52 protein-coding genes and 1 tRNA gene (1 of these 53 only partly in view) are annotated in these 56,825 nt (G+C 68.2%); 38 read left to right on the forward strand and 15 right to left on the reverse strand.

The window, feature by feature from the left end; genetic code table 11:
- The first annotated feature begins 95 nt into the window (after window positions 1-95).
- From ileS to ndk, 4 genes are read left to right on the forward strand one after another with little or no spacing between them, the layout of a single operon-like run.
- On the forward strand, window positions 96-3,488 hold the full coding sequence (gene ileS, locus AB0E56_RS09640) for an isoleucine--tRNA ligase (RefSeq protein WP_359798491.1): 3,393 nt from the start codon (window positions 96-98) through the stop codon (window positions 3,486-3,488).
- Window positions 3,485-4,837 (forward strand): folylpolyglutamate synthase/dihydrofolate synthase family protein, encoded by a 1,353-nt coding sequence (locus AB0E56_RS09645; protein WP_359798493.1) that lies wholly within the window; start codon window positions 3,485-3,487, stop codon window positions 4,835-4,837. Before ileS ends, AB0E56_RS09645 begins: the two co-directional genes overlap by 4 nt.
- The gene (locus AB0E56_RS09650) at window positions 4,834-5,250 is read left to right on the forward strand and encodes a DUF4233 domain-containing protein (protein ID WP_244631936.1); all 417 of its coding nucleotides are present in this window, start codon (window positions 4,834-4,836) and stop codon (window positions 5,248-5,250) included. The genes AB0E56_RS09645 and AB0E56_RS09650 overlap by 4 nt, the downstream gene beginning before the upstream one ends.
- A gap of 1 nt (window position 5,251) precedes the next feature.
- Complete coding sequence (gene ndk, locus AB0E56_RS09655) at window positions 5,252-5,668, forward strand: nucleoside-diphosphate kinase (RefSeq protein ID WP_017830321.1); 417 nt, start codon at window positions 5,252-5,254, stop codon at window positions 5,666-5,668.
- Between the two features lie 74 nt (window positions 5,669-5,742).
- Here the strand turns inward: ndk and AB0E56_RS09660 are convergent, their stop codons facing one another.
- A complete protein-coding gene (locus tag AB0E56_RS09660; protein WP_359798495.1) occupies window positions 5,743-6,354 on the reverse strand; it encodes a vitamin K epoxide reductase family protein in 612 nt (203 codons plus the stop codon).
- A gap of 283 nt (window positions 6,355-6,637) precedes the next feature.
- Here AB0E56_RS09660 and AB0E56_RS09665 point away from each other — a divergent pair, with 283 nt between their 5' ends.
- Window positions 6,638-9,304, forward strand: coding sequence for an Rne/Rng family ribonuclease (locus AB0E56_RS09665; protein WP_359798497.1), 2,667 nt, complete (start codon window positions 6,638-6,640; stop codon window positions 9,302-9,304).
- On the opposite strand, the gene AB0E56_RS09670 is transcribed toward AB0E56_RS09665, so the two are convergent.
- Entirely contained in the window at window positions 9,269-9,535 is a 267-nt protein-coding gene (locus AB0E56_RS09670; RefSeq protein ID WP_359798498.1) for a DUF4031 domain-containing protein, read from the reverse strand. The two genes, AB0E56_RS09665 and AB0E56_RS09670, sit on opposite strands and share 36 nt — an antisense overlap.
- Window positions 9,536-9,782: 247 nt before the next feature.
- Between AB0E56_RS09670 and rplU the strand changes: the two genes are divergently transcribed.
- From rplU to AB0E56_RS09720, 10 genes are all read left to right on the forward strand, one after another.
- Window positions 9,783-10,091 carry a 50S ribosomal protein L21 gene (gene rplU, locus AB0E56_RS09675; protein ID WP_045258321.1) on the forward strand — a complete coding sequence of 103 codons (309 nt, stop codon included), beginning with the start codon at window positions 9,783-9,785 and terminating at the stop codon, window positions 10,089-10,091.
- A gap of 18 nt (window positions 10,092-10,109) precedes the next feature.
- Window positions 10,110-10,367, forward strand: coding sequence for a 50S ribosomal protein L27 (gene rpmA / locus AB0E56_RS09680; RefSeq protein WP_017202370.1), 258 nt, complete (start codon window positions 10,110-10,112; stop codon window positions 10,365-10,367).
- A gap of 102 nt (window positions 10,368-10,469) precedes the next feature.
- A complete protein-coding gene (obgE, locus tag AB0E56_RS09685; protein WP_359798501.1) occupies window positions 10,470-11,969 on the forward strand; it encodes a GTPase ObgE in 1,500 nt (499 codons plus the stop codon).
- A complete protein-coding gene (gene proB / locus AB0E56_RS09690; protein WP_359798502.1) occupies window positions 11,966-12,751 on the forward strand; it encodes a glutamate 5-kinase in 786 nt (261 codons plus the stop codon). The genes obgE and proB overlap by 4 nt, the downstream gene beginning before the upstream one ends.
- Window positions 12,752-12,760: 9 nt before the next feature.
- On the forward strand, window positions 12,761-14,014 hold the full coding sequence (locus AB0E56_RS09695) for a glutamate-5-semialdehyde dehydrogenase (RefSeq protein WP_359798504.1): 1,254 nt from the start codon (window positions 12,761-12,763) through the stop codon (window positions 14,012-14,014).
- 64 nt (window positions 14,015-14,078) lie between these two features.
- Window positions 14,079-14,303 carry a hypothetical protein gene (locus AB0E56_RS09700; RefSeq protein WP_183150227.1) on the forward strand — a complete coding sequence of 75 codons (225 nt, stop codon included), beginning with the start codon at window positions 14,079-14,081 and terminating at the stop codon, window positions 14,301-14,303.
- 6 nt (window positions 14,304-14,309) lie between these two features.
- Window positions 14,310-14,915 (forward strand): nicotinate-nucleotide adenylyltransferase, encoded by a 606-nt coding sequence (gene nadD, locus AB0E56_RS09705; protein WP_105672039.1) that lies wholly within the window; start codon window positions 14,310-14,312, stop codon window positions 14,913-14,915.
- On the forward strand, window positions 14,912-16,072 hold the full coding sequence (locus AB0E56_RS09710) for a hypothetical protein (protein ID WP_359798506.1): 1,161 nt from the start codon (window positions 14,912-14,914) through the stop codon (window positions 16,070-16,072). Before nadD ends, AB0E56_RS09710 begins: the two co-directional genes overlap by 4 nt.
- Entirely contained in the window at window positions 16,072-16,452 is a 381-nt protein-coding gene (gene rsfS, locus AB0E56_RS09715) for a ribosome silencing factor (RefSeq protein WP_359798508.1), read from the forward strand. The genes AB0E56_RS09710 and rsfS overlap by 1 nt, the downstream gene beginning before the upstream one ends.
- Window position 16,453: 1 nt before the next feature.
- Window positions 16,454-17,146 (forward strand): SDR family oxidoreductase, encoded by a 693-nt coding sequence (locus AB0E56_RS09720; protein ID WP_359798510.1) that lies wholly within the window; start codon window positions 16,454-16,456, stop codon window positions 17,144-17,146.
- Window positions 17,147-17,163: 17 nt separating this feature from the next.
- Here AB0E56_RS09720 and AB0E56_RS09725 read toward each other — a convergent pair whose 3' ends face one another.
- The gene (locus tag AB0E56_RS09725; protein WP_359798512.1) at window positions 17,164-18,819 is read right to left on the reverse strand and encodes an ABC transporter ATP-binding protein; all 1,656 of its coding nucleotides are present in this window, start codon (window positions 18,817-18,819) and stop codon (window positions 17,164-17,166) included.
- Between the two features lie 169 nt (window positions 18,820-18,988).
- Between AB0E56_RS09725 and AB0E56_RS09730 the strand changes: the two genes are divergently transcribed.
- The 9 genes from AB0E56_RS09730 to AB0E56_RS09770 all read left to right on the forward strand — a co-directional run bounded on the left by AB0E56_RS09730 (window position 18,989) and on the right by AB0E56_RS09770 (window position 27,732).
- A complete protein-coding gene (locus tag AB0E56_RS09730; RefSeq protein WP_359798513.1) occupies window positions 18,989-20,194 on the forward strand; it encodes a membrane dipeptidase in 1,206 nt (401 codons plus the stop codon).
- Window positions 20,194-21,813, forward strand: coding sequence for an ABC transporter substrate-binding protein (locus AB0E56_RS09735; RefSeq protein ID WP_359798515.1), 1,620 nt, complete (start codon window positions 20,194-20,196; stop codon window positions 21,811-21,813). Before AB0E56_RS09730 ends, AB0E56_RS09735 begins: the two co-directional genes overlap by 1 nt.
- 32 nt (window positions 21,814-21,845) lie before the next feature.
- Window positions 21,846-22,808: an ABC transporter permease gene (locus AB0E56_RS09740; protein WP_183150221.1), complete on the forward strand. Its 963-nt coding sequence runs from the start codon at window positions 21,846-21,848 to the stop codon at window positions 22,806-22,808.
- Window positions 22,805-23,704, forward strand: coding sequence for an ABC transporter permease (locus AB0E56_RS09745; RefSeq protein WP_258566815.1), 900 nt, complete (start codon window positions 22,805-22,807; stop codon window positions 23,702-23,704). Before AB0E56_RS09740 ends, AB0E56_RS09745 begins: the two co-directional genes overlap by 4 nt.
- 9 nt (window positions 23,705-23,713) lie before the next feature.
- A complete protein-coding gene (locus AB0E56_RS09750) occupies window positions 23,714-24,892 on the forward strand; it encodes a Xaa-Pro peptidase family protein (RefSeq protein WP_359798517.1) in 1,179 nt (392 codons plus the stop codon).
- 29 nt (window positions 24,893-24,921) lie between these two features.
- On the forward strand, window positions 24,922-25,821 hold the full coding sequence (locus AB0E56_RS09755; RefSeq protein ID WP_359798519.1) for an alpha/beta hydrolase: 900 nt from the start codon (window positions 24,922-24,924) through the stop codon (window positions 25,819-25,821).
- Window positions 25,767-26,852: an Lrp/AsnC family transcriptional regulator gene (locus AB0E56_RS09760; RefSeq protein WP_359798521.1), complete on the forward strand. Its 1,086-nt coding sequence runs from the start codon at window positions 25,767-25,769 to the stop codon at window positions 26,850-26,852. The genes AB0E56_RS09755 and AB0E56_RS09760 overlap by 55 nt, the downstream gene beginning before the upstream one ends.
- Before the next feature lie 107 nt (window positions 26,853-26,959).
- Window positions 26,960-27,244: a hypothetical protein gene (locus tag AB0E56_RS09765; RefSeq protein ID WP_359798523.1), complete on the forward strand. Its 285-nt coding sequence runs from the start codon at window positions 26,960-26,962 to the stop codon at window positions 27,242-27,244.
- Between the two features lie 125 nt (window positions 27,245-27,369).
- Window positions 27,370-27,732, forward strand: a complete 363-nt coding sequence (locus AB0E56_RS09770) for a cupin domain-containing protein (RefSeq protein WP_359798525.1) — start codon at window positions 27,370-27,372, stop codon at window positions 27,730-27,732.
- Between the two features lie 29 nt (window positions 27,733-27,761).
- Here AB0E56_RS09770 and AB0E56_RS09775 read toward each other — a convergent pair whose 3' ends face one another.
- Entirely contained in the window at window positions 27,762-27,938 is a 177-nt protein-coding gene (locus AB0E56_RS09775; protein ID WP_359798527.1) for a hypothetical protein, read from the reverse strand.
- Window positions 27,939-28,130: 192 nt separating this feature from the next.
- Window positions 28,131-28,203 (reverse strand) — tRNA-Ala (locus AB0E56_RS09780).
- 135 nt (window positions 28,204-28,338) lie between these two features.
- Here AB0E56_RS09780 and AB0E56_RS09785 point away from each other — a divergent pair.
- Window positions 28,339-29,424, forward strand: coding sequence for an NAD(P)-binding domain-containing protein (locus tag AB0E56_RS09785; protein WP_359798529.1), 1,086 nt, complete (start codon window positions 28,339-28,341; stop codon window positions 29,422-29,424).
- Here AB0E56_RS09785 and AB0E56_RS09790 read toward each other — a convergent pair.
- Window positions 29,411-30,436 carry a DUF2804 domain-containing protein gene (locus AB0E56_RS09790; RefSeq protein WP_359798530.1) on the reverse strand — a complete coding sequence of 342 codons (1,026 nt, stop codon included), beginning with the start codon at window positions 30,434-30,436 and terminating at the stop codon, window positions 29,411-29,413. The genes AB0E56_RS09785 and AB0E56_RS09790 overlap by 14 nt on opposite strands.
- Before the next feature lie 104 nt (window positions 30,437-30,540).
- Between AB0E56_RS09790 and AB0E56_RS09795 the strand changes: the two genes are divergently transcribed.
- From AB0E56_RS09795 to AB0E56_RS09810, 4 genes are read left to right on the forward strand one after another with little or no spacing between them, the layout of a single operon-like run.
- Window positions 30,541-31,332 carry a hypothetical protein gene (locus AB0E56_RS09795; RefSeq protein ID WP_359798532.1) on the forward strand — a complete coding sequence of 264 codons (792 nt, stop codon included), beginning with the start codon at window positions 30,541-30,543 and terminating at the stop codon, window positions 31,330-31,332.
- On the forward strand, window positions 31,329-31,856 hold the full coding sequence (locus AB0E56_RS09800) for a hypothetical protein (RefSeq protein WP_359798534.1): 528 nt from the start codon (window positions 31,329-31,331) through the stop codon (window positions 31,854-31,856). The genes AB0E56_RS09795 and AB0E56_RS09800 overlap by 4 nt, the downstream gene beginning before the upstream one ends.
- Before the next feature lie 28 nt (window positions 31,857-31,884).
- Window positions 31,885-32,541, forward strand: a complete 657-nt coding sequence (locus AB0E56_RS09805) for an SDR family oxidoreductase (protein WP_359798535.1) — start codon at window positions 31,885-31,887, stop codon at window positions 32,539-32,541.
- 26 nt (window positions 32,542-32,567) lie between these two features.
- The gene (locus tag AB0E56_RS09810) at window positions 32,568-33,776 is read left to right on the forward strand and encodes a glycoside hydrolase family 3 N-terminal domain-containing protein (RefSeq protein WP_359798537.1); all 1,209 of its coding nucleotides are present in this window, start codon (window positions 32,568-32,570) and stop codon (window positions 33,774-33,776) included.
- 3 nt (window positions 33,777-33,779) lie between these two features.
- On the opposite strand, the gene AB0E56_RS09815 is transcribed toward AB0E56_RS09810, so the two are convergent.
- The 3 genes from AB0E56_RS09815 to AB0E56_RS09825 are packed head-to-tail and all read right to left on the reverse strand — an operon-like array spanning window position 33,780 to window position 36,379.
- Window positions 33,780-34,643, reverse strand: a complete 864-nt coding sequence (locus tag AB0E56_RS09815; protein WP_359798539.1) for a 3-methyladenine DNA glycosylase — start codon at window positions 34,641-34,643, stop codon at window positions 33,780-33,782.
- A 34-nt stretch (window positions 34,644-34,677) separates the two neighbouring features.
- On the reverse strand, window positions 34,678-35,703 hold the full coding sequence (locus AB0E56_RS09820) for a phosphatase domain-containing protein (RefSeq protein ID WP_359798541.1): 1,026 nt from the start codon (window positions 35,701-35,703) through the stop codon (window positions 34,678-34,680).
- 4 nt (window positions 35,704-35,707) lie between these two features.
- Entirely contained in the window at window positions 35,708-36,379 is a 672-nt protein-coding gene (locus AB0E56_RS09825) for a DedA family protein (protein ID WP_359798543.1), read from the reverse strand.
- Window positions 36,380-36,420: 41 nt separating this feature from the next.
- Between AB0E56_RS09825 and AB0E56_RS09830 the strand changes: the two genes are divergently transcribed.
- From AB0E56_RS09830 to holA, 5 genes are all read left to right on the forward strand, one after another.
- Window positions 36,421-37,752: an anthranilate synthase component I family protein gene (locus AB0E56_RS09830; RefSeq protein ID WP_359798544.1), complete on the forward strand. Its 1,332-nt coding sequence runs from the start codon at window positions 36,421-36,423 to the stop codon at window positions 37,750-37,752.
- A 25-nt stretch (window positions 37,753-37,777) separates the two neighbouring features.
- Entirely contained in the window at window positions 37,778-40,363 is a 2,586-nt protein-coding gene (gene leuS, locus AB0E56_RS09835) for a leucine--tRNA ligase (protein ID WP_359798545.1), read from the forward strand.
- Window positions 40,364-40,467: 104 nt separating this feature from the next.
- Complete coding sequence (locus AB0E56_RS09840; protein ID WP_359798547.1) at window positions 40,468-41,067, forward strand: ComEA family DNA-binding protein; 600 nt, start codon at window positions 40,468-40,470, stop codon at window positions 41,065-41,067.
- The gene (locus AB0E56_RS09845) at window positions 41,064-43,385 is read left to right on the forward strand and encodes a ComEC/Rec2 family competence protein (protein ID WP_359798549.1); all 2,322 of its coding nucleotides are present in this window, start codon (window positions 41,064-41,066) and stop codon (window positions 43,383-43,385) included. The genes AB0E56_RS09840 and AB0E56_RS09845 overlap by 4 nt, the downstream gene beginning before the upstream one ends.
- A gap of 43 nt (window positions 43,386-43,428) precedes the next feature.
- Window positions 43,429-44,466 (forward strand): DNA polymerase III subunit delta, encoded by a 1,038-nt coding sequence (gene holA / locus AB0E56_RS09850; RefSeq protein ID WP_359798551.1) that lies wholly within the window; start codon window positions 43,429-43,431, stop codon window positions 44,464-44,466.
- Window positions 44,467-44,546: 80 nt separating this feature from the next.
- Here the strand turns inward: holA and rpsT are convergent, their stop codons facing one another.
- On the reverse strand, window positions 44,547-44,807 hold the full coding sequence (gene rpsT, locus AB0E56_RS09855; protein ID WP_359798553.1) for a 30S ribosomal protein S20: 261 nt from the start codon (window positions 44,805-44,807) through the stop codon (window positions 44,547-44,549).
- 222 nt (window positions 44,808-45,029) lie between these two features.
- On the opposite strand from rpsT, the gene AB0E56_RS09860 reads away from it, so the two are divergent.
- Both AB0E56_RS09860 and AB0E56_RS09865 read left to right on the forward strand, forming a co-directional pair.
- Window positions 45,030-46,403, forward strand: a complete 1,374-nt coding sequence (locus tag AB0E56_RS09860; protein ID WP_359798555.1) for a family 1 glycosylhydrolase — start codon at window positions 45,030-45,032, stop codon at window positions 46,401-46,403.
- The gene (locus AB0E56_RS09865; RefSeq protein ID WP_359798557.1) at window positions 46,400-47,635 is read left to right on the forward strand and encodes an MFS transporter; all 1,236 of its coding nucleotides are present in this window, start codon (window positions 46,400-46,402) and stop codon (window positions 47,633-47,635) included. Before AB0E56_RS09860 ends, AB0E56_RS09865 begins: the two co-directional genes overlap by 4 nt.
- On the opposite strand, the gene AB0E56_RS09870 is transcribed toward AB0E56_RS09865, so the two are convergent.
- The 5 genes from AB0E56_RS09870 to AB0E56_RS09890 all read right to left on the reverse strand — a co-directional run bounded on the left by AB0E56_RS09870 (window position 47,630) and on the right by AB0E56_RS09890 (window position 54,141).
- Entirely contained in the window at window positions 47,630-48,361 is a 732-nt protein-coding gene (locus AB0E56_RS09870; protein ID WP_359798559.1) for an alpha/beta hydrolase, read from the reverse strand. The genes AB0E56_RS09865 and AB0E56_RS09870 overlap by 6 nt on opposite strands.
- Before the next feature lie 74 nt (window positions 48,362-48,435).
- A complete protein-coding gene (locus tag AB0E56_RS09875; protein WP_359798560.1) occupies window positions 48,436-50,151 on the reverse strand; it encodes an ABC transporter family substrate-binding protein in 1,716 nt (571 codons plus the stop codon).
- Window positions 50,152-50,292: 141 nt separating this feature from the next.
- Window positions 50,293-52,221, reverse strand: a complete 1,929-nt coding sequence (locus AB0E56_RS09880) for an ABC transporter ATP-binding protein (RefSeq protein WP_359798562.1) — start codon at window positions 52,219-52,221, stop codon at window positions 50,293-50,295.
- Complete coding sequence (locus AB0E56_RS09885; protein WP_359798564.1) at window positions 52,218-53,156, reverse strand: ABC transporter permease; 939 nt, start codon at window positions 53,154-53,156, stop codon at window positions 52,218-52,220. Before AB0E56_RS09885 ends, AB0E56_RS09880 begins: the two co-directional genes overlap by 4 nt.
- Before the next feature lies 1 nt (window position 53,157).
- Window positions 53,158-54,141 (reverse strand): ABC transporter permease, encoded by a 984-nt coding sequence (locus AB0E56_RS09890; protein ID WP_183150200.1) that lies wholly within the window; start codon window positions 54,139-54,141, stop codon window positions 53,158-53,160.
- A gap of 238 nt (window positions 54,142-54,379) precedes the next feature.
- Here AB0E56_RS09890 and lepA point away from each other — a divergent pair, with 238 nt between their 5' ends.
- Window positions 54,380-56,233 carry a translation elongation factor 4 gene (lepA, locus tag AB0E56_RS09895; RefSeq protein ID WP_359798566.1) on the forward strand — a complete coding sequence of 618 codons (1,854 nt, stop codon included), beginning with the start codon at window positions 54,380-54,382 and terminating at the stop codon, window positions 56,231-56,233.
- Window positions 56,234-56,315: 82 nt separating this feature from the next.
- Window positions 56,316-56,825 carry the 5' portion of a DUF1990 family protein gene (locus AB0E56_RS09900; RefSeq protein WP_359798568.1) on the forward strand. Its footprint extends 144 nt past the window's final position, so only the first 510 of its 654 coding nucleotides appear in the window; its start codon is at window positions 56,316-56,318; its stop codon lies beyond the right edge, outside the window.

Below are 56,825 nucleotides of genomic sequence, written 5' to 3' on the forward strand. Positions count from 1 at the left end.
ACCCTCCGGGGGACGCAGCGCACGCGAGGTGGTACCGCGGTCCGCGAGGGTCGTCCTCGCAGGAGCATCCGCCACGACGACCACTGCGAGACACGATGACCTACCCCCGTTCCTCCTTCGGCCCCGCCGCCGACGCCTCGACCAGCCCCGTCGCCCCGAGTCCTCGTTTCCCGCAGATCGAGGAGGAGGTGCTCGCCTTCTGGGAGAAGGACGACACGTTCCGAGCCTCGATCGCTCAGCGCGAGGGCGCACCCGAGTGGGTGTTCTACGACGGCCCTCCCTTCGCGAACGGCCTGCCGCACTACGGCCACCTGCTCACCGGGTACGCGAAGGACGTGTTCCCCCGCTTCCAGACCATGACCGGCCACAAGGTCGACCGCGTGTTCGGGTGGGACACGCACGGCCTACCCGCCGAGCTCGAGGCGATGAAGCAGCTCGGGATCACCGAGAAGGCCGAGATCGAGGACATGGGCATCGACGTGTTCAACGCCAAGGCGAAGAGCTCGGTGCTGGCGTACACGCACGAGTGGCAGGACTACGTCACCCGTCAGGCGCGCTGGGTCGACTTCGACCGCGGGTACAAGACCCTCGACCTCGGCTACATGGAGAGTGTGCTCTGGGCGTTCAAGACCCTCTACGACAAGGGCCTCGCCTATGAGGGCTACCGCGTCCTCCCGTACTGCTGGCGCGATGAGACCCCGCTGTCCGCGCACGAGCTGCGCATGGACGACGACGTCTACCAGATGCGTCAGGACCCCTCCGTCACGGTCACCTTCCCGCTGACCGGCGCCAAGGCGGAGGCTCTCGGCCTCACCGGCGTCCGTGCCCTCGCCTGGACGACCACGCCGTGGACGCTTCCGACCAACCTGGCGCTCGCCGTCGGGCCCGACATCGAATACGTCGTCGTCCCCGCCGGCCCGGCCGGTGCCGCCGATGTGCACCAGGCGGCAGGGACGACCGATGCCGCGGTCGAGGCGTCGGCGCACAGGTACCTCCTCGCGAAGGAGCTGCTGGGCGGCTACGCCAAGGACCTCGGCTACGAGAGCACGGACGACGCCCTCGCGGCGGTCGATGCGACCGTCCGCGGGTCGGAGCTGCAGGACGTGACCTATGACCGCCTGTTCGACTACTACGCCGACACCGAGACCTACGGCACCGAGAACGCCTGGCGCATCCTGGTCGACGACTACGTCACGGTCAGCGACGGCACCGGCATCGTGCACCAGGCTCCCGCCTACGGTGAAGACGACCAGCGCGTGGCCGGCGCTGCCGGAATCCCCACGATCCTGTCGCTCGACGACGGCGGGAAGTTCCTCCCGAACGTGACCGATGTCGCTGGACAGCTGTGGATGGAGGCGAACACCCCGCTGGTCCGCCTCATCCGCGAGAACGGACGCCTGATCCGGCTGCAGAGCTACGAGCACTCGTACCCGCACTGCTGGCGCTGCCGGAACCCCCTGATCTACAAGGCCGTGTCGAGCTGGTTCATCCGCGTGACCGACATCAAGGAAGACATGCTCGCGAACAACGAGCAGATCACCTGGGTGCCCGAGAACGTCAAGCACGGCCAGTTCGGCAAGTGGCTCGAGGGTGCGCGTGACTGGTCGATCAGCCGCAATCGCTACTGGGGCTCGCCCATCCCGATCTGGAAGAGCGACGACCCCGAGTACCCCCGCGTCGACGCGTACGGATCGCTGGAGGACCTGGAGCGGGACTTCGGCACCCTGCCGCGCAACCCCGAGGGCGAGATCGACCTGCACCGCCCGTACATCGACGACCTCACGCGCCCGAACCCCGACGACCCCACCGGCAGGAGCACGATGCGCCGGATCGAGGACGTCTTCGATGTCTGGTTCGACTCCGGGTCGATGCCGTATGCGCAGGTGCACTATCCGTTCGAGAACCAGGAGTGGTTCGACTCGCACGCGCCTGCGGACTTCATCGTGGAGTACATCGGACAGACACGCGGCTGGTTCTACGTGATGCACGTGCTGTCGACCGCGCTGTTCGACCGCCCGGCGTTCACGGGCGTGAGCTGTCACGGGATCGTGCTGGGCAGCGACGGCTACAAGATGTCGAAGTCGCTGCGCAACTACCCCGACGTGTCGGAGGTGCTCGACCGCGACGGGTCCGACGCGATGCGCTGGTTCCTGATGTCGAGCTCCGTGCTCCGCGGCGGCAACCTCGCCGTCACGGAGGAGGGCATCCGCTCGGGTGTCCGCGAGTTCCTGCTGCCCCTGTGGAACTCGTGGTACTTCTTCGCGACCTATGCCAACGCGTCCGGTGCCGACGGATACGAGGCGTCCTGGCGCACGGACTCGACCGATGTGCTCGACAGGTACATCCTGGCCCGGCTCGGAGATCTCGTGCGCGAGGTGCGCGCCGACCTCGAGGGACTCGACTCGACCACGGCGTCGGCTCGACTGCGTGACTTCGCCGAGGTGCTCACGAACTGGTACATCCGTCGCTCTCGGGACCGCTTCTGGGTCGGCGTGACGGAAGACCCGAAGAGCCGCGAGGCCTTCGACACCCTCTACACGGTGCTCGAGACGCTCACCCGCGTCGCGGCGCCTCTCGTGCCGCTGATCAGCGAGCGCGTGTGGCAGGGGCTCACCGGTGGGCGCAGCGTGCACCTGACCGACTGGCCCGACGACACGCAGTTCCCTGCGGCGGATGACATCCGCGACGCGATGGATGCCGTGCGTGAGCTGTCGAGCGTCGGCAACGCGCTGCGCAAGAAGGAGAAGCTGCGGGTGCGCCTCCCGCTGGCACGGCTCACGGTCGTGTCGCCCCTGGCCGGCTCGCTGGGCCAGTTCGAGGACATCCTGCGGGAGGAGCTGAACGTCAAGTCGGTCGAACTCGTGTCCTTGCAGGAGACGACCGCGGGAGAGTACGGCATCACGCACCGGTTGAGCGTCAATGCGCGTGCAGCCGGACCGCGACTCGGCAAGAACGTGCAGACCGTGATCAAAGCGGCGAAGGCCGGAGACTGGTCGGAGTCGGCTGGCGTGGTGACCGCCGGCGGCATCGCGCTGGAGCCCTCCGAGTACGACCTCGCGCTGGAGACCACAGGACGGCCCGAGGGCGAGGCCCTCGCGATCGTGCCGTCCGGCGGTTTCGTGCTGCTCGACACGCAGACCACGCCGCAGCTCGAGGCGGAAGGCCTCGCCCGCGATGCGATCCGTGTCGTCCAGGAGGCGCGCAAGAACGCCGGACTCGACGTGAGCGACCGCATCGTTCTCGGGCTGAACGCCTCGCCGGAGCATGCGGCCGCGCTGGAGGCCCACGCGGAGCTGATCGCCGCCGAGACGCTGGCGATCGCCTTCGCCGTGCAGCCGACCGACGACGTCGAGGCCCTGGTCGACGATGTCACCAGTCCCGGTGACGGCGTGTTCCGCTCGGGTGCACGCGCACTGGGGGCGACGAAGGCACCAGTGATCGTGACGATCGATGCGACAGGGGTCGCGAGCGGAAAGGTCGAAGCATGAGCGACAGGGATCGCGCAGATGCCGTGTACGAGGCGCTGCTGAGCCGGGCGGGGGAGCGGTGGGTGCAGCCGCGCAAGGAGCGCACCGCGCGCATCCTCGCGTTCCTCGACGATCCGCAGCGCACGTACCGCGTCGTGCACATCACGGGCACGAACGGCAAGACGTCGACGGCGCGGATGATTGAGAGCCTCCTGCGTGCGCACGGCCTGCGCACCGGACTGTTCACCAGTCCGCACCTCGAGCGTTTCACGGAGCGGATCATGATCGACGGCGAGCCCATCGCCGACGAGGCGATCGCCGACGCCTGGGACGAGATCGAGCCGTTCGTCGACATCGTCGACGCCGAGTTCGAGGCCGCAGGCGATGCGCCCCTGACGTTCTTCGAGCTGCTGACGGTGCTGGCGTTCGTCGCCGTGGCCGATGCCCCCGTCGATGTGCTGGTGCTCGAAGTCGGCATGGGCGGGGAGTGGGACTCCACGAACACCGCCGACGGCGACGTCGCCGTCTTCGCACCGATCGACATCGATCACGCGGATCGACTCGGCGACACCGTGGAGGAGATCGCGCAGGTCAAGGCGGGCATCATCAAGGAGGGTGCGGCCGTCGTGTCGGCGCAGCAGCCTCCGGAGGCCGCCGCGGTGCTGCGTCGGGTCGCCGAGGAGCGCCACGCGACCATCTCCTTCGAGGGTGAGGAGTTCGGGCTCACCGAGCAGAAGCTCGCCGTGGGTGGGCAGCTGCTCACGATCCGCGGGCTCGCGGGAGAGTATGCCGAGGAGTACCTGCCGCTGTATGGTGCGCACCAGGGGCACAACGCCGCGCTCGCCGTCGCAGCTGTCGAGTCGCTCATCGGCGGCGCGTCGCAGGCCATCGCCGGGGACATCATCTCCGATGGCCTGCAGGGGACCACCTCGCCGGGACGACTGCAGCTGCTCGGCATCGCACCGACCGTGGTCGTCGACGCCGCCCACAACCCGCACGGTGCCGCCGCTCTCGCGCAGGCCCTGGACGACAGCTTCGACTTCGACGAGTGGGGCCTGGTGCTCGGCGTGCTGGCCGACAAAGACGCCGCGGGCATCGTGGAGCGTCTCGTCCCCGCGGTCGCGCACGTGTTCGCCACGGCCCCGGACTCCGACAGGGCGAGCGACGCCGATGCGATCGCCGACCTCGTGGAGCAGAGCGGTCAGCGGGCGACCGTGCACCACTCCCTGGCCGACGCGGCCGACGCGGCGCGCGAATGGGCAGCCTCGTCCGATCGCCGGGCCGTCGTGATCGCCGGCTCCGTCGTGCTCGCGGGCGAGGCGATCGCCCTCGCGGAGGACGAGGACTGGAAATCGGGGTGGCGCGCATGAGCGCGGATGCCGCGCGACCGGCGCGCGCTCCGCGGCCGCCGCGCACGCTCGTGCAGAAGCTCGCCCCCATCGTGCTCGGCTTCGAGGCGATCGTTGTGTTCCTCGTCGGGCTCACGATCTTCGGACTGCGTCAGCTCCCCGCCGGCATCGAACAGTGGTGGGGCATCGTCGGGGGAGCAGTGCTCGCTCTCGCGTGCATCGCGATCGCGGGGATGATCACCAAGCCCTGGGCGCTCACTGCGGGGTGGGTCGTGCAGGCGATCGTCGCCCTGTCGGCGTTCTTCGTCCCGGCGATCCTGCTCGTCGTGTTGATTTTCGGCGGCATGTGGGCGTATGCGACCATCGGAGGGGCCCGATTGGACGCACGACGTCCCGCCGAGCCCACGACCGAGACTCAGACAGAGAGTGAATGACATGGCCACCGAAGAAACCCTCGTCCTCGTCAAGCCCGACGGCGTCGCCCGCGGCCTCACCGGCGCGATCCTCGCACGCATCGAGGCGAAGGGGTACGCCCTCGTCGACATCCGCCTGGTCGAGCCCGACCGCGACCTCCTCGCTGAGCACTACGCCGAGCATGAAGGAAAGCCGTTCTACGAGCCGCTGCTCGAGTTCATGCTCTCGGGTCCATCGGTCGCGATCCGCCTCGCGGGAAACCGCGTGATCGAGGGCTTCCGTTCACTCGCCGGCACGACCGACCCGACGACCGCTGCGCCCGGCACGATCCGGGGCGACTTCGGTCGTGACTGGGGGCTCAAGGTCCAGCAGAACCTCGTGCACGGGTCGGATAGCCCCGAGTCGGCGGCCCGGGAGCTGGGCATCTGGTTCGACTGACACCTGCGATCACACGAAGAAGCCCGCCGCCGATCCTCGGATCGGCGGCGGGCTTCTTCGCCTCGAGGCGCGGATCAGAAGAGGATTCGAGCCATCTCGCCGAGGAAGTCGAGTCCCTGCAGCTGTGCGAGGAAGATGATGAGCGCATAGGCGATGACGGTGGCCAGCGGCACCCAGGGCATGAGTTTGTCGGCGCGGGTCCGCACTCGCTCATCGCGGGTGAACGTGCCGTTGCGTGTGAGATGGACCATCGTGGCGAAGAAGGTGGGGATGGTGACCGCCCAAGTGACCATGCACCACGGGCACAGGACGAAGAGGTCGTACAGGCTCTGCGCGATCAGCCAGCACACGAGGCCGAAGGCGAACGTGATGCCGGCCCCGAAGGCCGCCCAGAACCACCGCGGAAAGCGCGCGCCCGCCAAGACTGCTACGCCGACGACGAGCGGCGCCATCCACCCGGTGAGGCCGATGATCGGGTTCGGGAAGCCGAACACCGATCCCTGCCACGACTGGAGGTTGGTGCTGCACTGGAGGAACGGGCTCAGGTCGCAGGAGAGCGCCTCGCCCGGATTCGTCAGTAGGACGAACTTCTCGACCGTGAGTTGGAAGGCGGCGAACCAGCCCACCACGCTCGCGAAGATCAGCCAGACGGCGTAGAAGACGGGGCGGGTGCGCTGCTCGCTCATACGGTGGATTATCCCAGCGACTGCTATGGATGCGGCGAGAACAGGCCGGACAAAACGCGCTGGTCGCGGCGGGATGCCATGAACGCGACGACTTGGTGCGATAATGGCCTGTGACGCGATGAACGGCCTTGCCGCGACACGCGTCGACGCAGACTTCGGGGCCCCATGCCCCACGCGATCAGAGCCATGAGCCGGTCGCACACCGAGTGAGTTCGCGGAACCCGCGGGTACCGCATGAGATTTCACGGAGCACCCAGTGCCCCGTGCAGGGAGTAAGCCAGAGATGGCCGATGAGAACAATGACAACAACGTACCCGCCCACGACTTCCCGGCTGACGCCGCGGAGCCGCTGACGGAGTCCACCGCTCCCGAGCCCGACACATCGGCGGACGAGAGTGCCGCGCTGTCGGATGCCGCAGATGTCGCCGCCGATGCCGCGGCCGACGATGTCGCCGCGGGTTACGCCGCTGCCGAGGATGCCGCGGCCGCGGCCGACGACGCCGAGGCCGCAGTGGATGCTGCCGCAGCGGATGGCGACGAAGCTGCCGACGCCGCCGCCGAGGACGCCGCGGTGATCGCGGCAGAGGCGGTGGTCGAACGCGAGGCCGCCGAGACTCCCTCCGACAGCGCCGGCCCCGAGAACCTCTCGGACGCGGATGCCGAGGTGGTCTCCGAGGCGATCGTCGAGGAGGATGCCGCCGCGGCTGCCGATGGCGCTTCCGCCGACGATGCTCCTGCCGACGAAGCTCCCGCGCAGGAAGCTCCCACGGAAGATGCTCCTTTCGAGGACGCTCCTGCTGCGGAAGACGAGGCTCCTGCCGCGCCCGAGGCGCCGGCTGCGGTGACCGCGGTGTCGCTGGGCCTGCTGCCCGAGGTGTTCGTCTCGCAGGTGTCGACGCAACTGCACTTCTACGCGCCCGAGGTCGTGCCGCTTCCTGCACGTCCCGGACGCGAGCGCATCTTCGATCGGATCGCCGACCGTGAGCAGCCGCAGGAGGAATCGGCGCCCCGGGGTCGCGGACGTCGTCGCCGCGGGGGATCCGACGGCGATGAGCAGCGGGATGAGCCGCGCCAGCGCCAGCGTGTCGTCGAGTACATCACTGAGCCGAAGGCCATCAAGGGCTCGACGCGGCTCGAAGCGAAGAAGCAGCGTCGGCGCGACGGGCGCGACGCAGGACGCCGCCGGCCGGTCGTCACCGAGGCGGAGTTCCTGGCTCGTCGCGAGTCGGTCGACCGCAAGATGGTCGTGCGCTCGAAGAACGGTCGCACGCAGATCGGCGTCCTCGAAGACGGCGTTCTCGTCGAGCACTACGTGGCTCGCAATCAGGATGCCTCGCTGATCGGCAACGTGTACCTCGGCCGCGTGCAGAACGTGCTCCCGAGCATGGAGGCCGCGTTCGTCGACATCGGCCGTGGACGCAACGCCGTCCTGTACTCGGGCGAGGTGGACTGGGATGGCGTCGAGACGGGCAACCAGCCGCGTCGTATCGAGCTCGCCCTCAAGGCCGGCGATCGTGTGCTCGTGCAGGTCACGAAGGACCCGGTCGGCCACAAGGGTGCTCGTCTGACCAGCCAGATCTCGCTTCCCGGCCGCTACCTGGTGTACGTCCCGGGCGGGTCGATGAACGGCATCAGCCGCAAGCTCCCCGACAACGAGCGTGCCCGGCTCAAGCGCATCCTCAAGGAGGTTCTCCCTGAATCGTCCGGCGTGATCGTGCGCACCGCGGCAGAGGGCGCGACCGAAGACCAGCTCACGCGCGACGTGCAGCGTCTCACCTCGCAGTGGGAGCACATCCAGAAGCAGGTCGAGAATCAGCAGGCGCCTGCGCTCCTGCACGCCGAGCCCGACCTGCTCGTCAAGATCGTCCGCGACGTCTTCAACGAGGACTTCACGAAGATGCTGATCCAGGGCGAAGATGCGCAGCACACCATCCGCGCCTACCTGGAAAGCGTCGCCCCCGATCTGCTCGAGCGTGTCGAGGCGTACGAGGACGAGATCGACCCGTTCGATGCGTTCCGCATCACGGAGCAGATCGAGAAGGCTCTCGACCGCAAGGTGTGGCTGCCGTCGGGCGGATCGCTCGTGATCGACCGCACCGAGGCCATGACGGTGGTGGACGTCAACACCGGGAAGTTCGTCGGCTCCGGCGGAAACCTCGAGGAGACGGTCACCAAGAACAACCTCGAGGCCGCGGAAGAGATCGTCCGTCAGCTGCGTCTGCGCGACATCGGCGGCATCATCGTGGTCGACTTCATCGACATGGTGCTCGAGTCCAACCGCGACCTCGTGCTGCGCCGTCTGATCGAGTGCCTGAGCCGCGACCGGACGAAGCACCAGGTCGCCGAGGTCACCTCGCTCGGCCTCGTGCAGATGACCCGCAAGAAGCTCGGTCTGGGGCTGCTGGAGACCTTCAGCGAGGCCTGCGAGGTGTGTGCCGGCCGCGGTGTCATCGTCCACCATGACCCGGTCGTGAAGCACCGCTCGAGCAACAACGGCGGCAACAACGGCAACGGCGGGGGCCAGGGCGGCCGTCGTCAGCGCGGCGGCAACGGCGGCAACGGTCAGAGCCAGAACGCGCCTGCGGCGCCGAACGTCACCCACAGCATCACTGAGGGCGCGAAGTCGGCGTTGGCTCAGATCGCGGCGTCCACGATCGCTCCGGCGGCGGAAGGCGCAGCAGAGGTCGAGCCGGCCGACGCGGCGGGTGAGGCGCCTGCGGCGACGGATCGGCCGAAGAAGCCCCGCAAGAAGCGCGGCGGTGACCGGAAGGCGCCGAAGTCTCCTGCCGAGCAGCTTCTCGACTCGGTTCTCGACGCCCTTCCGGAGCCGAAGGCTCCTGGTCAGGGACGAGGGCGCCGTCGGGTGAGCACGGCAGCGCTCACGGGCACTCCGGTGTCGGTGAACTCCGAGCCCTCAGCGCCGATCGCGACCGCGGACTCGGAGTCCTGAGGCGATAAGGCGCCGCACCAGCTCTTTGCCCTTCACCTGATGGGCGCCAGCATCGACGAGCCGGGGGATGAGCTCCTCCGGCACGTCGTAGTGGTCGAGGTCGAATGCTCGCGCGGGCACGTCGTTCGCCCTCGCGAAGGCGTGCAGCTCGTCGATGCTGTCGTCGCTGACCAGGTGCGCCCACAGGCGTCCGTGGGCGGGCCAGATGGGGTCGTCGACGAGTACGGTCACCTCGTCAGCCTATGCGCGCGTCGGTCGGGGAGGATGCGTACGGGGCGCGAACGTGCAGGAATCGGCCCGCTTTGCGACACCGTCCCGCTTCCGGTAAAGTAGTCCCTTGGTGCGTATGCCGCGTCGTCCTCGCCGGACGGAGCGGAGAGCCTTGCGTTCGCACCCGTCGCCCTGCGGCGCATGCAAGCAACAGTCTTCCCGTGACATTCTCGGAGCCGCAGTGCTCCCCAACGAAACAAGGTATGAAGTGGTTTACGCAGTAGTGCGCGCCGGTGGGCGGCAGGAGAAGGTCGAGGTCGGCACGATCGTTCAGCTCGACCGTGTGCAGGCTGCCCAGGGCGAGAAGATTGAGCTTGCCGCTGTGCTGCTCGTCGACGGCGCCACGGTGACCACCGACGCTGACAAGCTGGCGAAGGTCAAGGTCACGGCAGAGGTTCTCGGCAACCTCCGCGGCCCGAAGATCATCATCCAGAAGTACAAGAACAAGACCGGTTACAAGAAGCGTCAGGGCCACCGCCAGGAGCTCACGCGCGTCAAGATCACCGGCATCAAGTAAGACCGAGGAGACCAGGACATGGCACACAAAAAGGGCGCAAGCTCCACCCGCAACGGTCGTGACTCCAACGCACAGCGCCTCGGCGTGAAGCGCTTCGGCGGTCAGCAGGTTCTCGCCGGCGAGATCATCGTCCGCCAGCGCGGCACGCACTTCCACCCCGGCGTGAACGTCGGCCGTGGCGGCGACGACACGCTGTTCGCTCTGGCCGCGGGCGCGGTCGAGTTCGGCGCGAAGGGCGGCCGCAAGGTCGTCAACATCGTCGCTGCAGCTGAGTGATCTCAGCGCGACACTAGTCATCCGGTTCGGGGCGGGCTTCGGCTCGCCCCGTCCGTGTATCTGCACACCTTCACCACACAAGGGATCCAGGGGAACTCGCACATGGTCACGTTCGTCGACACCGTCACACTGCACCTGCGTGCGGGTAAGGGCGGCAACGGCTGCGTCTCCGTCCACCGCGAGAAGTTCAAGCCCCTCGGCGGTCCGGATGGCGGCAACGGCGGTGACGGCGGCGACATCGTGCTCGTCGCCGACACGCAGACCGGCACCCTTCTCTCGTACCACCACTCGCCCCACCGGTCGTCCGGCAACGGCGGACCCGGTATGGGCGATCACCGCTCGGGGTTCCTCGGCGAGACGCTCGAGCTTCCGGTGCCCGTCGGCACCGTGGTGAAGAACACGGCAGGCGATGTCCTCATCGACATGATCGTGCCCGGCGAGCGCTTCGTCGTCGCCAAGGGCGGCATGGGCGGACTCGGCAATGCCGCCCTCGCCACGCCGAAGCGCAAGGCTCCCGGCTTCGCGCTGCTCGGCACGCCGGGACACGAGGGCGATGTCGTCCTCGAGCTGAAGACCGTCGCTGACATCGCGCTCGTCGGTTACCCGTCAGCGGGCAAGTCGAGCCTGATCGGTGCGATCTCCGCGGCCCGTCCGAAGATCGCCGACTATCCGTTCACCACCCTGCACCCGAACCTCGGTGTCGTGCAGCAGGGCGACTTCCGCTACACGGTCGCCGATGTGCCTGGCCTCATCGAGGGCGCGAGCGAGGGAAGGGGGCTCGGTCTCGAGTTCCTCCGCCACGTCGAACGCTGCTCCGCGCTGCTGCACGTGCTCGACTGCGCCACGCTCGAGCCCGGTCGCGACCCGATCTCCGACCTCGACGTGATCCTCGCCGAGCTCGGAGCCTACGAGGTGCCCGAAGGCCAGACGCCGCTGCTGGAGCGCCCGCAGCTCATCGCCCTGAACAAGGTCGACGTCCCCGAGGCGCGCGACCTCGCCGAACTCGTGCGGCCGGAGCTCGAGGCGCGCGGGTTCCGGGTGTTCGAGATCTCCACCGTCTCGCACGAGGGACTCCGCCCGCTCACCTTCGCCCTCGGTGAGCTGGTCGAGAAGCACCGCGCCGAAGCTGCAGTCGAGGCTCCGCCGGAGCGCGTCGTCATCCGCCCGCGCGGTTCAAAGAAGGAGTTCTCGATCCGCGTCGAAGGCGGCACGTACGGAAACGTGTACCGCATCCTCGGCGAGAAGCCGGTGCGCTGGGTGCAGCAGACCGACTTCCAGAACGAGGAGGCCGTGGGATATCTTGCGGATCGTCTCGAGAAGCTGGGGGTCGAGGACGAGCTCTTCCGCCTCGGTGCCGTCCAGGGATCGACCGTCGTGATCGGTGAGGGCGACAGCATCGTCTTCGACTGGGAGCCGACCATGACCTCCGCGGCGGAGCTGATGACGGCGCCGCGTGGGACCGACCCGCGCCTCGCGCCCAATGCGCGGCGGACGACGTCGGAGCGCCGGGAGCAGTACTACGAGCGCATGGACGCCAAGGCGGAGGCGCGCGCCGAGGTGGAGGCCCAGCGTCTCGCCGCCTACCGCGAGGACGGCGAGTGACCGCACGTACCCGCGCGGATCTCGCGACCGCGTCCCGCATCGTCGTGAAGGTCGGCTCGTCGTCGATCAGCGGCGATTCGTCGTGGCGTATCCCCGTGATCGTGGAGGCGTTGGCCGCGGCGCACGCCCGAGGCGCCGAGGTCGTGCTGGTCTCGTCCGGCGCGATCGCGTCGGGCATCCCGTTCCTGCGCCTCGACGCTCGTCCGACCGACTTGGCGACGCAGCAGGCGGCCGCCGCCGTGGGGCAGAACATCCTCGTGTACCGGTATCAGGAGGCGCTCCGTCCGTTCGACATCGTCGCAGGACAGGTCCTCCTCACGACTGGCGACCTCGAGAACGCGACATCGCGTTCGAATGCCCGACGTGCCATGGAGCGACTGCTGGGTCTGCGCACCCTCCCGATCGTGAACGAGAACGACACGGTCGCGACGCAGGAGATCCGCTTCGGTGACAACGATCGACTCGGCGCGCTCGTCGCTCAGTTGATCGAGGCCGACGCCCTCATCCTCTTGAGCGACATCGAGGCGTTGTACACGAAGCCGCCGACCGACCCCGGTGCAGAGCCGATCGACATCGTCGCACCAGACGCCGACCTCACCGGACTCGAGTTCGGAGCAACGGTCGTCAACAGCGTCGGCACCGGGGGAGCGGCGACCAAGGTCTCTGCCGCGCGTCTGGCCGCGGCATCCGGCATCGGTGTGCTCGTGACGAGCGCCGATCTCGTGGACAAGGCGCTGTCGGGTGCCGAAATCGGGACCTGGTTCGAACCCGCCACCTCATAAACTGGACGGATGACCGACCAGACCCCGCAGGTGCGCCTCGAGCGCGCCAAAGAGGCCTCTCGAGCCACCGCGGCTCTCACCAGCGACGACAAGGCGCGTGCCCTCGAGGCGATCGCCCTCGCCCTCCTGGATGCGGCGCCGCGCATCATCGAGGCGAATGGTCGTGACATCGAGCGTGGGCGGGAGGACGGTATCGGGGAGTCCCTGATCGATCGGCTGCGGCTCGATGAGAAGCGCGTCGAGGCGTTGGCAGCTGCCGTGCGAGAGGTCGCGGCTCTGCCCGATCCGGTGGGACGCGTTGTCGGCGGTCACCGGATGCCCAACGGCGTGGCGCTCGAACAGGTGCGGGTGCCCTTCGGCGTCGTCGGCGCGATCTACGAGGCCCGCCCCAATGTCACTGTCGACATCGCCGCGCTGGCCCTGCGTTCCGGCAACGCGGTCGTGCTGCGCGGCGGGAGCGCAGCCCGGGACTCGAACACCGTGCTCGTCGACGTGATGCGGCGGGCGGTGGAGGGCGCAGGGCTCACGGCCGAGGCGATCCAGACGGTCGACGATTTCGGTCGTGATGGGGCGAAGGCGCTCATGCACGGTCGTGGCTTCATCGACGTGCTGATCCCGCGGGGGAGTGCCGGCCTCATCGAGACGGTCGTCACGGAGTCGACCGTGCCGGTCATCGAGACCGGAGCGGGCAACGTCCACATCTTCCTCGACGAGACGGCGCCGGACGACTGGGCGCGCGACATCGTCGTGAACGCGAAGGTGCAGCGTCCCAGCGTCTGCAACGCGGTGGAGACCGTTCTCGTGCACCGCCAGGCAGCGCCGCGGCTCGTCCCGCTGGTGGCCAGCGCGCTGCAGAGTGAAGGCGTGGCCATCCACGGCGACGACATGGTCGTCGGCCTCATGTCGAACGTGATCCCCGCCACCGAGGAGGACTGGGAGACCGAGTACCTGAGCCTCGACATCGCGATCAAGGTCGTCGAATCGCTCGATGAGGCCATGGCCCACATCCGCCACTACAGCACCGGCCACACGGAGTCGATCATCACTACCGATTCCCGCAATGCCGATCGGTTCCTCGCGGAGGTGGACTCGGCCGTCGTGATGGTCAACGCGTCCACGCGCTTCACCGACGGGGGCGAGTTCGGCTTCGGTGCGGAGGTCGGTATCTCGACGCAGAAGCTGCATGCTCGCGGACCGATGGGGCTCGCCGAGCTGACCAGCACGAAATGGCTCGCGCGTGGGTCGGGGCAGACCCGCGGCTGAGGGCTAGACTGGGGGACGCTGTACCCCACAGGACCCGCACAGCACGCCACGAAACGGAGCCAGGATGAACCTCGTCGCACAGATCGCGATGGCCGCCGCCGAGACCGAGCACCACGGCAACGTCGCGCTCGAGACGCTGATCTTCGGGGTCATCGCCGCGATCGTGTTCGCCGCGCTGGGCTTCGTGACGTTCTCGTACAAGAACGTGGCGAACCGTCACTCGGCGAAGGCCGAGGCCTGGGCCGCGAAGCACGGCAAGGACGGCCACGAGGCGGGACACGGCCACTAGGCCCCCATGAACGACGCTGCGACCACGCGCACCCCGCGCATCGGCGTGATGGGCGGAACGTTCGACCCCATCCACCATGGGCACCTGGTCGCAGCCAGCGAGGTCGCGAACTCGTTCGGCCTCGACGAGGTGGTCTTCGTCCCGACCGGGCATCCCTGGCAGAAGTCGGGGGTCTCGCCGAGCGAGCACCGCTATCTGATGACCGTGATCGCGACGGCGTCGAACCCGCAGTTCACCGTGAGCCGCGTCGACATCGACCGCGAGGGCCCCACCTACACGATCGACACCTTGCGCGATCTGAAGCGTGATCGTCCGGACGCGGAGCTGTTCTTCATCACCGGCGCGGACGCCGTAGCGCAAATTCTCAGTTGGAGGGACCATGATGAGTTGTGGGAGTTGGCCCACTTCGTCGCGGTCTCGCGTCCAGGACATGTCCTGAGCACAGACGGCCTCCCGAGCGACAACGTCAGCCAACTGGAAGTGCCGGCGCTGTCGATCTCGTCGACGGACTGCCGTGAACGCGTTCGCGACGATCAGCCGGTCTGGTATCTGGTCCCTGATGGGGTCGTTCAGTACATCGCGAAGCATCATCTGTATCGGAGCAAGGCATGAGCACATCGGATCAGCAGGAGCAGGGTCCGCTGACCCGCAAGCAGCTGCGGGAGATCCGGTTGACGGGTTCCACACCGGTCATCTCCAGCGAAGAGGCAGCCGCAGCGGCCGAGGCGACGGTCCCCGCGCCGCCGCTGCCGCGCGCCGCCGAACCCGTCACGACCGCGGCACCGCCGGTACCGGAGCCCGTGGCCTCCGACCCGCGCGGCGACGCCCCGCTGACCCGCCGGCAGGCGCGCGAGCAGGAGAAGGTCCGCACGGCGTCCGTGCCGGTGATCGGAGCCGACGCCGAAGAAGCGGACGACTCGGCCGAAGAGACCGCCCCCGAATCCGTCACCGCCGCGCCGTCGCCCGTGGTCGCGCCCGCCGACATCGTCTCGGGGATCCCGGACTTCACCCGCACCGACGTCGATGACGACGATGTCGTCGATGACGAGATCGTCGTCGTCCCGGTGAGCGCGTCCGCCGCTGCCGACTCGGTCGGTGCGGTCCCGCTCGAGGCGGAAGAGTCACCCGTCGAACAGGTTCAGACCGCGCACGATGTCGAGGCCGTGCTGGGACTCGACACGGACGACTCCGAGACCGCGCCCGACGACGACGTGCTCGCGGATGTCGACGAGACCGACGACGACACGGAGACCCCGGGCGTCCGTCCGACGGTCAACTCGGCGTTCGGCGAGGGGATCCTCGCGGACGCACCCGACGCCCACGCACCTTTCCGTCCCTCGTTCGACGATCTCCTCACGGTGGGCGACTCCACGGGGTCACAGCACTCCGCTCCGAACGCGCTGATCTTCACTCCGTCGCCGGGTGAGGGATCGTTGTCCGGCCCGGTCGCGTCGACCGGTGAGATCCTGGTCACGGGCTCCTACGAGTTGCCGCAGGGCATGGGCTCGCAGGGGCACGCCCTCGGCACGACCGACGGCAAGGACGTCGACGCAGTCCTCATCGACGGTGAGCTGCCTCCGGCATCCTCACCCACGCCGATCGCCGCGAGCTCGGCCGTCAGCACCATCAAGCCCGCCGGTGAAGTCATCCGGCCCCCGGCCCCTGAGAAGGGCAACCGTCTCATGCTGACCCTGGCGATCGTCGCCGGAGGACTCGCCCTCGCCTTGGGCGTAGCTCTCATTTTCGCCTTCACAACGAATGTGCTCTGATGCAATCACCTGAAACCGCCGAAGAGATGCTGCGCCTCGCAGCACAAGCCGCGATCGACAAGGGCGGTGAGGATCTCGTCGCACTCAACGTGTCGGAGCCCCTTCCGCTCGTCGACATCTTCCTGCTGGTCACCGGAAACAGCGAGCGCAACGTCGCCGCGATCGCGGATGAGATCGAAGACCGGCTGATCGAGTCCGGCCACAAGCGCGTGCGCCGCGAAGGGCGCGCGGAAGCCCGCTGGGTCCTGCTCGATTTCGGCGATCTGATCGTGCACGTCTTCCACCAGGAGGAGCGCGTCTACTACGGGCTCGAGCGCCTGTGGAAGGACTGCCCGATCGTTCCGATCGACGTCGCCGAGCCGGCCGCAGACCCGAGCTGACATGGCGACGCACCTGATCACCGGTGCGGGCTCCGGAATCGGCGCCGTGCTCGCGCTGCGGTTGCTGGAGCGCGGGGATGACGTGGTGGTCCTGGCCCGCGACGCAGGACGCGCGAAGCAGATCGTGCAGGATCTTCCCGGGGCGTCCGTCGTCGTCGCGGATCTGTCTCAGCCGGGTCGGCTCTCCTGGGCGCTGTCGAAGCAGAACCTGCCCGACCGCATCGACTCGCTCGTGCATGTGGCCGGGGTCGTCGACCTCGGCGATGTCGCCGACCTCCCCGCCTCCCTCTGGGAGCAGCAGCTCGCCGTGAATCTCGTCGCCCCCGCCGAGCTCACGCGACTCCTCCTTCCTGTTCTGCGCGTGTCTCAGGGGCACGTGGTGTTCGTGAACTCGGGTGCGGGGCTGCGGGCCAATGCCGGCTGGTCGGCGTATGCGGCGTCCAAGCACGGTCTCAGAGCCCTCGCCGACGCGCTACGAGCGGAAGAGGCGGAGCACTGCGTGCGGGTGACCTCGATCTTCCCTGGACGAACGGCGACGCCGATGCAGGAACGCGTGCACCACCAGGAGGGAGCCGACTACGACGCCGATCGTTTCATGACGCCGGAGTCCGTCGCCACGACCATCCTCACCGCACTCGACCTTCCGCGCGACGCGCAGATCACCGATCTGTCGGTTCGTCCCGGCGTTCACTGAGGCGAGGGCAGCGCCCATCAGGCCGTGAGACGCGTGCGACGCTGCAGCATGCCGCGATCGGCGCGCGTCTGCGGCGGGATGGCGGACAGCAGCGACCGCGTGTAGGGGTGCTCCGGATGGCGGTAGACCTCTTCCGTGTCTCCGATCTCGACCATCTCGCCGAGATACATGACCGCGACCCGGTCGGCGATGTGCCGCACGAGCGACAGGTCGTGGGCGATGAAGACGATCGACATGCCCAGTCGCTCGCGCAGGTCGCACAGCAGGTCGATGATCTGCGCACGGATGGACACATCCAGCGCGGAGACGGGTTCATCGCACACCAGGACGTCAGGGTCGAGCGCGAGCGCCCTGGCGATGCCGATGCGCTGACGCTGGCCGCCGGAGAACTGGTGGGGGAAGCGCGAGGCCATCTCGGGGGTGAGTCCGACGAGCGCGAGCAGTTCGGCGACGCGCTCACGCCGGCTTGCGGGGGACCCTGTGCGCGTGGCCGCGAGGGGTTCGGCGACGATCTGCTGCACGGTCATGCGCGGGTTGAGCGACATGTACGGATCCTGGAACACCATCTGCACCCCTCGCCGCAGGATCTTCCTGTCCTGCAGACGGCCGCGGGTCACGTCCTGGTCCCGATAGCGCAGCGTGCCGGCATCCGGTGAATCGAGACCCACCAGCATGCGGGCCAGCGTCGACTTCCCGCTGCCAGACTCGCCGACGATCGCGAGGATCTCTCCCTGTCGGAGCTCGAGGTCGACCCCGGCGACCGCGGCGACCCGGTGGGCGCGTCGCCCGCTCCCCGAGCGGAACGTACGTTCGAGCCCGCGACCCTCCAGGATCGGCGCCGACCCGTCGCCGTCGGCCGCCGCGCTCACGTCGCGTGGCATCGAGTTCAGGAGCTGGACCGTGTAGGGATGCTGCGGCTTGGTGAGCACTTCGTCCGCCGTGCCGGATTCGACGATGCGACCCGTGCGCATGACTGCGACCTGGTCCGCGACCTCCATCACGACACCCAGATCGTGGGTGATGAGCAGGATCCCCATGCCGAGGCGGTCGCGGAGCGACAGCAGCAGATCGAGGATCTGCGCCTGCACCGTCACATCGAGTGCGGTCGTCGGCTCATCCGCGATGATGAGATCGGGATCCAGTGCGATCGCCATCGCGATCAGGATGCGCTGGCGCTGGCCGCCGGAGAACTGGTGCGGATAGTCGTGCACGCGCTTGTCGGGGGTCGGGATGCCGACGAGACCGAGCAGTTCGACCGCACGCTCCTCGGCGGCGCGCCGGCTGATGCCGCGGTGAGCGCGGATGAGGTCGATGATCTGGTCGCCGATGCTGAGGACCGGGTTCAACGCGGAGAGGGCGTCCTGCATGACCAGGCTCACCTGCACCCCACGCAGGCGGCGGTGCTGCTCCGGCGAGAGCGAGAGGAGGTCCGTTCCGCCGAGTGCCATGGTGGTCGCCTCGACGTCTCCGTCGTCGATGAGGCCCATGATCGCGCGGGCTGTCATCGACTTGCCTGACCCTGACTCGCCCAGCAGTGCGAACACCTCGCCTCGGCGTACGACGATGTCGATCCCGTCGACGACGCGGTTGCGACGGCCATCGCCTGTGAGGGTGACGGTGAGTCCCTCGACGTCCAGGACGACGGCGTTCGGGGTGTCGGAAGTGTTCTCCATGGATGCCATCATGCCAGCTTCCGCGTTCTGAATTGTTTCGAACAGGAAACATTTCAGCCGAAGATAATCATGACAGTTGACTTCTGCGCCGAAATCCTCCAGATTCGAGGAATCTCCCGCTCGTCGATCGGGAGTGGCACCCGCATCATCGAACCGAAGGAGCGCATCCGTGCTCGAAGAAGCAGGCCGGTACACCGGCTACACCGCTTACGACTACCTCGAAGCTGGCAAGGACTACCGCGAGTTCCGCTACGCCAAGCAGATCGGCCGCGTGCCGGCGTACGACCTCGGCCTGAACGACGCGCAGCAGGAACGCACCGAGCGCCTGCTCCGTGAAGAGACCGTGATCTCGCTGCACGAGCACGTGCAGGTGTTCCCCGAAGACATGGGAGAGCTCCGCGATCACATCCGGCAGGGCCGGGAACCCACCGGCTACCAGGGCCTCGCTCGCTCCGGTCTGACCGCCGTGTTCGACAACGGGATGGACGGCACCTGCTGCATCTCGAGCGACGCCGGCTGGAAGTACCAGGACGTGCTGTTCGACCTCGGCGTGCGCATGGCCGACCTCGCGCATCAGGACTTCGTGATGAAGGCCGAGTCGATCAAGGACATCCGCCACGCCGCAGAGACCGGTCGCGTCGCGCACATCTTCGCGCTCGAAGCCTCGACCATGATCGAGAACGAGGTCGACCGCCTCGACGTGCTCTACGGCTTCGGCGTGCGGCAGATGGGCATCGCCTACTCCGAGGCCAACATGCTCGGCGGCGGCCTCAAGGAGCGCGGCGACGGCGGACTCACCTACTTCGGCGAGCGCGCGGTCGAGCGGATGAACAAGCTCGGCATCGCCATCGACATCTCGCACTCCGGCGACCAGACCTGTCTCGATGTGATCGCGCATTCGAACAAGCCGGTGTTCATCACCCACGCCGGTGCCCGCGGGCTGTGGCCGACGAACCGGATGAAGACCGATGAGACGATCATCGAGTGCGCGAAGCGCGGTGGGGTGATCGGCATCGAGGCAGCTCCCCATACGACCATCTCGCCCCAGCACCCGAAGCACTCGCTGGAGTCGGTCATGGACCACTTCCAGTACTGCGTCGACCTGGTGGGTCTGGAGCACGTCAGCTTCGGCCCGGACACCCTGTTTGGCGACCATGTCGGTCTGCATGATGCGTTCTCCTCGAACCTGTCGCTCGGACAGGCGCACGCCAACGTCGACTACGAGAAGCAGCCGTACGTCGACGGCATCGAGAACCCGGCTGAGGCCTTCTACAACATCATCGGCTGGCTCGTGAAGCACGACTACTCCGACGACGAGATTCGCGCGGTCGTCGGAGGGAACACCATGCGCGTACTCGAGGAGGTCTGGGTCTGATGAAGTACAGCAAGTTCCTCGCCCTCGGCGCGGCCACGGTTCTCGCCGTCGGTCTCGCCGCGTGCGCCCCGTCCGCGCCGGAACCGGGGGAGTCATCAGGCTCCACCGGTCCCAGCGATGAGACGCTCAGCATCGGCACCACCACGGATGTCGTCAACTTCAACCCGGTGCTCGGCAACAGCCGCACGGACTCGTGGATCACGAATCTGATGTATCCGCATCTGCTGAGCATCAGCGACGACGGCACCAAGGAAGCCCATGTGGCGACCGATTGGGGCTACGTCGACGACACCACCGGGTTCTACGAGATCCGCGACGACCTCACCTGGAGCGACGGCGAACCGTTGACCGCCGAGGACGTGGCCTGGACCCTGAACGCGGTCAAGCGCGATCAGGCCCCCGGCACGTTCTACGGACAGCTCGGCAACCTCGAGACCGCGACCGCCGTCTCCGACACCAGGGTCGAGCTCACCCTGACGCAGCCCGACTCGTCCATCATCGACGAGATCGGGTTCTGGGGCGTCGTCGTCCCTCAGCACGTGTTCGAGCCGAAGGGCTCGATCGCCGAGTTCGCGAACGACGGCAGCGACGGCGGCTGGGTGGGCATGGGACCGTTCATCATGAGCGACTTCCAGGTCGGCCAGCACTACACGCTCGAGCGCGTCGAGGACTACCCCCTCGTCGACGGCGGCGTTCCCGGCCCGGCCGAGGTCGTCTACCGCGTGTACCCCGACGTGAACACCGAGATCCTGGCGCTGCAGAGCGGCGAGATCGACGTGATCGCGAACGCCCTGCCACCCGCACAGGTCGAGCAGCTCAGCAGCACCGACGGCCTCCAGGTCATCGAGGCTCCCGGCCTCGGCTACGCGCACCTCGTCTACAACATGGACAAGCCCGACCTCGCGAAGGCCGAGGTGCGTCAGGCGCTCGCCCATGCGGTCGACTATGACGCGATCCGCACGGTCGTGCTGCAGGGCCAGGCCGTCTCGACCGGGTCCAGCGCGCTCATGCCGGTGCTCGCCAAGTACTACGACGACTCGGTGACCGAGTACGAGTTCGATCCCGAGAAGTCGCGCTCGTTGATGGAGGAAGCCGGCTACACCGCCGGTTCCGACGGCACCTTCCCGGTCTCGTTCCGGCTGATCTACTCCCTGCAGGACAGCGTGACGAGCCAGTGGGCGCAGATGGTCAAGGACAGCGCGGCCGAGGCCGGTATCACGATCGAGCTGCAGGGCACGGAGCGGAACACGTACCTCTCGATGACCAACGAGGGCGACTACGACATCTACGCCGGCAACTTCGCCATCATGGACGACCCGGTGACGAACTTCGCCCTGTCGTACCTGCCGGGCGGCGCGATCAACTACACCCACGTGGACGACGCCGACCTGAACGCCCTGATCGAAGAGGGCATGGTCACGTTCGACGAGGACGAGAAGATCTCGATCATGCGCGAGGCGAACAAGATCGTCCACGAGCAGGTCTACGACAACATCATGTACACGCAGAACCTGTTCTTCGCGGCCAGCGACGAATGGGCCGGCTTCATCTCGAAGCCGAGTGAACTGCTCTCGATCGTGAACCCGCTCTCGCTCGCGAGCGCGCACCCGGTCGAGTAACCACCACCGCACTCTCGAGGAAGGTCGCCCGGGTGTCCCGAGCATCGTTCATACTCCGTCGCGCAGGGAGAGGTCTGCTCACGATCTGGTTCGCCGTGACCGTGACGTTCCTGCTCCTGCGACTGCTCCCCGGCGATCCGGCCCTGGCGCTGGCGAGCCCGAACATGACGGACGACATCCGGGCGACCATCCTCGAGCAGTACGGGCTGGACCAGCCCCTGATCGTGCAGTACGGCCTGTACATGTGGCAACTGCTGCAGGGCAACATGGGGATCTCGTTCACCCAGTCGATCCCGGTCACCGATGTCCTGCTGCAGCGGCTGCCGTGGACCCTGCTGCTGACGATCACCGCCCTGGTGCTCACGATCGTCATCGGCGTCCCGCTCGGGGTCGCGGCCGCCTCGCACAAGGGACGCTTCATCGACAGGGCGGTGCAGGTCGTCGGCGTGACGGGGCAGTCGCTGTTCGTCCCCAGCGTCGCGATCCTGCTCCTGTTCGTCTTCGGCCTGAACCTCGGCTGGTTCCCGATCGGCGGGGCGTACACCAACAACACCTACGGCTTCGAGTGGTACCTCAGCGTCGCGCAGCACCTCGTGCTGCCCGCCGTGTCGCTGATGCTCATCCAGGTCGGCTCGTACGTGCTCACGATGCGCTCGACGTTGATCGAGACACTCGGTGAGGACTACATCCTCCTGGCGAAGGCCAACGGCATCCGCGGCGGTCGCATCCTCTGGAAGCACGCGCTGCGCAACGCCCTGCTGCCGACGACGACGCTGATCGGTCTGCAACTCGGATTCCTGGTCGGCGGCGCCGTGCTCACCGAGACGGTGTTCGCCTATCCCGGGATCGGCCGCGGCATCTACGAGGCCGTCACCCAGCTCGACTTCCCCGTCCTGCAGGGAGCGTTCCTCATGCTCGCCGTCACGGTGGTCGTGGCGAACACGATCACCGACATCATCTACGGCTACCTGGACCCGAGAGTGAAGACCTCATGACCGCTCCGATGCCCTCCTCAGAGACCCTCGCGCCGAGTGAGCCGACCGCCGCGGGGAGCGAGCGGGCGAGCGCCCACACCTGGCGCGCGTTCCGCCGCGACCCGCTCGGCATGATCTCCCTCGGGCTCCTCGTCCTGCTCGTGATCGTCGCCCTGGCCGCACCCCTGATCGCCCCGTACCCGGCCAGCTACGGTCCGGACGTGCTGCGTCCGCCGAGCGGCGACCACTGGTTCGGCACCGATGCGCTCGGCCGCGACGTGTTCTCCGAGGTGATCTGGGGAACGCAGCAGAGCGTGCTCGTCGCGGTCGCCGCATCCGTGATCGCGATCGTGTTCGGCACGATCATCGCTGTGCTCGGCGCCTACTTCCGCCGACTCGACAGCGTCATCAGCGTGATCGTCGACATGACGCTCTCGCTGCCGGTGCTGCCGCTGATGATCCTGATCGCCGCCCTGGTCGGGCCGAGCACCTCGACGATCATCTTCGTGGTCGCGGCGTTCTCCTGGCCCGAGGTCACGCGCCTCGTCCGGTCGCAGGCCCTGACCGTGGTCGGCCTTCCCTACGTCGACGCCTCGCGGTTGATGACGACCTCCCCGGTGTGGATCATCACCAGGCACGTGCTTCCGGCAGTGACTCCGGTGGTCGTGGTGTCCGTGGTCGTGACCGCGTCGCGGGCCGTGCTCTCGGCAGCAGGACTCGCCTTCCTCGGCCTCGGCGACCCGACGACCTGGTCCTGGGGACGCATCCTGTACGAGGCCCAGCAGGCCGGTGCGATGGTGAGCGCGTGGTGGCTGACACTCTTCCCCTCCATCGCGATCCTCATCCTGGTGCTCTCCGCGACCCTTCTCTCGATCGCCTACAACGACGCGCGCAATCCGCGTCACCTCGCCCGATAGGAGCATGAGATGGCCGATTTCGACCAACGGCTCGCGCCCGAGTTCTTCGACCGCGTGCAGGCGCGCGTGCGTGCGCAGATGGCGGAGGAGGGGTTCGATGCCTTCCTCACCGACCATCCGGAGGACATCGCGTACCTCACCGGCTTCTTCCACCACCCGTCGGAGCGTCCGGTGGCGATCTGGATCGAGGCCACCGGCCGCATCGTGATGCTCCTGCCGGAGCTGGAGCGGGAGTACGCGGACTCGCAGTCCGCCAGGGCCGAGCTCGTCGCCTTCTTCGAGTACCCGGGCGTGGTCGCGCCGTTCGAGGTGCTCGCCGGGGCGGTGACGCCGCGCGGGCGGGTCGGCTTCGCATCGACGATGCCGTACCAGCGCCTGTCCGCGGCGCAGGCGGCGATGGGGCAGGCCGCGCTGGTCCCATCCGACCTGATCACTCGGATCCGCTATGTGAAGTTCCCCGAGGAGGTGGCTCTGCACCGCGAGGCGGCACGCGTCACGGATCGGATGCTGGACGCCGGTGTGCAGCTGGTGGCCGAGGCTGTCGCCGCCGGGGGAGAGCTCCCCACCGAGGCCGAGCTCGAGCGCCACGTCACCGCGACCGGCACCCGCATCATGTACGCCGAGCACCGCAACGTGGTTGTGGCCTCGCTGCTGGCGGGCGGCCTCGTGTACTCGGGCGCGAACTCCGCGTTCCCGCATGGACTACCGTCGGTGAACCGACTCAAGGCGGGCGACACCTTCATGCTCTCCCTCGGGTGCGCGATCGGCGGCAGGTTCATCGAGGGCGAGCGGACCTTCGTGCTCGGAGAGCCGACCGCCGAGCAGCGGCGCTATCACGACACGATCCACGCGGCACAGCTGCGCGGACGCGAGACCATCCGCGCCGGGCTGGAGTGCCGCGAGGCGAACCGGCTCTGCCTCGACGTGATCCGCGACGCGGGGCTCGGCGAGTTCATCCGCCATCGCCAGGGGCACGGCATCGGACTCGGCATGCACGAGGCCCCGTGGCTCGAAGACGGCGACGCCACGCTGCTGCAGGAGGGCATGGTCGTCTCCAACGAGCCGGGCATCTACGTCCCCGGCCATGCGGGGTACCGCATCAGCGACAGCATGCTCGTGACCGCCACAGGTGCCGAGCCCCTGACCGCCTTCCCCCGCAGCCTCGACGACTGCATCATCGCGCTCTGACGCCCCGGAACCGAGAGAGAGACCACGACATGACATCCACCCCGCCCGTATCCCCGGAGTTCGCCGCTGCGACCAGCGCCCACGAGTGGGTTGAGATCAACGGCAACCATCTCGCCGTCGAGGTGCTCGGCCCTGAGGGCGCGCCCGTCATCATCACGCACCACGGCGCACCGGGGCTCGGCTCTCGTGCGGAACCCCGGGCCAGCTTCGGGCGCCTCGCCGACGAGTACCGCGTCGTGGTGTTCGACGCTCGCGGGAGCGGTCAGAGCGAGGGTGAAGGCACCTACAGCCACGAGCAGTGGGCCGCCGACATCGACGGTCTGCGCGAGTGGATCGGCGCCGACCGGATCGCGATCGCCGGCGGCTCGTACGGCGGCTTCATGGCGATGGAATACGCGCTGCGGTATCCGGACCGCGTGGCAGCGATGGTGCTGCGGGACACGTCTCCCGACAACTCCAACGCCCACCTGGCGCGCGAGAACGCCCTGGCCTCCGACCGCGTGACGATCGACATGGAGAAGTTCGATCGCATCGACGTCGGTCAGGTCCGCGATGACGAGGATCTCAAGGACTGCTGGCGGGAGATCCTGCCGCTGTACGACTTCGTCTACGACCCGGAGGCCGTGGAGCGGAAGGTGCAGGCGACGCCGTACCGATACCGCGCCCACAACTACGCCTTCTCCGTCAACCTCCCGAACTACGACCTCAAGCCGCGACTGCCCGAGATCGGTGTGCCGACACTCATCACGGTGGGGCGGACGGACTGGATCACGCCAGTATCGTGTAGCCAGACGATCGCCGATCTCATCCCGGACTCCGAGATGGTGGTGTTCGAGAAATCGGGGCACTCCCCGCAGATCGAGGAGGCAGAGGCGTGGACGAAGACGGTGCGCACGTTCCTGCACCGGGTGTACCCGCCGACCCGATGAGCGGCATCCACCTGACGAGAGAAGTGAGCGACCTCGATCGTCGGATCGTCGTCGCGTTGCAGCAGGACGGACGCGCGAGCTGGACCTCGATCGCCGAGTTCGCCGGTGCCCCCGTGTCCACCGTCACGCGCCGCGGTCAGCAGCTGCTCGCCGAGGGACTCGTGCGGGTCGGGATCGTGCCGACGCTCGGCAGCGAGGGCCACGTGGAGACGTTCTTCGTGCGGATCAACTGCACCCCCGGGTCGCAGTTGGGCGTCGCACAGGCGCTGATCGGGTCGCCGTACGTGCGATTCGTGACCCTGGTCACCGGGAAGTTCGACGTCTTCGCCGAGGTCGTGATCCCCGGCGACTCCGCGACGTACGCGCACGTCCTCACCGACCTGCAGGCCATACCGGGAGTCGAGCGCTGGCGCAGCGACCTCGTGGTGCACACCTACAAGGTGAGCTTCGACTGGGGGCGGCAGCTCTATGACGCGCATGCCGAGGCGACAACCGACCCGCAGTCGTACATGCCGGCGCCCAACACGTGCGATCCGACGCACTTCGACGACGCCGACCGGGCGATCGTCGAAGAACTGCGCCACAACGGCAGGGCGTCGTTCCAGTCCATCGGCGACACGCTCGACATGAACGAGAGCAGCGTTCGTCGCCGGTACGAGCGGATGCGCAACGCGGGCTGTCTGACCACCGTGACCATGGTGCCGGCATCCGCACTGGGGATGAGCGCGGAGACGCTGCTCATCCTGCGGGTCGAGCCCTCCCGGATCGCGGCGGTGGCGCAGACGCTCGCGCACCACGTGTCGGTCCGATTCCTCGCGGCTGCTCTGGAGGAGAACTCGCTGTACTGCGAGATCATCCTGCCGAGCACCGAGACGCTGCACGACTTCCTCACCGGGACGATCGCGCATCTCAAGGGCGTCCGCGGGTGGAACGCGGCGATGGAGCTGGTCTTCATGAAGCGCGGGTTCATCGAGACGCCGTGGTGGCGTGCGCAGGTCGCGTCCGCCGGCGGCGTCGAATCCGTCTCGTAGCGACGATCTTCCGCCCACCGCATCCTCGGCGCGCGGTGTCAAGGGGCTTCCCCAGCCACCATCAGGGCCGCACTCTTAGGGAAGAGAGAGTCCTGGAGGGCCCCCAGATGTCTGAACTTCCGGATCCGCGGTTCATCTTGAACCGCATCACCGCTTCGGAATGGGTGATCAACGATCTTCGTTACGCACCCAACGATCCGCGGCACGTGGTCGCCTGCGTGTACGAGCTCGCCGAGACCGAGGTCGAGGTGACCTGGTTGCGCGACCTTCCGCTCGCAAGCCGTTACGGGACCGTCTTCGAGGTGCTCGAAGACGTGGAGAGGATGCGGGGGACGAGCAGGGCGACGCGCCCGATCTCGATCGCCCACCGTCCGCCGCTCGCCACCACCTAGCGGTCGCGCGAGACCCTACGGCAGAAGCGCGCCTCCTCGATCGTCGAGGAGGCGCGCTTTTCGTGTTCGTCCGCTCGGCGTCAGCGCCGAAGGTCGAGCGGCACACCCCGGATAGGCTCGGGTGCATGGACGACGTCCGCAACGTGCACGAGGCCCTTTCCACGATCACCGAGCACTGGCAGCCGCATCGGCTCACGAGCATCAACGACTACGACGTCAAGGTCGTCAAGCTTCAGGGCGAGTTCGTCTGGCACACGCACCCCGACACCGATGAGATGTTCATGGTGGTGAGCGGGCAGCTGACCATCCAGCTCCGCGATCGCGATGTCGTCCTCGGACCGAGCGACGTGTTCGTGGTCCCTCGCGGCGTCGAGCACTGTCCGAAAGCAGCCGAGGAGGTCCACGCGATCCTGTTCGAGCCGAAGGGCACGGTCAACACGGGCGACGCAGGTGGCGACATGACGTCGGATCTGCGCGAACTCTCCTGACGCGCGGACCTGACGCTCGGACGTGATGCTCAGACGCCCGCGTCCTCGTCGTCTCCGGCGGCGACACGGTCGGCCTCGGCGCTGTCGATCAGAGCATCGTCGACGTCCTGATCGAGAACGCGCTCCCCGTCCACTTCTCGGGTGGGCACATCGTCGTCGTCACCAGCGGGCACCGGGGGCACGGGAGGGATGATGGGATTCGACATGAGCGCTTCCTTTCGTCGGATGCCCTCACGCTAGGTCGCCCGTGGTGCGGACGCGATCGGGTTGACGCGCGCCATGGAGCGCGGTAGACGCAGCACCTCGGTCGTCACGGCTCCAGGTACGCGGCGACGTTCGCCAGCGACGAATCCGATCCGGAAACGAAGAAAGCCCCCGGATATCCGGGGGCTTCTCGGTGGACCTGAGGGGACTCGAACCCCTGACCCCCTGCATGCCATGCAGGTGCGCTACCAGCTGCGCCACAGGCCCAGACACCACTCCGAACGAGCCGGAGCAACTTGAAAAGAGTACTACACGACTCCGCGCGAGCACCAATCGGGGCGGAGCGCCCGGGAGTGTCGTCGCCGCCGGAACATCCCCGACCTTCTGGGCGTTCTGTTCATCGTGAGCATCCTCGACAGTCTGGTGATCGGCGCAGGGCAGGCCGGTCTCTCGGCGTCGTTCCACCTCGCCCGACTCGGCATCTCGCATGTGGTGCTGGACGCGAACGAGCGTCCGGGCGGGGCGTGGCAGCATCGGTGGGACGCGCTCACGATGCAGGACGTGCACGGCGTCGCAGAGCTGCCGGGCGACAGTCCTCCGCCGCGAGACGCCGCACGTGCGAACGCGGCCGTCCCCGCGTACTTCGCCGCCTACGAGCGCGCGCATGCGCTCCCCGTGCTGCGTCCGGTGCACGTCGAACGGGTCGAGGACCAGGGGGGAGTGCTCGTGGTGCGCGCGCACGAGGGGGAGTGGACGACGCGCACGCTCGTGAACGCCACCGGAACGTGGTCGCATCCGTTCCTGCCGCACTTCCCAGGGATGGAGACGTTCCTGGGCGAGCAGCTGCACACCGTGGACTACCCGGGGCCGGAGCACTTCGTCGGCAAGCGGGTGCTCGTCGTCGGAGGCGGAGCCTCGGCCGTGCAGTTCCTCGGCGCGCTCGCGCCGCTCACCGAGACGCTCTGGGTCACCCGCCGCGAGCCCGTGTGGCGGGACGACGACTTCACCCCCGAGGCCGGGGCGGCGGCCGTGGCGCTCGTCGAGAAGCGTGTCGCCGCAGGGCTCCCGCCCGAGAGCGTGGTCAGCGTCACCGGGCTCATGCTGCGTCCGCAGGAGCGCGAAGCCGAGCGCCTCGGCGCCTACGCCGCTCGGCGGCCGATGTTCCAGCGCATCGAACCCGATGGCGTGCGGTGGGCCGACGGGAGCTTCGAGCGCGTCGATGTGATCCTGTGGGCGACGGGCTTCCGGCCGGCGATCAGTCACCTGGCGCCCTTGCATCTGCGCAGCGCGGCGGGCGGCATCCAACTCGACAGGAATGGCCGCGGCACGACCGCCGTCGCGGACCCGCGGGTGCAGCTCGTGGGGTACGGACCCTCGGCGAGCACGATCGGCGCCAACCGCGCGGGGCGCTCGGCGGCGAAGGGCGCGCAGCGGGCATTGCGGTCCGCAGCTGCGACGGTCGCCGCCGGGGCCGTCACCAGCGGTTGAGCACCTCCTCCGCGAATCCCTCGATGCCGTCGACGCGCACGCGGGCCCCGGTGTCGTCGGTCACCCACCCCGACCACACGCCGAACAGCTGATCCGTCCTGCTCGCGATGACCACGGCGTCGGTGCGCGAGCGCTTGTCGTAGAACGGGGTGAAGGTGAGGTCGGCGCTCGTCCCGTGCACATGCCACGGTGTCAGGAAGGCCTGCGGGTCGTAGTCCCAGACGAGCTCTTCGCTGATCTTCGACAGGTGGCCGTCGACGAGCAGTGCGTTCTCGGTGGCGCCGGAACCGTCGGTCCACTTCGCGCCGAGCTGCAGGCCGATCACGCGACCGTCGACGAGGCCGCTGCCTGCCGCCCAGTTCCAGTGCACGCGGTAGGGCCAGCGTCCGCGGCCGTGGTCGAGCACCGCCCAGCTCCCCGGCGGCACGTCATGCGGGGTGCCGTCGACCGTGACGGTTCCGGCGACCGGCCGCGCCACATCCTTCACGGTGTACTGGAACCGGGAGATCTCGTCTCCGCGTCGCCACGGCACCACGACGCCGAGGGACTCGTGCCCAGGCGGGCGGGTCGCGAGCATGTCGAACGACACGCGAGGAGTGGTTCCGCGCAGGCGCGTCCCGTCGAAGGACTCGTCGACGTCGAGGCTGATCCGGCGGGTGCGTGCACGGGCCGGGCCGTCTCCGAGCGACGGCGGCAGCGTGGCGCTGCGTCCTCCTGGTGAGATCGTCGTCGTCCCGATCTCCTCGCCGGTCGCCCGGTCCAGCACCCACACCTCATGCAGCGCCATGTAGTCGACGCACGAGATCGTGAACGCGATGATGTGGGACACCGTCATGACGTTCCAGTACTCCCACCGCTTGTTGCGGCCCCAGTGCCCACGTCCGGGGATCCCTGACGTGTCATGCAACGGTGTCCGCGACCAGCCCAGCGCGTCGTGATTCAGCGTTCCGTAGGCGGTGGTGAGAGCGACGGGCGCGGTGATCTCGCGCTCGTTCAACGGTGTGGGCATCATCGTCCTGGTGTCGGGGGGACGCCGTGTCGGGTCGGCGTTGAGCCGAGTGTAGAGGACGAGGGCGTGGGCCGGAGACGGAGTGGCGCATCGGTACGCTGATGGTCATGGTCCGCATCATCCTCCTCATCGTCTGGCTCCTCCTGTCGGCGTGGCTCGCGATCTGGGTCGGGGAGGGGCTCTTCGGGGTCGATCAGCGACACTCGATCCTGCCGTTCGCCGGGGAGGACACGCTCGGCGCTCCGATCATCATCGGCGTCGCGTGGGGACTGCTGCTGACGTTCGGAGGAATGCTCTCGGGGCTCGGGCGCCGCAAGATTGTCCGTGGTCCGGCGCAGATCGGGGTCGGCACGATCGTGGAGGTCTCCCGCACCGGGGTGAGCGTGAACGACGTCCCGCAGTACGACATCTTCATCCGTGTGACGCCGAGCGCGGCTGAGGAGTTCATCGGGCAGCTGCGGATGCTGGTGGACGCGGCGGAGATAGGCACGCTCCAGGTGGGGCTCCCCGTTCCGGTGCGCTACAGCCTGACCGATCAGGACACCGTCGAACTCGCCGACCTCAGCGATCCCGTGGTCCGCGAGGCGATGCTGCAGTGGCGGATCGATCGCGGCCTGATCGACCCGAGCCAGGTGCGGGCGCGCACGAGCGGCATCGCGGTGCCCGCCTCGGTGCTGGAGGTGCGCCCGACCGGTCGACGACGGGAGGGACAGAGCGAGCTCGCGCTGCGGGTGCTGATGGCTCCGGACGGCGAGGCGACATGGGAGGCCGACACCACGGTGTTCGTGTACCCGCAAGCGGTCCCGCATCTGCAGGTCGGCGCTCCCGTGTGGGCGTATTACCGGCGGGAGGACCCGCAGACCGTCGCGGTGACGATCGAGAAGGAGGCGACGCGATGAATCCGATGGACACGCTCATCTGGCTGGTCAATTTCCCCGCATCGCACGGCTATGTCTTCGTCTTCATCGCGGGGTTCTCCACGCTCGGTCTGTTCGCGTTGTCGGCGCGGGGCGCGGCGCCGGGCGAGACGCTGCGTCGTGTGCGCGAACGTGAGGGACTGCTGCGTTCGACCGGTCGCCCCCGCGGCGAGATCGGGGGCCGTGTGCTCCGCGTCGCCGCCCGGATCCTGGCCTTCGTGATGGTCGGCTCGCTCGCGATCGGCATCCTCAGCCTGACCGGTGTCCCCGTCACGCGTGCCTACATCCATGACCACGGTCGGCCGACGACCGCGACGATGGACGGAGACTGGGTCACCTTCACGACCGCCGAAGGGGCGGAGTACACGCTCGAGAGCAATTTCTTCACGCCTGCCGTGTATCCCGATCGCGATGTCTACCTTCCCAGCGGTGAACCGGTCGTCGTGCGCTACCTGCCGAGCCACCCCCAGGCGTTCGTGATCGACAGCGAGCAGACCCCGCGCTGACGTCGGGACGTGCGCGTAGGGTGAAGGTATGTCGCGCATCATCGTCTTCGGCGGCCACGGCCGTATCGCCCTCCTGCTCGCACCGCTGCTCGTCGCTCAGGGCGATGAGGTCACGGGAGTGATCCGCAACCCGGCGCACGCACCGGAGGTCGAAGCGGGCGGGGCGCGAGCGCTCGTCGCCGACGTCGAGAACATGGACGTCGAGGCGCTCGCCGAGATCATCCGCGGGCACGACGCCGTCGTCTGGTCGGCAGGCGCCGGTGGCGGATCACCCGAGCGCACCTATGCGGTCGACCGCGATGCGGCTCAGCGATCGATGGACGCGGCGGAACGCGCCGGGGTCCGCCGCTATGTCATGGTGTCGTGGCTCGGCTCCACCGCCGATCACGGTGTTCCCGAGGGCGACTCGTTCTACCCGTACGCCGACGCCAAGTGGGCTGCAGACGAGCACCTGCGCGCGAGCGGGCTCGAAGGCACGATCCTCGGCCCCGGCACCCTCACGTTCGACGCGCCGACCTCGCGCGTCCAGATCGACCCGGACGGAAGCGGCGCGGTGTCTCGTGCGGATGTCGCCGCGGTCATCGCAGCGACACTCCACGCGCCGTGCACGATCGGTCGCACGATCCGCTTCGGCAACGGCGACCCGGAATCGTCGGTGCCCATCGCCGAGGCCCTCGGCTGCTGACGCGGCGGCCGCGCACAGGAGGCCCCATGTCCCGGTACCGCGGTCGGACGGCGGGGGCGTTGGCCATCGCCGCGATGGTCGGCCTGTGCGCCACGGCGACGGCGTCGGCATCCGTCGTCCCTGCGACTTCGACGGCGGCTCCTGCTCGCACCGCGACCCCGGGCGCGACCCCGGGCACGACGCCATCCGCGCGCGCTGCGGCGCTGGTGCACGAGATGACGGTGGCCGCGCAGGCGTCGACTGTGGTCATGGGGCACGTCGCAGGGACCGATCCGGCAGCGCTCCGCGCCTACATGGAGTCAGGGCTCGGCGGCTTCATCCTGATGGGGGCGAACATCCCGGAGTCCGAGGCCGCACTGCAGGGCCTGACCGGGGCGCTGACCGTCGACCCCCGGCTTCCTCCACTGATCGCCGTCGACCAGGAGGGGGGAATCGTGTCGCGTCTGCGCGGCGACGACTTCGCGGCCTCCACGTCGCTCAAGGATCGTCCGGTCGCCGACACGGCCGACGCGTTCTCCGCACGCGGTGCCCTCGTCGCACGCGCGGGCATCACGGTGAACTTCGGGACCGTGGCGGACTTCACCGCGGATGCGGGCACCTTCATCTACGGTCGAGCGCTCGGCACCGACGCGGCGGGCGCTGCAGACAGGGTCGAGGCCGCGACAGCAGCGCAGGAGCAGTTCGTCGCGTCCACCCTCAAGCACTTTCCCGGGCACGGTGCCGCGCCGGGAGACTCCCATCACGCGATCCCCACGACGGCGATGGGACTCGACCAGTGGCGCGAGACGGAGGCTGCTCCCTTCCGCGCGGGTATCGATGCGGGGGCGGATCTGCTGATGTACGGCCATCTCGCCTACACCGCCGTCGATCCGCTGCCCGCCTCCCTCTCGCCGAGGTGGCACCAGATCGCCAGAGACGACCTCGGCTTCGAGGGGGTGGCCGTCACCGATGATCTCGGCATGCTGCTGTCATCGGGGAATCCGGCCTACGCCGACCCAGTCGCGAACGGCGTGGCGGCGATCGCCGCCGGCAACGACCTGGTGCTCATGATCGCAGGCTCCGACGCCCGGACGGCGCAGAACATGGCGGCGGGGATCGCGGCGGCCGTCGATGCCGGGACGCTGCCGGCGCAGAGGCTCGAAGAGGCGGCTGTCCGGGTCGTCACGCTGCGGATGCGGCTGGCGGCGAGCACCGCGAACTGGGCGGTGTGTCCCGACTGCGATCCCGCGGGGTGAGGCTCACGCCGCCTGGCGTGCACCCTCGCCGAGCCACGCGTTCAGCAGGGCGGTCCGCAGAGCGGCTCCGCGATCCGCGAAACCGCGCTGTCGCCGCACGTACTCCGCCTTCCCCTCCGGGGTCTCGATCGGCACGGGGACGACGTCCCACGCGGAGAGGTCGTACGGCGCGGCCTGCATGTCGAGGAGGCGGATGTCCCGCGCGAGCTCGAACGCGTCGAGAAGGAGCTCGCCCGGAATCAGCGGCCCGAGCTTGGTGGCCCACTTGTACAGGTCCATGCCCGCGTGGAGGCAGCCGGGCTGCTCGAACAGCGGCTGGGCGTCACGACTCAGCGGGGTGCGATTGCGGGGAACGGCCTGCGGGGTGAAGAACCGGAAGGCGTCGAAGTGCGTGCAGCGGAGGTCGTGACTCTCGACGACCGCATCCGTCCCGGCCTGCCCGAGCCGAAGCGGCACGGCGTGCCGATGCTCTTCCGCGCGGTACACCATGGCCCACTCATGCAGCCCGAAGCATCCGAACTGTCCAGGACGCGACGCCGTGCGGCGCAGCATCCGTTCCACGAGGGCGGCGAGCTCGGGTTTTTGCGCGCCGAAGGCGGCGGCATCGGGCACGACGGAGCCTTCATCGGCTCCGGGGGAGTACCAGCGCCACGAGAGACGTTCGACGGCATCCTCCAGCTCGATCCCGGCACCCGGATGCCAGCGTCGCAGCTGCGCGGGCTTGAAGGAGTAATACGTGAAGAGGAAGTCCCACACCGGATGCTTCTCGGCGTGCGCGGCACGTTCGCGGTGATCGGCCGTCAACGCATCGGCACGTTCCTGGTGCGCCAGCTCGCGGCTCATCCAGTCGTCGCGGGGGATCGCCATCTCAGTGCAGGTCCATGTCGGGTGCGGTTTCTCGTCAGTGCAGGATGCCGGCTTCGCCGAGCAGGTCTCGCAGCCCGGCGCCGTCCTCCGCGCTCACCCACGGCGCGACATCCTCGGAGTGCGGCTCCCGCCCCGCGCGACCGCCCGCAAGCACGGCCTCGGCGGGGAGAAGACGACGGATGGCGACACCGGCGACCGATTCGGGGTGCTCCTCCATGAACTGGCTGTAGATGGCCTCGTCATGCTGACCGTCGTCGCCGATCAGAAGCCACTTCACGTCGGGGAACTCGGCGGCGAGCCGGCGCAGGTTGGTGAGCTTGTGCTCGCGACCGCTGCGGAACCAGCGCTCGTGCGTCGGACCCCAGTCCGTCAGCAGCATCGAACCGGCGGGAAAGAGATGACGACCGAGGAAGCGCCACAGCGTCGGTGCGACGTTCCACGCTCCTGTCGACAGGTACACCATCGGCGCGCCGGGGTGCTGACGCAGCAGCTGGTCGAGGAGCACGGCCATGCCGGGAACAGGCAGACGCGCGTGCTCGTCCAGCACGAAGGAGTTCCAGAACGCGATGAACGGACGCGGCAGGGCGGTCACCATCACGGTGTCGTCGACGTCGGACACGACACCGAACCGGGTTCCCTCGGCCACGATGAACGCCCGCGCCTCGATGGGCTCCTGACCCTCGACCGAGAAGGTGAAGGTCTGCCACCCCGGTTCGAGGTCGACGCGGATCATCGCGTCCACGACGCCGCCGCGGTCGGCGACCACCTGATGCGTGGTGTCGCCGAAGTGCACGCTCACCGACGCGAAGCCCACAGGGATCCCGACGAAGCTCCGCCATCCGCGCACGCTCGCCGGCTCGCCGTCGCGGGTGCGACGCTGCGGGGGGACGATCAGCACACGGCCGACCACACGGACCCAACCCGGTCCGCCGTATCCGGGGAAGGGAAGGATCGTCGCGACCCGGCCGCGACGGCGCGCACGACCTTCTCGCCACACGTGGAAGCGATGTTCGAGTCGGGCGAACCAGTGGATCCGGGGCGCCGGGGGTGCGGATGCCATTGGTTCAGTCTTTCACGTCGGCGTCGACCTCCGCCTCCGGACCCTCCAGGTGACGAGCTTCGAGGCGTTGCAGCAGCTTCTTGCCGAGGTAGGCGAGGAGCAGGAAGAGGGCGATGACCCCGACGAAGATGTACCCCGCGAAATGCACACGGTCGACGAGTTCGCGGAAGCTGCCGGCCGCGAGCGAGGTGACGCTCACATAGGCGGTCGCCCAGAGCGCGCACGCGGGGGCCGTCCACGCCAGGAACCGGCGGTAGGGGTACTCGCTCATGCCGACGGTGAGGGGCACGAGGGAGTGGAGGACCGGGAGGAAGCGGGAGAGGAAGATGGCGATGCCCCCACGGCGGGCGAGGTAATTCTCGGCACGCACCCAGTTGTGCTCGCCGATCTTGCGCCCCAGCCAGGACACGCGGATGTGGGGACCGAGCCAGCGTCCGAGCCAGAACCCGATGCTCTCGCCGATCAACGCGCCGATCACGACCGCGACTCCCATCGCGATGCCCTCCCACACCGTGGCGACGCCCATTGAGGCGATGATGACGATGGTGTCGCCGGGGACGATCAGACCGATCAGGATGCTGGTCTCCAGCATGACGGCGACGCCGGCGACCAGAGTGCGCGTGACCGGATCGATCGACTGCACGGTGTCGAGGAGCCAGAGCAGGAGGTCGTCCACGTGATGAGAATACGGGAGCGGACCGGACCTAGGCTGGAAAGGTGCCGGAACAGCTGAGTGCGCGACCGCTTCCCGTCTGGGTGGAGCCGTCCGCGGTGTTCGCGATGCTCGAGGCGCGGGTCTCCGATGTGTTCTGGCTCGATGCGGGCGCAGAGGCGACGGAGGGGTGGAGCTTCGTCGGGACGGGGGAGCGCTCGACGCTTCCCGTCGGCACGCGGCTCGACGCCGCTCCCGCCGACGACGACACCTCGCTACCGCCGTTCCGCGGCGGCTGGGTGGGCTGGCTCGACTACGAGAGCGGAGCCGCCGCTGCCGGGGCTCCGATCGCCGGACCCGTCGGTGCCACGGGCGGGGCCTGGGTGAGGGCGACCCACGTCGTCGCCTTCGACCACGCGAGGAGGCAGACCTGGGTGCAGTGCGCGGAGGGAAAGATCGAAGCTTGGGAGGCGGACATCCTCCGCACCGAGGCTCCCGCCGAGGGCGTCGCCCCGCCACACGGCGACGTCGGAGACGCCCGCGTGGTCGCCGAGGCGCGACACGACCCGCAGGAGTATCAGGCGCTGATCGAACGGTGTCGAGATCTCATCCGTGCCGGTATCGCCTACCAGTTGTGTCTCACGACTCGCTTCACCGTCGCCGGCGTCCATGATCCGGTCGCCGTGTACGGCAGGCTCCGGTGCGCGACGCCGGCGCATCACGGGGGATTCGTCCGTATCGGCGACCGCACCCTGCTGAGCGCGAGCCCCGAGCAGTTCCTCCACGCCGAAGGGGGAGTCCTCCGCACGCGCCCCATCAAGGGCACCAGACCCCGCGGCGCAGACCCGGTGCAGGACGCCGCGCTCGCCGCCGAGCTCGCGGTCGACCGCAAGGAGCGGGCGGAGAACGTGATGATCGTCGACCTCATGCGCAACGACCTCTCGCGGGTCTGCGTGCCGGGCAGCATCCGCGTCGACGGTCTCTGGGTGGTCGAGAGCTATCCCGCGGTGCACCAGCTCGTGAGCACGGTGAGCGGTGTCGCAGCGGAGGCGACCACGGTCGGCGCGCTGCTGGACGCGACCTTCCCCGCCGGGAGCATGACGGGCGCCCCCAAGCTCTCGGCGATGACCAGGCTCCGGGAGCTGGAAGGCGGGCCACGGGGCATGTACGCCGGGTGCTTCGGCTACATCGGCGTGGACGGCTCGCTCGACCTCGCGATGGTCATCCGCAGCATCGTCATCGAACCGGAGCAGGCGGTCGTCGGCGCAGGCGGAGGCATCACCTGGCTCTCGGACGCTGCCGCGGAGGTCGCTGAGGTGGCGACCAAGGCCAGGGCGCCGCTCGCGGCGCTGGGCGCCGGAATGCCCGCCCTCTGGGGTTCCGATATCCTGAACTGATCCCGCTTTTTCCATCAGATTGGTCGTGCGTTCGTTGTCTGAGAACCTGTCCACCGCTCCTGCCGACGACGAGACCCCGTCGGCGCACGCCATCCAGAAGAAGTGGCAGACGTACTGGGCGGAGAACGGGACGTTCCTCACCGGCGGTGACGACGACACCCGACCGCGGCGCTACGTGCTCGCGATGTTCCCCTACCCCTCCGGCGACCTGCACATGGGGCACGCGGAGAACTACCTGTACTCCGACATCGTCGCCCGTTTCTGGCGCCACCGCGGACACAACGTGCTCAACCCGATCGGCTGGGACTCGTTCGGGCTGCCCGCCGAGAACGCGGCGATCCGTCGGGGAGCCGATCCGCGCGAGTGGACCTATCAGAACATCGCGCAGCAGAAGGAGGGGTTCCAGGCCTATGGCGTCTCCTTCGACTGGACGCGTGTGCTGCACACCTCCGACCCGGAGTACTACCGCTGGAACCAGTGGCTGTTCCTCAAGCTGTACGAGCGCGGACTCGCCTATCGCAAGAAGAGCCCGGTCAACTGGTGCCCCAACGACCAGACGGTGCTGGCGAACGAGCAGGTCGTCGACGGGCGCTGCGAGCGCTGCGGCGCCGAGGTCGTCAAGAAGAAGCTCACGCAGTGGTACTTCCGCATCACGGACTACGCCGACCGCCTGCTCGATGACCTGAACCAGCTCGAGGGCTTCTGGCCGCACAAGGTGCTGCAGATGCAGCGCAACTGGATCGGCCGCTCGGTCGGCGCCGACGTCGACTTCGTGATCGAGGGCCGGGACGAGCCGGTCACGGTCTTCTCGACGCGGCCGGACACCCTGCACGGTGCGACGTTCTTCGTCGTGGCCCCCGACTCCGACCTGGCCGCCGAGCTCGCCGCCGGTGCGCCGGACGAGGTGCGGCAGCGGTTCCAGACGTATCTGGAGCAGGTGCAGAAGGAGACCGACATCGATCGGCAGTCCACGGACCGCCCCAAGACCGGGGTGTTCCTGGAGCGCTACGCGATCAACCCCGTCAACGGCGAGAGGCTGCCGGTGTGGGCGGCCGACTATGTGCTCGCCGACTACGGCCACGGCGCCGTGATGGCCGTGCCGGCGCATGACCAGCGCGACCTGGACTTCGCCCGCGCGTTCGACCTGCCCGTCAAGGTCGTCGTCGACACGACGGCACCGATCACGGGGGCGATGCCGGTCATCGAGGTCGACGAGGACGGGGTGCCGATCGACACGGGCGCCGCACTCGACGAGCAGAACCCGGCATCCACCGGAGTGGCGCTGACGGGCGAGGGCCGCATGATCAACTCGGGCGCGCTGAACGGTCTGTCCAAGCGGAACGCGATCGCGCGGGCGATCGAGCAGCTCGAGGCCTCCGGCACCGGACGTGCAGCGAAGAACTACCGTCTGCGCGACTGGCTCATCTCCCGTCAGCGTTTCTGGGGCACGCCGATCCCGATGCTGCACGCCGAGGACGGCCGGATCATCCCGGTGCCGGAGGACCAGCTGCCGGTGAAGCTGCCGAGCGTGGAAGGTCTTGACCTCGCCCCGAAGGGCACGTCGCCGCTCGGCGGCGCCGAGAGCTGGGTGCGCACGACCGACCCCGAGACGGGTGACCCCGTCCTGCGCGACCCCGACACCATGGACACCTTCGTGGACAGCTCCTGGTACTTCCTGCGGTTCCTCTCGCCGAACAGCGACACGGTGGCGTTCGACCCTGCGCAGGCCGACCGCTGGGCGCCCGTCGACTCGTACATCGGCGGGGTCGAGCACGCGATCCTGCACCTGCTCTACGCGCGCTTCATCACGAAGGTCCTGTTCGACATGGGCCTCATCGACTTCACGGAGCCGTTCTCGAACCTGATCAACCAGGGCATGGTCATCCTCAACGGCACCAAGATGTCGAAGAGCAAGGGCAACCTCGTGCTGTTCCAGGAAGAGCTCGACGCGCACGGGGCCGACGCACTCCGCGTCGGTCTGGCGTTCGCCGGTCCGGTGGAGGACGACAAGGACTGGGCGGACGTCTCCACGACCGGTGCCCAGAAGTTCCTGGCGCGGGCCATGCGCATCGCCGGCGAGGTCTCCAGCGCGGTCGACGTGGTCTTCGACGGCGGAGACGCCGCGCTGCGACGAGCCACACACAAGCTGCTGGCCGAGGCGCCCGCCCTCGTCGAGCAGACCAAGTTCAACGTCCTGGTCGCGCGTCTCATGGAGCTCGTCAACGTGACGCGCAAGACGATCGACGGCGCCGCGGGTGCCGCGGACCCCGCCGTGCGCGAGGCTGCGGAGACGATCGCGGTGATGCTCGACCTCATCGCCCCGCACACGGCCGAGGAGATGTGGGAGATGCTCGGTCACGAGCCTTCCGTCGGCCTCGTGACCTGGCGCTCGGCCGACCCGGCCCTGCTCGTCGAGGACTCGGTCACGGCCGTGGTCCAGGTGGGGGGCAAGGTCCGTGCGCAGCTCGAGGTTCCTGCGCGCATCGGCGAGGCGGAGCTCGAAGCTCTGGCCCGGGCGGACGAGCGTGTGATCCGCTCGATCGGCGACCGGGAGATCGTGAAGGTCGTGGTGCGGGCACCGAAGATCGTCAGCTTCGTCGTCAAGGGCTGAGCGGGCCTTCGCTCCGTCCTCCACAGCGGTCGATCCTGCCGGGTTGTGCACTCGGGTCGTCTCCCGGGCGAGAGGAGGCCGGCGGTCGCGCTTAGCGTGGCCGGATGACGTCACCGCAGGCTCCTCCACCTCCTCCTCGGCGTCGGCTGCGTCTGAGTGTCGGGGCGGCCGTGGTGCTCGCCCTGGTCGTGCTGTCGGCGGCCGTGGGGTTCGGGCTGCTGCGTGGACAGGCGCCGCCGTCGGACTCGCTGTCGTTGACGGATGTCACGACGACCGATGCACCCTCCGGTGAGCTCTATGTGCACGTGCTGGGCGCGGTGGCGCAGCCGGGGCTGTATGTCCTCGACCTGAACGCACGACTCGTCGATGCCCTCGCAGCCGCGGGCGGGACGACCGATGAGGCCGACCTCGCGGCGGTGAACCTCGCGCGCACTCTCGAAGACGGAGAGCAGATCATCGTGCCGACGGTCGGCGTCGCGACCGATGCTCCCGTCGCGGACGCACCCGGCGATGACCGGGTCGATCTCAACAGCGCCGACCAGGAGGCGCTGGAGACCCTGCCGCGGATCGGCCCCGCACTCGCGGAGCGGATCATCGCCTGGCGAGAGGACAACGGTCGGTTCCGGTCCGTCGACGATCTCCTTGCGGTCCCCGGCATCGGAGAGAAGCTCCTCGCCGGACTGCGCGATGCGGTCAGGGTGTGAAGCCACGCGATCTGCGGCTCGTGCCGCTCGTCGTCGTGGTCTGGGGCGTCGCCCTGCTGTGCGTGCTGGTGCCGACCGTCGCGTGGGGTGTGGTGGCGGCGGGGCTCGTCGTGCTCGTGGTGGTCGCGCTGTCCGTCCGTGTTCGCCGTGGCGGGTCGCCCATCGCGGCTGCCGGGCTCGCACTACTGGTGCTGGCAGGTGGTGTCAGCAGCGCCCTCGCGGTCGGCATCGCCGCACCGGCCAGGGAGAAGGCGATGTCGTGGGACGGTCGAGTCGTCGAAGTCACTGCCGACGTCACCTCGTCGGCGTCGGTCGGACGTGACGGGCGGATGTGGGTCGAGGCGTCCACGTCAGTGATGGGTCTTCCCGGACACCCGACGGCGCTGTCCGCCGTCGTGCGCATCGGGACGCCGCCGATCGACGGACTCGATCTCGGGGCTCGGCTCCGCGTGGTCGGTGAGGCGGCGGCGACGGAACCGGGCGAGCGGTCGGCACTGGTGATCTTCGCGAGCGAGACAAAGGTGGTCTCGCCGGCATCCGGGGTGTTCGGAGTAGCGGCGGCGCTCAAGCACTCCTTCGCCGAGCGATCGTCGCGGCTCCCGGAGCCCGGCGCCGGCCTCCTCCCGGGACTCGCGGTCGGCGACACCAGCGCTGTCTTGATGGAGTTGAACGACGACATGCGCACGAGCGGGCTGAGCCACCTCACCGCCGTCTCCGGCGCCAACTGCGCCATCGTGGTCGGCGGGATCTTCTGGCTGGTCGCACTGTGCGGTGGCGGTCGCACGATGCGAGCTCTCCTCGCGCTCGTCGGTCTGGCGGGATTCGTCATCCTCGTCACGCCGGAACCGAGCGTGATCCGTGCGGCGGTGATGGCTGCGGTCGGGATGCTGAGCGTCCTGCTGGGCAGGCCGAGCGCCGGAGCCGGCCTGCTCTCCCTCTGCACGGTGGGGATCCTGTTGGCCGATCCCTGGCTCGCGGCGACACCGGGGTTCGCCCTTTCCGTGGCGGCGTCAGGTGCGCTCATCCTCCTCGCGCCTCCGCTCGCCGGAGGACTAGGCAGAGTCATGCCTCGACCGGTGGCGCTGGCTGTCGCCGTGCCGGTGTCGGCGCAACTGGTCTGCGGGCCGATCATCGCTCTGTTCGCGGAGCAGCAGTCGATGATCGGGATCGCGGCGAACCTCATCGCCGAACCTGCGGCTCCGATCGCGACCGTCGTCGGCCTCCTCGGGTGCCTCGCCGCGCCGGTGCCGCCGCTCGCCGACCTGCTCGTGTCATCGGCCTGGCTGCCTGCGGCGTGGATAGCAACGACGGCCACGACGACCGCGCACTTCCCCGGCGCGCAGCTTCTGCTTCCGGCGGGTGTCGGGAGCGCCGCGCTGGTGGCAGTCGTGAGCGCGGCGATCGCCGTCGTCGTGATCCGGGCGCCGGCTGCGGGGCGCGGTCCCGGACCTGCGCGCGGGTTCCTGTTCGCGCGGAGGGCGGGAGCCGCTGTCGTGATCGTGGTGCTCTCGCTCTCGGGGGCCCGCATCCTTCTCGACGGGCCCCTGGCGACGGCGACGGCGCCCGGTGGCTGGTCGATCGCGGCGTGCGACGTCGGGCAGGGCGACGCGATCCTGATCCGGTCGGCGGGCGAGGTGGCGCTCATCGACACAGGGCCGGCCCCTGAGCCCTTGACCGCCTGTCTCCGCGCGCTGGGGATCGAGCGGATCGATCTGCTCGTGCTCACCCACTACGACCTCGATCATGTGGGCGGGACGTCAGCGGTCACGGGGCGGGTCGACGCGGTGCTCCATGGGCCGGTGGCCGATGCGTCGGACGGCCGTCTCCTCGACGGACTCGCGCGCTCGGGTGCGTGCGTCGACACGGCATCGGCCGGCCAGCACGGGATGCTCGGCGGAGCGAGCTGGCGGGTCCTATGGCCTCAGCGAGACTCTGTGGCCTTCCCCCCGGGCAACGACTCGAGCGTGGTGATGGAGTTCGATGGGGGAGGCGTGCCCCGGTCGCTCTACCTCGGCGACCTCTCGGCCGCGCCGCAACGCATGCTGCTCCGCACAGCTCGACTGGGTCGATACGACGTGGTCAAGGTCGCACATCACGGCAGTGCGGACCAGGATCCTGGGCTGTACCAGGCTCTGCACGCGCGGGCGGCGCTGGTCAGCGTCGGTCTCGACAACGACTACGGCCACCCCAGGGCGGAGACGCTCGATCTGCTCGAAGCCTCCGGCTCGCACGTGCTGCGTACGGACCGCCAAGGTCGCATCCTCCTCGGGGTGCAGGGAGACGAGCTGCGGGTGTGGACGGAGAAGACGACGCGATGACGTCGAGGGAAGCGCTGTCGGTGACCGCCGGTAGGCTGGACGCATGGCAGCTTCGCGTCCCCCTTCCCGCGGTGGAGCGAAGCCGACGAAGATCCCTCAGGTGTCGTGGCGCGAACCCCGGCCCGCCCCGCTCGTGCTCGTCTCGGGACCCGAAGAGGTCTGCGCCGAACGCGCGATCGCCGGCGTCCGTGACTACCTCCGCGCCGAAGACCCGGCTCTCGAGGTCAGCGACGTCCGTGCAGACGACTACGCACCGGGAACGCTCCTGTCGCTCACCTCGCCGTCGCTGTTCGGCGAACCGCGTCTGGTGCGTGTCTCCGGCGTCGAGAAGTGCTCCGATGCGTTCATCCAGGAAGCGGTGGCGTACCTCGACAACCCCCAGGAGGGTGCGACCGTCATCCTCCGGCACACCGGGGCGAGCGTGCGTGGAAAGAAGCTGCTCGACGCGCTCAGGGCCGGCGACGGCGGCGGCATCGAGATCGCGTGTCCGGCGATCAAGAGAGACGGCGATCGGGTCGACTTCGCCGCGGGCGAGTTCCGCGCCGCGAAGAAGCGCATCGCCCCTCCGGCGCTCCGGGCACTGGTCTCCGCCTTCGCCGACGACCTGACCGAACTCGCCGCCGCCTGTCAGCAGCTCATCGGCGACGTCGACGGCGACATCACCGAAGAGACCGTCACCAAGTACTACGGCGGTCGCGTCGAGGTCTCCGCGTTCGTCGTCGCAGACACCGCCATCGCCGGGCGATACGGCGAGGCCCTCGTCGCGCTGCGGCACGCTCTCTCGTCCGGGGCGGATCCCGTTCCGATGGTGGCGGCCTTCGCGATGAAGCTGCGCACCATGGCACGCGTCGCGGGCAACCGCGAGCCCAGCCGGCAGCTCGCTCAGCGCCTGGGCATGAAGGACTGGCAGGTCGATCGTGCGCGTCGCGACCTCGCAGGCTGGAACGAGCGGTCGCTCGGGATGGCCATCCAGGCCACGGCACGGGCAGACGGCGAAGTCAAAGGCGCGGCACGCGACCCGATCTTCGCCCTGGAACGGATGGTCACGGTGATCGCGACCCGTCAGCCGTTCGGCGAATAGTCGGCTGCGCGCCGAGCTCGCTGCAGGAACGAAGAAGGCCCGCCCCGGTGACGGGACGGGCCTTTCTCAGGTGATTCGGCTCAGAGAGACGCGACCTGCTTGGCGAGGGCCGACTTGCGGTTCGACGCCTGGTTCTTGTGCAGGACACCCTTGCTGACGGCCTTGTCGAGCTTGACGGAGGCCTTCTTCAGACCCGCCTCGGCTGCCGACTTGTCGCCGGCGGTGACAGCCGTGCGGGTCGTGCGGATGAGGGTCTTGAGCTCGCTCTTGACGGCCTTGTTGCGCTCGCGAGCCTTCTCGTTGGTCTTGTTGCGCTTGATCTGCGACTTGATGTTTGCCACGTGTGGACGCTTTCTGTACAGGATTGTTCGGAATGCCGGCAGCAGAAGAGGGCTGCTGCACAGCGGTCGTGAGGGAAGAACCCACACGCAAGCCAAGAGTCGAGTCTACCAGCAGACGGGGCGCAGACGCGAAACGACCGGAGCCGAGCGAAACTCGGTCGCGCACCTGCTGGCACTGGGTGCAGAATCATGACTATCTCGACGTCGATGTCAAGGAGCCAGATGATCCGCGAAGCCCCCCGCCCGTCCGCGCCTGGCCGACTCCGCTGGTCCGCAGCGACCTCCGCATTCCAGATCGAGGGTTCTCGCCCGACCGGGGCGAGAGGGCGCTCGATCTGGGACGACTTCCTCGAGGCGCCGGGTGCGATCGTCGACGGGTCCACCGCCGAGCCCGCCTGCGACAGCTACCGGAACCCGGAGAGCGATGTCGCCCTCGCCGCCGGGCTGGGACTGGACCGCTATCGGTTCTCGATCCCGTGGGCACGCGTGCAGCCGGACGGCAGGGGAGCAGGTGACACCGCGGCGCTCGACCACTACTCCCGCCTCGTCGATCTTCTCCTCGAGTCCGGCGTCGTCCCGTTCCCCACCCTCTTCCACTGGGAGATGCCGAGCGCCGTCGAGGCCGAGGGCGGCTGGCTCAGCCGAGACACGGCCGAACGCTTCGCCGAGTACGCCCAGATCGTGGCCGCTGCCCTCGGGGACAGGGTCGAACACTGGTACACGCTGAACGAGCCCGCGATGACGACGCTCCAGGGGTACGCTGTCGGTGCGCTCGCGCCGGGAAGACAGCTCCTCTTCGGCGCGCTGCCGACAGCGCACCACCAGCTCCTGGCGCACGCTCGGGCTGCCACCGTGCTCCGCGCGCGGGGGGCCACGGCCGTCGGGCTCGTGAACAACCACACCTGGGTCCTGCCCCTGCGTGACACCGCCGAAGACCATCGGGCGGCGGCGTCATACGACCTGCTCCACAACCGTCTCTTCAGCGAACCGCTCCTGACGGGTGGGTATCCCGACCTCGAAGAGCTCGGTCTGCCGCCGATGCCGGTACGTGAGGGAGATCTGGAGGAGATCGGCCACTCGATCGATTTCTACGGCATCAACTTCTACAACCCGACCACGGTCACCGCGGCCGCGACGGAGAGCCCTGTCCCGTTCGACATCGTGCCGACTCCGGGCGCGCCCATCACCGGATTCGGCCCGGAATGGCCGATCATGCCGTCGGCCCTGCGTGATCTCCTCCTGGACCTGCACGCGCGGCACCCCGGCCTCCCGCCGGTCATCATCGGAGAGAACGGTGCGTCCTTCCCCGAGCAGAAGCGAGCGGCGCGCATCGATGACGCGGAGAGGATCGACTACCTGTCGGGACACATCGGGGCCGTCGGCGAGGCGATCGAGGCCGGAGTCCCGGTCGAGGAGTACACGGTGTGGTCCCTGCTCGACAACTGGGAGTGGGCGGACGGGTACACCCAGCGCTTCGGGCTCGTCCATGTCGACTTCGTGACAGGGGAGCGCACGCCCAAGGCGTCGTACGACTGGTACCGCGAGCTCATCGCACGTTCGCGTTCCGTGGCATCCACGGCGGAGGTGGCCGGATGAGCGGGGTCGCCGGCACGCGTACCGTACGGGCGGGAGCGCGCTGGATGTCACTGTTCACGCTCGCCTGGCTGGCGATCTGGACCGTGCAGCTCACGCCGGTGCAGCTGCTCCTGCCGCTGCAGCTGGACACGCCGGAAGACGACTGGATCCGCGGGGTGGTCTCGTCCGGTCTCGTGCTCGGCATCGGCGGTCTCGCCGGCATCATCGCGGGTCCGGCTGCCGGCGCACTCTCCGATCGCGGGGCTGCCGGGCGTCATCGCCGTCGTCCCTGGGCTCTGGGGGGCGTCGGCCTCACGGCCGTCTGTCTCATCCTCACGGGTTTCGCCGAGGGGCCCTGGGCCGTGGGCGCAGGATGGGTGGGGGTGTCGGTGGGCGTCGCCGTCTCGTCCGCGGCGTTCACTGCACTCATCGCCGATCAGCTCCCTTCGACGCAACGGGGCGCCGCTTCCGCGGCAGTCGGTTCGAGCCAAGCGGTGGGGATCGTGCTCGGTGTCGGTCTCGTCGTCCTGCTCGGACTCGGCATACGCGACGGCTACCTGCTGCTCGCGGCCGTCATCGCCGTGGTCGGATCCGCGGCGGCGCTGCTTCTGCCTGACCCGCCGACCACGGAGGCGCTGCGCCCGAAGCCGCTCGGACGTCGTCCGCTCGCCTCGTTGCGTGATCGAGACTTCGCCTGGATGCTCTCCGGCCGCCTGGTGACGAACATCGGCAACGCGCTGGGGACGGCCCTGTTCCTGTTCTTCCTGCTGCACGGCCTCGGCCAGCCGAGTGCCACCGCGCAGGACAACCTGCTCCTGCTCATCGTCGTCTACACCGTGTTCGTGGTGATCGCGTCGGTGGTGACCGGGATCGTCTCGGATCGCACAGGGAACCGGCGCACACTCGCCGTCGCGGCCACCGTCGTGCAGGCGGCGTCCGGCGTGGCCATCGCGCTCGTCCCGACGTTCGAGATGACGCTGGTCGCCGCGGCGCTGATGGGCCTCGGCTACGGCGCGTTCTCGACGGTCGGACTGGCCTTCGCCGCTGATCTGCTGCCCGACGAGCAGGACCACGCACGCGACCTCGGGATCGTCAACGTCACGGCGGCTCTCGGGCAGCTGATCGGCCCGGTGCTCGGAGCGGGACTTGTCGCGTTGGTCGGCGGGTTCTGGCTGGTCTTCGTCGCCGCCGCTGTCCTCTCGGTCGTCGGAGGAGTGCTCACCGCGTGCGCACGGCAGCCGGCGCGCTCATGAATCCTTGGCTGTCTGCTCGACCGTCGCGATCGCGAGCTGCAGCACGGCGTTGAAGATCCTCGGCCGCATGGCCGTGACCAGATGGGTCGTGCGCGGCACGATGATCAGCTCTGCCTGCGGGGCGAGCCGGCGGAACAGGTACTCGTTGAGCCGCAGCTGATCGTACTGACCGTTCACGAACCAGAGGGGGCCCGTGATCCGGGGGAGGGCTGCGGCGATGTCGAGCGCGGCAAGGCTGCGGAGCGCGGCGTCCTGCGTGTCGAGCGCGTAGCCGCCCGCAGCGAAGTCCGATCGCGTCTCGAGGGGGATGGTGGCCTCGAGCATCCGCGCGGTGAGCCACATCCCGCGGTCCGGAAGGGAGTCGACGGCCCTGGCGAACAGGCGGTAGGCCCGGAGCCCGGCGCCGTGGGGGAACGAGGTGCACGCCGCCGCGACCAGTCCAGCGACCGGCGGGCGCTGCGCACCTCCCGTGTACGCGAGGCAGAGCAGGCCGCCCATGGAATGCCCGACGAGCAGGACGGGCCCCTTCGCCGCGGCAGCGCGCACCGCCCCATCGATCGTGTGGAGCGCCTCGTGGAGGGTGAAGTCCTCGCCCATCCGGGTGCCGTGACCGGGCAGATCGACCGCCGTGACGGCGTATCCGAGCGCATCGAGGTAAGCGCGCTGCGCACGCCACATGGTGGCGGACGTGCGGATGCCGTGGACGAGGACGATCTGGGCGCTCACGCGTTCAGCATAAGGAAAGCGGGGCCGGTGGATCACCACCGGCCCCGCTTCGACACGATTCGTGTCAGAGGGTGTTACTTCTCCCAGCCGAGGTCCTCGACGGGAGTGACCCCGAAGAGGTCCAGGCCCACGTAGGGCTCCGGCGTGAGGTTCGCCAGGCCCTCCTGGACCACGTAGATCGACGGACCGTTGTAGAGCGGGATGACGCCCCAGGTCTCCTCGATGATCTTCGGCTCGAGGTCCATGGCGGCCTTGGTCCAGCTGTCCGAATCCTTCTGCGACTCGACCTCGTCGGCGATCTGCTTGTCGATGTCGGCCGTGCCGGTCGCAGACAGGTTCAGGCCGCTGTCGGAGCAGTAGATCTGGCACATCCACGCCGGTCCGAACGGGTCGGAGTCGGTGAAGCGGAGACCGAAGATGTCCCAGTTCTTGGACGTGAAGTCGTCCGAGAAGTCGGCGGATGCACGGACCTCGATCTGGAGGTCGATGCCGAGCTCCTTCTGCTGAGCCTGCAGCGACTTCGCGAGCGCCTCCTGCACGGGGCTGTTGCTGAAGATCGGGTAGACGACCGAGAACTTGACGCCGTCCTTCTCGCGGATGCCGTCATCGCCTTCCACCCAGCCGGCGTCGTCGAGCAGCTTCTTGGCGCCTTCGACGTCGTACTTCAGTCCGGCCTCACCGAACGCGTCCTTCCAGCCGTCCTGGAACGAGTACATGTTCAGCGAGCCTGCCGCCTCTTCCTCGTAACCGAGGCCGTTCCACGCGATCTGCTTCTGCTGATCGATGTTGACGCCCATGAAGAACGCCTTGCGCACGTTCACGTCCTCGAACTGCGGCTTGTCGCCGTCGACCATGAGAACCGTCTTGGCGGTCTGCTGAGCGCGACGGACGACAGCGCCGTCGACGTCCTCGACCTGCTTCAGACGCTCTTCGCTGCCGGCCTCGACCTGGTCGATCTCACCGTTCTTGAAGGCGTTGATCGCGGCGTCGTCCTCGAGAGCCGTGAAGGTGACCTTGTCGAGCAGAGGAGCGTTGCCCCACCACTCGGGGTTCGGCTTGAAGGACACGAAGCCCGCGTTCGCGTCGAACTCGTCGACCGTGTACGGTCCCGCGCCCCACTCGGCGTTGAGGTTGCCGATGTACGCGTTGTTGAACGTCTCGACGTCGGCGTGCTTCGGGTTCAGCACTCCGCCGGTCAGGAACGCCATGGACGGCCAGGCGTAGACGCCGTCGAAGGTGACGACGGCCGTCTTGGCGCTGTCGCCCTGCTCGACCGAGGTGATCTGCTTGTAGCCGTCGGTCGCGTTCGGGTTGAAGCCCTCGTCGTAGGAGCGGTTCGCCTTCCAGGTGGCGTCGATGGCGGTCCAGTCCATGTCCGTGCCGTCGTTGAAGTGCGCCTCGTCGGTGAACGTGAAGGTGACGGTCGTGTTGCCGTCGGCCTCGCCGATCTCGTACTCGTCGAGGTAGGCGTCGTTCTTCTGCACCTCACCCTCGGGGGTGACCAGGAGCAGCTGCGGCATGTAGTAGTACCACAGGCGTGCGGTGTCGGCGCTCGCGTCGCTGTTGAAGGCGTTCAGCTGCTCCGGAACCTCGTTGATCTCGAAGTTGACCTCGCCGCCCTCCTTCAGGTTCTCGCGGGGCTGCGGGTTGTAGTCGGCCGCCTTGGTCTCGACCTTCTCGCCGCCGTCGTCCCCGCCTCCGTTGTTCCCGGAACCGCTCGCGCAACCCGCGAGGGCGAGTGCGAGGGCGCCGCTGATCGCGATCGCCCCCAACAACTTCTTGTTCTTCATGGTGCTCCTTTCGCCTTTCGGCGTTTCATAAGGGGAAGAATAGTTCGGCCCTGGACGTATCACAGCGGTCGAAAGTGAATACCGCCTAACCGTTATCGGACGGTGACCCACATCAGGTGGCATCCGGTTTCAGGTCTGCCCTCACACGCTCACGGGGCGGGTGCTCATGGTCTCCGCGTCGAACACGACCCGGCGACGGGTGCGCTCGATGTCGGGGTCCGGCACCGGGATCGCCGAGAGCAGAGCCTGCGTGTACGGGTGCTGCGGGTTCTCGAACACATCGTCCACGTCGCCGTGCTCGACGAAGTCGCCGAGGTACATCACGGCCACGCGGTCCGCGATGTGGCGGACGACCGAGAGGTCGTGCGCGACGAACAGGTACGACAGCCCCAACTTGGCCTTGAGCTCGTCCAACAGGTTGATCACACCCGCCTGAATGGACACGTCCAGGGCAGACACCGGCTCGTCGAGCACGACGATCTTGGGGTTGGTCGAGAGGGCACGCGCGATGCCGATGCGCTGTCGCTGCCCTCCGGAGAACGCCTGCGGGAAGCGGTCGCTGTGCGCCGGATTCAGCCCCACGAGGTCCATCAGCTCGTCGACGCGTCGATGAGCCTCCTCCTTCGGTGTGCCGATCGCGAAGAGCGGCTCGGAGATGATGTCCGCCACGGTCATGCGCGGGTCGAGGGCTCCCATCGGGTCCTGGAACACGATCTGGATGTCGCGTCGCAGCTTCCGCTCGACCTTGTGGCTGTGGATGTCGTTGACGCTCGTGCCGGCGATCACGATGTCGCCGTCGGTCTGCTTGACCATGTCCATGATCTGCAGGAGCGTGGTCGTCTTGCCACTGCCGGACTCGCCGACGATGGCCATCGTCTCGCCCTCGCGCACGTCGAAGCTGACGCCCTTGATCGCGTGCACCTCGCCGACCTTGCGCTTGAGGAAGGCGCCCTTGAGCAGCGGGAACGTCTTGGTGAGGTTCTTGACCTCGAGCGTGATCGGACGCTCTTCGCGAGGGACCTTCGCCAGGTCGCTCTCCGGGATCTCGCGCACCGGGTACACGGGGAGGCCGCCGAGCCGTCCGCCGTCCTCGATCTCGTGCGACCGGATGCAGGCAGCACGGTGCGCATCGCCGGACCCGGTCGCCACGGGCAGCAGCTCCGGCTCTCGTGTGCGGCAGGCGTCCATGACGATGGGGCAGCGGTCCGCGAAAGGGCAGGCGTCGGGGAGGTTGATGAGCAGGGGAGGGTTTCCCTTGATCGGGGTGAGCGGCTCCTTCTCCGCCTTGTCGACGCGCGGGATGGCTCCGAGAAGGCCGATCGAGTACGGCATCCGGGTCTTGTGGAACAGTTCGTGCACCGGCGCCTGCTCGACGGGCTTCCCGGCGTACATGACCATGACGTCGTCCGCGGTGCGGGCGACGACGCCCATGTCGTGGGTGATCATGATCACGGCGGCACCGGTCTCCTGCTGCGCCTTCTCGATGAGGTCGAGGATCTGGGCCTGGATCGTGACGTCCAGGGCCGTGGTCGGTTCGTCGCAGATGATCAGCTTGGGGTTGTTCGCCATGGCGATCGCGATGACGACGCGCTGACGCATTCCTCCCGAGAACTCATGCGGGAACGACTTCATGCGGCGTTCGGGCTCGGTGATCCCGACGAGCGTCAGCAATTCGATCGAGCGGTTCCAGGCATCCTTCTTCGAGAGGCTGCGGTGCACGGTCAGGGCTTCGATGAGCTGGTCGCCGATCGTGAACACCGGCGTCAGCGACGTCAGCGGATCCTGGAACACCATCGACATGCCGTTGCCGCGGATCACCGAGAGCTGCTTGTCGGTCATGCCGAGCAGCTCCTGGCCGTCGTACATGATCGATCCGGTGACCTTGGCGTTCTCGTCGAGCAGGCCCATGATCGCGAGCGAGGTGACGGACTTGCCGGAACCGGACTCGCCGACGATGCCGAGGGTCTTGCCCGCCTCCAGGTCGAAGGACACACCTCGCACGGCGTCGACGCGGCCGGCCTCTGACGCGAAGCTGACGGTCAGATTGCGGACGGAGAGTACGTTGCTCATGCTCGGCCTCCAGCCGCAGAGGTGGGATCGAGGGCGTCGCGCAGACCGTCGGCGATCAACGCCATGGAGACGGTCAGCAGGGTCAGGGCCGCGGCGGGGAAGTAGAAGAGCCACGGCGAGGTGATGAGCGAGCTCGATCCGGCGCCGATCAACGCGCCGAGCGACACGTCGGGGATCTTCACGCCGAAGCCGAGGAACGAGAGTCCGGTCTCGGCCACGACGGCGTTGACGACGCCGAGGGTGAAGTTGATGACGAGCAGGGACCCGATGTTGGGCAGCAGGTGCCGCACGACGATCCGCATGCCGCGGACTCCCATGTACCGAGCGGCGCTCACGTACTCGCGCTCCCGGAGCGACAGCGCCATCGTCCAGATGACGCGGGCCGGGAAGTACCAGCCGATCACGAAGATCATGATGAAGGCGATCACACGCCAGTCGCCACCGGACTTGTTCGAGATCATCGCCAGGATGAGGAAGCTCGGGATGACCATCATGAAGTGGATGACCAGCAGCGTGACCCGCTCGGTCCAGCCGCCGAAGTACGCTGCGGCCGTTCCGACCAGTGCCGACACGATCGTCACGCCCACCGAGACGGTGACGGCGATCATCAGGGACCGCTGCAGTCCGACCGCGACCTGAGCGAACAGGTCGTTGCCGGCGTTGTTGGTGCCGAACCAGTGCTCGGCGCTCGGCGGGCTGCTCAGGTGGAGGAAATCGAGCTCGATGTGGTCGTAGCGCGCGATGAGCGGACCGAAGATCGCGAACAGCACGAGCACCACGAAGATGATGAGACCGGCGACCGCGCCCTTGTTGCGGGCGTAGCGGCGCGAGTACAGCGTCCACTTCGACAGGCGACGGGTGGCGACGCGCGTCGTCTCGGGGCCGGGAGCGACCTCGGCGGCCTCGACGGTGGGGTCGATCATTTCGGAGGTCATGTCAGCTCACTCTCACTCGAGGATCGAGTACCACGACGGCGATGTCGGCCAGGATGGCGCCGATCGCCGTGAGCACTGCCCCGAAGGCCGCGATGGCCACGGTGCCATGGATGTCGTTCTTCGTGATGGCGTCGATGAAGTACTTGCCCATGCCGTTCCACGCGAAGATCGTCTCGGTGAGGACGGCGCCGGTGAACACGGCGGGGATCGTGAACGCGACCTGCGTCGCGACCGGGATCAGCGAGGTCCGCAGTGCGTGCTTGCGGATCGCCTGCTGCTTGGTCAGCCCCTTCGCACGGGCCGTCCGCACGTAGTCGGCGCTGATGTTGTCCAGCAGGAGCGAGCGCTGCAGGAAGTGGATTCCCGCGTAGCCGATGAGCACCAGGGCTATCGTCGGCAGCGTCAGATGTTGCAAGACGTCTATGAGTACGGGGAAGAAGCCCTCGACGCCGCGGCTCGCGTTTCCGGTCACGTAGAAGATGCGCACGCCCGTCGCGTCGTTCAGCGCGATCGCCATCAGGACGATTCCGAAAGCCGCGACGACGATCGGGATGTTCATCGTGATGATGCTCGTGGCCTGGCCGATCCGGTCCGCGAGCTTGTACTGGCGTGACGCGGTGTACACGCCGAGCGCGATGCCGAGGATCGTGGTGAGGATCGTCGCTCCGAGAACCAGCTCCGCGCTGACCCACATCCGGTACGCGACCTGCTCGTTGACAGAGCCGCCGGTCGGACTGACTCCCCAGTCCCAGCGCAGCAGGATCGCCGTGAGCCAGTTCCACCACCGCTCGATCAGCGGGACGGTGTCACTCAGGTTGCGGGGCTCGAGGACGTTGACGATCTGCTCTTCGGTGAGCGGCGGGCGTCGACCCACGTAGTTGCTGCGCGGATCGAGGAATCCCCACGCCAAGAAGTACGTGAGGTTCGTCGCGACCACGATCATCAGCAGCCAGCCGAGTGCTCGGCGCAAGAGGTACTTGATCAAGGGGCAGTCTTTCTCTTCTACAGACGCGCTCGGGATCTGCCGACGCAACGCTGAGTCGGGTGGAACAGCTACTTTCACCACCGTCTCCCGCGACGCGACGGCCGTCACGGGGTCTGTGACGGAGTCTTATCGCTTACGGGATCCGGTGTCACGGATTTTTCCCGGGCAACTTCGGGAGACTATCACCGGAATGCCGGAATCGGGGATTAGCGCCCCCTGACCGTACAATCGAGTGGACATGTCCCCACGCGCTCTCACACCCCTTCAGCCTGCCTCGACGCCGGCTGCGCAGATCCGCAACTTCTGCATCATCGCCCACATCGATCACGGCAAGTCGACCCTCGCCGACCGGATGCTGCAGATCACGGGCGTGGTCTCCGACCGTGACATGCGCGCGCAGTACCTCGACCGCATGGACATCGAGCGCGAGCGCGGCATCACCATCAAGAGCCAGGCCGTGCGCATGCCGTGGGAGCTCGGCGGCGAGACCTTCGCGCTCAACATGATCGACACTCCGGGGCACGTCGACTTCACCTACGAGGTCTCGCGCTCGCTCGCGGCGTGCGAGGGCGCGATCCTGCTCGTGGACGCGGCGCAGGGCATCGAGGCCCAGACGCTGGCGAACCTCTACCTGGCGCTGGAGAACGATCTCCACATCATCCCGGTGCTCAACAAGATCGACCTTCCCGCCGCAGACCCCGAGAAGTACGCGAAGGAGCTGGCGTCGCTCATCGGCGGCAAGCCGGAGGATGTGCTGCGCGTGTCCGGCAAGACCGGCGTCGGTGTCGAGGACCTCCTCGACCGTCTGGTGCAGGAGATCCCCGCTCCAGTCGGCGATGCGGACGCCCCGGCGCGGGCGATGATCTTCGACTCCGTCTACGACGCGTACCGCGGCGTCGTGACATACGTGCGCATGGTGGACGGGAGCCTCTCGCCCCGCGAGCGCATCCAGATGATGTCGACCGGCGCGAACCACGACGCTCTCGAGGTCGGGGTGTCCAGCCCCGAGCCGATCCCGACCAAGGGACTCGGCGTCGGAGAGGTCGGCTACCTCATCACGGGCGTGAAGGACGTGCGGCTGTCGAAGGTCGGCGACACCATCACGAACGCACGCAAGCCCGCGTCCGAGGCCCTCGCCGGCTACACCGACCCCAAGCCCATGGTCTTCTCCGGCATCTACCCGATCGACGGCAGCGACTACGCGGAACTGCGCGAGGCCCTCGACAAGCTCAAGCTCTCCGACGCCTCGCTGCAGTACGAGCCGGAGACGTCTGTGGCTCTCGGCTTCGGATTCCGCTGCGGCTTCCTCGGCCTGCTGCACCTGGAGATCATCACCGAGCGTCTGTCGAGGGAGTTCGGCCTCGACCTCATCACGACCGCGCCGAGCGTGATCTACGAGGTGCTCACCAGCGACACCGGTGAGACGGTGACCGTGACGAACCCGAGCGAGTACCCGGACGGGCGCATCGGTTCGGTGTCAGAGCCGATGGTCAAGGCCGCGATCCTGCTGCCGAAGGACTACGTGGGCACCGTCATGGAACTGTGCCAGTCCAGGCGCGGCACGCTGCTGGGCATGGAGTACTTCTCCGAGGAGCGCGTCGAGCTGCGGTACAACATGCCGCTCGGCGAGATCGTGTTCGACTTCTTCGACCAGCTGAAATCGAAGACGCAGGGATACGCCTCGCTCGACTACGAGCCCTCCGGGCAGCAGGAAGCCGACCTCGTGAAGGTCGACATCCTCCTCCAGGGCGAGAAGGTCGACGCGTTCAGCTCCATCGTGCACCGGGACAAGGCCTACGCCTACGGCACGATGATGGCCGAGCGGCTGCGCAAGCTCATCCCTCGTCAACAGTTCGAGGTCCCGATCCAAGCGGCCATCGGCGCGCGCATCATCGCTCGCGAGACGATCCGCGCCATCCGCAAGGATGTGCTCGCCAAGTGCTACGGCGGTGACATCACCCGCAAGCGCAAGCTCCTCGAGAAGCAGAAGGAGGGCAAGAAGCGCATGAAGATGGTCGGCCGCGTCGAGGTCCCCCAGGAGGCGTTCATCGCCGCGCTGTCGGGTGACGTCGAAGGCAAGGAGAAGAAGTAGCACCGCGGATCGGACCGGATGATGTGTCGCTGTGCGGCGCGTGGGGGTGTTCGCTCAGGCAACGCGAAGTAGGCTGGAACTCATGCGGCGCGGGACTTTCCGAGACGACACGGTGGACTATGCGGCCGTGGGTGCGACCCATGCGCCCGATCTGATGCAGTACCCGCCGGAGCGGAGTATCCCGGCGGAGGAATCCTGGCGCATCGGCAGCGGGAGTGAGAGGTTCCAGACGGCGGGCGAGGCGCTCCTGTCCTGGACGGCCCAGCGTGCCGCCGGACTCTCGGTCGAAGACGTGCGCCCGGCGCCGGGGCCGGCCTACGCGGGAGTGAGCTTCGATGCGGAGGGCAACCCCATCGCGCCGAGTAAGCGCGACGTGGAGCCCCGCTACGACGCGGAGGGCATGCCGTTCGTCGGTGCGGGGATGACCCTGCACCTGCGAGGCCGGATCGCCGGCATGCGCGCCGATGCCGAACTCCGTGTGATCTCGGTCACCGAGGAGACGCGGCGCATCGGCTTCGTGCTCGGCACCGTCGGCGGTTCCGTGGTCCGAGGCGAGGAGTCCTTCGACGTCGACTGGCGCGAGGACAACGAC

This window comes from Microbacterium sp. NPDC028030 (genome assembly GCF_040637855.1).
Classification (GTDB): domain Bacteria; phylum Actinomycetota; class Actinomycetes; order Actinomycetales; family Microbacteriaceae; genus Microbacterium.

Excerpts from the sequence above, each read along its gene's own strand:
- ileS (WP_359798491.1), top strand. The coding sequence starts at position 96 with ATGACCTACCCCCGTTCCTCCTTCGGCCCCGCCGCCGACGCCTCGACC.
- AB0E56_RS09645 (WP_359798493.1), top strand. The coding sequence starts at position 3,485 with ATGAGCGACAGGGATCGCGCAGATGCCGTGTACGAGGCGCTGCTGAGC.
- AB0E56_RS09650 (WP_244631936.1), top strand. The coding sequence starts at position 4,834 with ATGAGCGCGGATGCCGCGCGACCGGCGCGCGCTCCGCGGCCGCCGCGC.
- ndk (WP_017830321.1), top strand. The coding sequence starts at position 5,252 with ATGGCCACCGAAGAAACCCTCGTCCTCGTCAAGCCCGACGGCGTCGCC.
- AB0E56_RS09660 (WP_359798495.1), bottom strand. The coding sequence starts at position 6,354 with ATGAGCGAGCAGCGCACCCGCCCCGTCTTCTACGCCGTCTGGCTGATC.
- AB0E56_RS09665 (WP_359798497.1), top strand. The coding sequence starts at position 6,638 with ATGGCCGATGAGAACAATGACAACAACGTACCCGCCCACGACTTCCCG.
- rpmA (WP_017202370.1), top strand. The coding sequence starts at position 10,110 with ATGGCACACAAAAAGGGCGCAAGCTCCACCCGCAACGGTCGTGACTCC.
- obgE (WP_359798501.1), top strand. The coding sequence starts at position 10,470 with ATGGTCACGTTCGTCGACACCGTCACACTGCACCTGCGTGCGGGTAAG.
- AB0E56_RS09695 (WP_359798504.1), top strand. The coding sequence starts at position 12,761 with ATGACCGACCAGACCCCGCAGGTGCGCCTCGAGCGCGCCAAAGAGGCC.
- AB0E56_RS09700 (WP_183150227.1), top strand. The coding sequence starts at position 14,079 with ATGAACCTCGTCGCACAGATCGCGATGGCCGCCGCCGAGACCGAGCAC.
- nadD (WP_105672039.1), top strand. The coding sequence starts at position 14,310 with ATGAACGACGCTGCGACCACGCGCACCCCGCGCATCGGCGTGATGGGC.
- AB0E56_RS09710 (WP_359798506.1), top strand. The coding sequence starts at position 14,912 with ATGAGCACATCGGATCAGCAGGAGCAGGGTCCGCTGACCCGCAAGCAG.
- rsfS (WP_359798508.1), top strand. The coding sequence starts at position 16,072 with ATGCAATCACCTGAAACCGCCGAAGAGATGCTGCGCCTCGCAGCACAA.
- AB0E56_RS09720 (WP_359798510.1), top strand. The coding sequence starts at position 16,454 with ATGGCGACGCACCTGATCACCGGTGCGGGCTCCGGAATCGGCGCCGTG.
- AB0E56_RS09725 (WP_359798512.1), bottom strand. The coding sequence starts at position 18,819 with ATGGAGAACACTTCCGACACCCCGAACGCCGTCGTCCTGGACGTCGAG.
- AB0E56_RS09735 (WP_359798515.1), top strand. The coding sequence starts at position 20,194 with ATGAAGTACAGCAAGTTCCTCGCCCTCGGCGCGGCCACGGTTCTCGCC.
- AB0E56_RS09745 (WP_258566815.1), top strand. The coding sequence starts at position 22,805 with ATGACCGCTCCGATGCCCTCCTCAGAGACCCTCGCGCCGAGTGAGCCG.
- AB0E56_RS09750 (WP_359798517.1), top strand. The coding sequence starts at position 23,714 with ATGGCCGATTTCGACCAACGGCTCGCGCCCGAGTTCTTCGACCGCGTG.
- AB0E56_RS09755 (WP_359798519.1), top strand. The coding sequence starts at position 24,922 with ATGACATCCACCCCGCCCGTATCCCCGGAGTTCGCCGCTGCGACCAGC.
- AB0E56_RS09765 (WP_359798523.1), top strand. The coding sequence starts at position 26,960 with ATGTCTGAACTTCCGGATCCGCGGTTCATCTTGAACCGCATCACCGCT.
- AB0E56_RS09770 (WP_359798525.1), top strand. The coding sequence starts at position 27,370 with ATGGACGACGTCCGCAACGTGCACGAGGCCCTTTCCACGATCACCGAG.
- AB0E56_RS09775 (WP_359798527.1), bottom strand. The coding sequence starts at position 27,938 with ATGTCGAATCCCATCATCCCTCCCGTGCCCCCGGTGCCCGCTGGTGAC.
- AB0E56_RS09790 (WP_359798530.1), bottom strand. The coding sequence starts at position 30,436 with ATGATGCCCACACCGTTGAACGAGCGCGAGATCACCGCGCCCGTCGCT.
- AB0E56_RS09795 (WP_359798532.1), top strand. The coding sequence starts at position 30,541 with ATGGTCCGCATCATCCTCCTCATCGTCTGGCTCCTCCTGTCGGCGTGG.
- AB0E56_RS09800 (WP_359798534.1), top strand. The coding sequence starts at position 31,329 with ATGAATCCGATGGACACGCTCATCTGGCTGGTCAATTTCCCCGCATCG.
- AB0E56_RS09805 (WP_359798535.1), top strand. The coding sequence starts at position 31,885 with ATGTCGCGCATCATCGTCTTCGGCGGCCACGGCCGTATCGCCCTCCTG.
- AB0E56_RS09810 (WP_359798537.1), top strand. The coding sequence starts at position 32,568 with ATGTCCCGGTACCGCGGTCGGACGGCGGGGGCGTTGGCCATCGCCGCG.
- AB0E56_RS09815 (WP_359798539.1), bottom strand. The coding sequence starts at position 34,643 with ATGGCGATCCCCCGCGACGACTGGATGAGCCGCGAGCTGGCGCACCAG.
- AB0E56_RS09820 (WP_359798541.1), bottom strand. The coding sequence starts at position 35,703 with ATGGCATCCGCACCCCCGGCGCCCCGGATCCACTGGTTCGCCCGACTC.
- AB0E56_RS09840 (WP_359798547.1), top strand. The coding sequence starts at position 40,468 with ATGACGTCACCGCAGGCTCCTCCACCTCCTCCTCGGCGTCGGCTGCGT.
- holA (WP_359798551.1), top strand. The coding sequence starts at position 43,429 with ATGGCAGCTTCGCGTCCCCCTTCCCGCGGTGGAGCGAAGCCGACGAAG.
- AB0E56_RS09860 (WP_359798555.1), top strand. The coding sequence starts at position 45,030 with ATGATCCGCGAAGCCCCCCGCCCGTCCGCGCCTGGCCGACTCCGCTGG.
- AB0E56_RS09865 (WP_359798557.1), top strand. The coding sequence starts at position 46,400 with ATGAGCGGGGTCGCCGGCACGCGTACCGTACGGGCGGGAGCGCGCTGG.
- AB0E56_RS09875 (WP_359798560.1), bottom strand. The coding sequence starts at position 50,151 with ATGAAGAACAAGAAGTTGTTGGGGGCGATCGCGATCAGCGGCGCCCTC.
- AB0E56_RS09880 (WP_359798562.1), bottom strand. The coding sequence starts at position 52,221 with ATGAGCAACGTACTCTCCGTCCGCAATCTGACCGTCAGCTTCGCGTCA.
- AB0E56_RS09885 (WP_359798564.1), bottom strand. The coding sequence starts at position 53,156 with ATGACCTCCGAAATGATCGACCCCACCGTCGAGGCCGCCGAGGTCGCT.
- lepA (WP_359798566.1), top strand. The coding sequence starts at position 54,380 with ATGTCCCCACGCGCTCTCACACCCCTTCAGCCTGCCTCGACGCCGGCT.